Origin of the sequence: Roseomonas sp. E05 (assembly GCF_030063475.1) — a bacterium.
Lineage (GTDB): Bacteria > Pseudomonadota > Alphaproteobacteria > Acetobacterales > Acetobacteraceae > Pseudoroseomonas.
In genome coordinates, this window is record NZ_JASIRT010000006.1 from 166217 (window position 1) to 223887 (window position 57671).

The window sequence follows — 57671 nt, forward strand, 5'->3', positions numbered from 1 at the left end:
CGATGGCCCGGCCGAAGGCTGCCAGCAGCACCGTGCCGAGCGCCGGCCGCCCCAGGCGCAGCAATTGCCAGCCGCACTGCGCCAGCCCGGCGCCGTCGATGCGGAGCGGGTCGCCGATCTCGGCCCAGAGCGGCCCCAGGACCCGGTGGGCCAGCGCCACCACGATCGGCAGCGCCAGAATGGTCTGCGCCAACACCATGCCGGCAGGCTCGAACAGCCAGCCCAGCCCCCCGAAGGGACCGCTGTGCGAGAGCGCGAGATAGCAGAGCAGGCCGACCACCACGGGCGGCAGGCCGAGTGCCGCGTTCACCCCCACCAGCAGGGCGCCGCGCCCCGGAAAGCGGCTGACCGTCAGCACGAGAGCCAGCGGCAGCCCGAAGGCAAAGGCCAACAGCGCCGCGCTGCCGGAAACCCGCAGCGAGAGCAGCACGATCTGGCCGAGTTCCGGATCGGCGCCGCCGATCAGCCGCAGGGCCAGCAGCGCGGCTTCGGAGAGATCATGCATGGGCGGGAAGGGGCATGGCGGAGCGGAGATGCCGGCTCCGCCGCGGCACGGCAAGCGCCGCGGGCGCCGGCATTTGCCGTTGCCTGCCGGCAGCCCCGCCGGGCCGGCGCATCAACCGTTTCTTTAACAAACCAGGGGAGAATGCAGCCGCTCCAGAAGGATGAAGCGTGCCATGACCGATATCGCCGAAACCGCCCTCCGCCCCGCCCAGCTGCTGGTGCTGGATCCCCGCCAGGCGGGCTGGCCCGCGGCGCTCGCCGCTGCGGGGTCGGACACGGCCGTGCTTCTTCTGGATGCAGAGCGCGACGGCCTGCAGCAGGTCGCCGAAGTGGCGGCCGAATACGCGCCGCTGAAAGCCATTCATCTGCCGGAACATGGCGTGCCCGGCCAGGTCGTGCTGGGGCGGACCGTTCTGAGCGCCGCCCATCTCACGGCATCGGCCGCCACGCTGGCGAAGCTCGCCGATACGCTGGCGCCGGAGGGCGTGCTGCGCCTTGGCGGCGAGCCGGGGCGGGGCGTGCTGGGCCGCCGGCTGGCCGATCTGCTTTCGGAGGTGGTCGGCCGCGCGGTGCTGCCGGCCCGTCATTCCCCCGTGCTCGCCCTGACGGCCGGAGCAGCCGGGACCGCGCCCTGGCCGGTCTGGAGCCAGCCCGGCACGGCCATCCTCCCGGCGGTGGCAGGCGCCTGAACCTTCAGTATAACGGCGCGCACTTAGATGGACTGCGCACCCCGTAACCCTTTGATCTGCGGCGTGCGCCTCTGCACGTTCCACGGACAGGCGCACGGCTTTCTTCAGACTCGGAGCCACCGATTGCGCCAATCCCGAGACCAGAAAATCAGCCAACAATGTCAGGGTGTTAATGGCTTGGCGATGGTGATTCCTTCGCAGCCTGCAGCGCGCGGCAAGTTGTGGTGCCGGACGAGGTAGGAACGCGAGCAGCTGAAGCCGAAGCATCTACTATGCGGCTAGATACGGGAGTTACCCCGCCTCACCGGAGGCCGCGATGGCGTGCCGCGAGCAACCTGAGTCTCGGTGTCGGAGTGCCCCATCCAAGCTAAGCCTCAAGGGCTCCGCGCGGCCAACTCACGCGCCGCCCGCCTGTAGTCCTTCACTGCCTGCTTGATCGCCCACCCGCCACCGTTGGGCAGCGGCGTCGCCCAGCGCACGATGCCCTTGGTCACCTTTTGCGTCGCCGTGGCGACGTCCGTGAGATGGAGCCTCCGCATATTGTCGAGTTCGGCGTGGAACCCGGTGGGCCAATTCCGGACCGCTGCCAAAGAGCGGGCCAGCGCCTCGTGCGGCGGCACCTCGACGTCGCCCATGTTCTCGAAGCCGAAGAAATACCGCCGCGGGCGCGCCGCGGCAGCGTCGAGCCCAAGACGGACCAGGAATTCGATGATGTGGGCAGGCGCCATGTTCCGGAAGGGCGGCAGGACCCGGACGCCGGTCCCCTCCTCGGCGAACTGAGGATCGCCCAACAATCCCTGGACGCAGGCCGTGGCGTTCGCCTGCTCAGGCGTGACCGGCGCCGCCGGGGCTTTCGTCAGGTCGCCGCCCTTTCGGCAGCCACACCATGCTAAGCCGGTGCCTTTCCATTTGATCGGGTTCTCGCACGCATGACACTTGTCCACGAGGGCTTTGCGGTGGACGGGGCATGCTGAGATAAAGGACATGTCCCAGACGGCTAGGTGCCGTCCGCGTTCAGCGAGACACTCGGGGCACACCTTGCGCCCCTCTTGCAGCCCGAAGTCCAAAGCGCTGCCGGGAAGCTCGTGGTTCCAGAACAGGACAAAGGGGGAGTGCGGGTCGCCGCGCCAGAGCGGCAGCAAGGATTCAAAGGGAACCGACGCCTCCAAGGCAAGCCTCTCGACAGAGTTGCGCGACGCACGTGACGCGAGTCCCTTGAAGCCCAATCGCTCACCCAGGGCTTTCGGCGTCTCTGTCCGCCGCCGATTGGCGAGACGGAAGATGTAGCTTTGGAGGCTTTCGTCCGCGGACGGTGTCAGGCCGAGGCTGTGTGGACGTGGCCTATCCTCTGGCGGCAGGTTCTCTGGCAACAGGCGCGGCTGGGGAGGAAGCGGCATGGCGCCGGACACTACAAGGACAGCGCGCCTGCAGTCGATCGGCAGGCGAGGGCGAACAGTCCCCCAATCCTACCGCCACGCGCCCGACGTCGCTCAACGTAGCCCGACGCAAGCCTTGGGCGATGCAATTCCGATTAGGAAACAAGGAATAGCTTTGGCATCATTTCGGCTGCTGGCGGCCTATCCCGGGTGCGGTCGCGCGCGGGGTCCTCGATGGCTGAGCTGAAGATTGGCGACAGGCTGACGCTGCCCCGCCAGTACGCCGTGGACGAGCAGGTCGCCGGGAACCCCATCCGCCAGCTGCTGCACCTGGCCCGGACCGCCAAGGTCGCCGCTCGCCGCCTGAACGCCCGGGGGGCGCTGGACGGCTTCACCCTCGACATCAAGGGGGGCGGGTCCACCCTGCTGCTGGACCGGAAGCCCAAGGGTGACGAAGGATTCGAGCATGCTCTGGTCTGCAGGCCCGGGCGCCTGCCTGCCGACCCAGCGGTGCAGTCCGCGGAGCTCGACGCAGTTTGGACCAAGGTCAGCAAGGGTGCCTCCGAGTGGCAGGCACAGGGAGCGGCGGCGCAAGCCGCCAGGGCGTCGTGGGCGGATGCGTTCACGTTCCGCGAGGAGTCGCGGGACAGCAAGGGGCAGGTGTTGGCGCAAGGGCTGCGGCCGCCACAGGTCGGCGCCCTGTACGCGACGCTGGCTCACTGGCGGGGTGCCGGGGATCCGGCGACCGTCGTCATGCCGACCGGCACCGGGAAAACCGAAACCATGCTCGCCATCATGGCGCGCGAGAGGATGAACCGGCTCCTCGTGGTGGTGCCCAGCACCGCGCTGAGGGGCCAGATCTCGGAGAAGTTCGAGACCTTCGGGCTGCTGCGCACCCTCGGCGTACTGACTGAGGGCGCCCACTACCCGGTCGTGGGCACCCTGAAGCACAGGCCCCGCACCGTCGAGGCGGCGGAACAGCTCTTTCTCCGCTGCAACGTGGTGGTCGCGAACATGCAGGTGCTGCAGGGGTGCGAACCCGAGGTGCAGGAGCGCATCGCGCAGCTCTGCGGCGTGCTGTTCATCGACGAGGCGCACCACGCGCCCGCGCCGACCTGGGACGCCTTCCGCAAGCTGTTCCTGGCGCAGCCCGGCAACCGACTGCTGAGCTTCACGGCGACGCCGTTCCGGAACGACGGCAAGCTGGTGGAGGGACGGGTCATCTTCAGCTACCCGCTGTCGAAGGCGCAGACCGACGGCTACTTCGTCCCGATCAGCCTAAGGAGCGTGATGGCCTGGGACCGGCCGTCCGCCGACGAGGCCATCGCCGTCGCCGCAATCGAGCAGCTCGAGGCCGACATCGGGGCCGGGTACCGCCACGTCGTCATGGCGCGGACCGAGGACATCGCGCGCGCGAAGGAGGTCATCCAGGTCTACGAGGGGCTGGCGCCGGAGCATGGGCCCACCCTGGTCCACAGCAAGATGCCGGAGGCCGAGCGCGTCGAGGCGCTGGCGCGGCTTCGGGATGGGAGCGCGCGGGTCATCGTATGCGTGAACATGCTCGGGGAGGGGTTCGACTTCCCCAACCTCAAGATCGCGGCCATCCACGACCCCCACAAGAGCCTAGCCATCACGCTGCAGTTCACTGGCCGCTTCACCCGCGCGCAAAAGGAACTGGGCCAAGCGACCGTGGTCGCCAACGTCGCCAGCCCCGATATGGAGGACCAGCTGCGGGACCTCTACGCCGAGGACGCCGATTGGAACCGTTTGCTGACCGAACTGAGCTCCGGGGCGGTCGGGCGCCACACGCGCCGTTCCGAGTTCCTCGACGGCTTCACGGGCCCGGAGTCGCCTATCGCCTTGCAGAACGTCTTCCCCAAGATGAGCGCGGTGGTCTACCGAACCCGGTGCACGGCGTGGTCGCCGGGGCGGGCCGAGGAAGCCCTCCGCAAGCGGGCCCGCATCCATGCGGGTCCGTTGGTCAACGCGGGTCATCGCACACTGGTCTTCATCACCCAGGAGCAGGAGGCGGTTCCCTGGGGCGCCATTAAGGAGGTCTCCAACACCGTCTGGCATCTGTACCTGCTGCACTGGGACCAGGATCGCGGCCTGCTGTTCATCAACAGCTCCGACAACACGACCCTGCACGAGGGTCTGGCGAAGGCGGTCTGCGGAGATGACGTCGCGATCGTCAGCGGCGACCGCGTGTTCCGGTGCCTGCACGGCATCAATCGGCTCCTGCTGATGAACCTCGGCCTGAACCATACCATCGGCCGGGCGGTGCGGTTCTCGATGCACTCTGGCTCTGACGCCGCACGCGCCGTGACTGAGGCGACGGTCGGCAACAGGATCAGGTCGAACCTGTTCGGCGTCGGGTTCGAGGCGGGCAGAAAGGTGACGGTCGGGTGCTCCCGCAAGGGCAGGCTGTGGTCCTACTTGGTGGCCCATGACATGTCCGAATGGGTGGCCTGGTGCCGCCACGTCGGCGCCAAGCTGCTCGACGACACGATCCAGCCGGACGACATCTTCCGTCGGGCCATGGTACCGACCGAAGTCACGGAGCGGCCGCCGCTCGTGCCCATATTCGTCGAGTGGGACCAGAAGCTGCTCAAGAGGCCGGAGCACCTCGTCACCATCGACATCGGCGACGCATCCGCGCAGCTCTTCGATGTCGACCTAGGTCCCGCGGAGCGCACGGACAGCGGCCCGCTGAAGCTCCGGGTGACGGTGGCAGTCGACGGTGAATCCAGATCCGCTGACTTCGAATTCCGGTTCGGGGCGAACGGCGTCCGCTACCTCCCCGCAGGCGGCCCACCGGCCTACATCAACATCGGCGGCAGGCGTACGCCGCTCGGCGACTGGCTGGCGGACCACCCCCCCTGGGTCCATTTCGTGAACGGCGCCGTGCTGCTCGACAACGAGCTGTTCTCCCCGCAAGGCATGACCAGGCGCATCCCGTACTCCCGCGAGCGCATCGCCGCTTGGGACTGGACGGGCACCGACATCCGCAAGGAGTCGCAGAAGGCGCAGAAGCGCCCCGACTCGGTGCAGCACAAGGTGATCCAACACCTGCTTGCGCAGACGGGGGACGAGGCGTTCGACATCGTCTTCGATGACGACGACGCGGGCGAGGCCGCCGACGTGGTCGCCATCAGGGCCACGCCCGACCGCATCGTCGTGCACCTCTACCACTGCAAGTACTCCGAAGGGGCGAAGCCGGGCGCGAGGCTGGACGACCTCTACGTGGTCTGCGGCCAGGCGCAGAAGTGCGTCCGCTGGCGGGACGACGCCGAGGCGCTGTTCCGCCATCTGCAATCGCGCGAGGGCAAGCGCCTAGCGCGCGCGGCCTCGAGCCGGTTCGAGCGTGGGACCATGGCCGAACTGCGGAAGCTGGAGAGCATGCTCCGCAGTGCCGAGCGTGAGTTCGCCGTCTTCATCGTGCAGCCGGGCCTGTCACGGGCGTTGGCCGAGGGCGAGCACCTGGAGCTCCTGGCGGCGACGGAGACCTACTTGGCGGAGACGTCGGGGCTGTGGCTGGGCGTCATAGCCAGTCAGTGACTGTCGGGAGTTCACAGCGGCCCGCCGCCGGACACGTGACCCGCCGACCATCCCTCAGTTCCAAGGCCGCTTAGGTCTGGGCGTCTAGTTTTTCGGACTTGGCTTCGGCCTTGCCAGTCGAAAGATACCCTTGAGGTGAGGTACCGACCTGCGACGCGACCTCTCCGTTGCCACGACACGCCGTAACCTGAAGCCGCGCAGGCGAAAGGGTATGGACATGCCGAGGGTGCTGCTGATCGAGGTTTCCTCGACCGAAGCGTTGCCGCTCGAAGAGTGCTGCGACGCGGTTCAACTCCCTGCGGACATGGATGATGTCATGGCAGCCACCCGCAACATGCTGTTGCTGGATGCCTCGCTGCGTCTCGAACATCCCACGTGGGTGAGCGATGGATACAACGTTCCGCTTGGTGCGCCCGGATGCACCGCCTGGATTGCCGACGTCGATGGCAGGACCGCGAAGTCGTGGCGCCTATTCTGGGAAAGCGTACGGAAGCAGCGTCCGCAGGCGGGTGGCATTGCGCTCCGCCCAGATGACAGCCGCCTGCAGGAAGCGCTCAGCGGGCTGCTATCTACAGCCTCGCCTGGAGACGCTGGAGTGCCGCCTCAATCTTTCCAACAAGCCTCAGGGGCAGATTAGCAGCATGATCCGCTTCAGCGAGCAACCTGTCCGACACCGCAAAGGTGCGCGGGTCTGCAGTTATATCGTCCTCGCCGGGCGTTCGCTTTCCGTCGGGAAGGTCATAGGTCGCTCGCATCAGAACAGTATCGGCAGCCTGTATCCAAAGCGCGTCCAAGGCCACCGGCTCGTAGCGGAACCAGAATCGGAAGTACAGGCGACGGAGGAATTGGCGTCGCTTCAAATCCTTCGACCTCTGCGGGGGGGAAATCCCTTTGCAGAACGAGCATGTAAGGCACGGCCCAGACGGGCATGCCGACGTAAGCCCAGGAACGCCGTTCGGTGGCGGCTTCCAGCAACTCGATGAACTCGTCCACTGTCAGGTTCGCCACCAAGGTGCGAATTGCGGAGTAGTGCCTTCGCCAGTCGGCAGCCACGGCGCCGAAGACATGGATCGCCGCCGCTGCATTCGGGGCCGCCGGGGTGAGCCCGTGGTATGGCCGTCCTGCCGGAGCCATAGTGGGGCAGACTGCTCCTCGCGGGTGTGCGAAGTGTGTCGCGCGCGTAGGTGATGCGTCGGCTCGCAGTGACAGCTCGGATGGGCAATACGGGCAGCGCACGACGGGGCGGTGCCATTCCCCCTGATGCCCCGCTGGCCTTCGTCCGATGCTGCGTTGGTACTGCTCCACGGTCAGTCTTTGTCCAGTGATCGGATGTCTGGCGTAACGCACCTGAAGCAGGTTCCCGCAGTTTGCGGGAAGTTACAGCCAGGATGCTCAGTCAGGAAGGGTAGCTGCCCGAATTCCTGCTGGGCAGAGCCTGCCTTTCCGGCGACCAAGTCAACGCCTCCTGAAGAACGCCTGCCGCCCACCGTCCACACCCGGCCCGGTGACCGGCAGCACCCCGACCGCCCGCAGGTCCGCCGCCAGCTTCCGCGGCGACGTGCCCCGCTCCCGCGCCAGCTCCGCGCCGGAGATGTACTCTGCCCGGAAGCGGTCGAGCTCGGTGGCCGTGACGGCGCCGCCCTCGGTCCTGAGCAGGCCGCGCCGGATCAGGTGCGCCACCACCTCACGCTTGAGGCCGAGCAACGCGGCGGTGGCGTAGGCGCTGAACGGACCCCGCTCGAGAGGGGCCGCCGCCCGACGCACGGCCGCCCGGTCGAACCGCAGGCGCTTGAGGCTGACCGCGGCATGGTCCAGGGCCGCCACCGGCAGGTTGCCCGAGAGCACCATGCCCACGAAGTCCGCCAGCCCGACGCCGCGCCGCCGCATCGTCTCGGCCGCCACCTCGAAGTCCACGAGCCCCCGCTGGAGGCCGGTGTCGATCGGGGCGCCCGCCGCCATGCGCCCCGGCAGCCCCTCAATGCTGGCTCGCCGGAACGCCCAGCGGCCCCAGCCATCGGCGGCGCCCCGATGAACCGCCTCGAGAACGCCTGCCTCCGCCAGTCGCCGCACCCGCGCCCTGGACACTCCCAGGGCGGCTGAGGCTTCGTCCAGTGTCAGCGCGTCGCGCAGTTCGGCCGCCAATCCTTCCACCTCCGCGCGGCCAATCACCGCCGGTAGGCCGCGTCCTCCGCCGTCCGGCATGGGCAGCAGGCCAGCCTCTGCCATGCGCTTGGTCGTCTCCACGGACCTGCCGACCATTCGAGCGACCTCCTTCAGCGCGACGCCGTCACCCTGGGCGCCCAGCAGCAGCGAGCGGTGCATCCGGCGCCCTAGGACTGGGTCGGCGGCAAGGAATTGGCGGGTCGCCTCGGCGAGGGCGTCGCGGAACGGACCGGCCTCCAGCATGGACAGCCAGCCGTAGTAGGCGCCCATGGTCTTGGTGGCGCCGAAGCGCCCGGCGCGGGCGGCCTCCTCGGCCCGCGTCGCCGCAAGGAAGCGGTGCAGGGGAACAGGCCATGCCTCGACCGCGGCGAGACCCGAGCCGACGACGCGGGCTACGGCGTCCGGCCCGGACGCGACCAGTGTCTCGATGCGTCTTTCCTTGCGCCAGCCGGTCAGGAACATGCCGGTCACCATGACGAGGCGCACCAGGTCGGCGGGACCCACCGACGCGAGGGCAGGGGGCAGCCACGGGACCGGCCCTCCAGTGGCGAGCGCCAGCACGCGCGCGCTCGCCTCGGCCTCGTCGGCGGAGCTTGGTGTTACGGCCACCGCCCGCAGGTCGATCCCGCAGGCGCAGCGGGTGACGTCGGTCCCCTTCCACCCCAGGCCCCGGCAGCGAGGTCTGTGGCACCTGTCCACGAGGCGCAGGGCGTGGTGTGGGCAGGCGGTCACCAGGGCGCAGTCCCAGGCGGCGCGCTGGATGGGCGCTTCGGCCAGGCAGGCGGGGCATGCTCGCCGCCGTGAGATGTCGATGAACTCGCGGTGCAGCCCGCCGCCAAGGAAGCGGTGATGGGCAAGGCGGCCGGTGGGGCGGTAGGCGGCGGCTTCGAGGGTGGCGGGATCGGCACCGGAAAGGGTCGCGAGGCCGCGCATGTCATCCCCAGAGGTGGCGGAGCCCGGCTGGCGCAGGCCGACATGGATGGCGAGGCGGTCGGCGCCGGGGAAGCGGGCTCGGCCCGCGAACCGCATGATGAAGCCAGGTATGCTCTCGCCCGGCACGATGCCCATGCCGAGCGAGAGTGGCTGTCTGCCCATGTGCTCAGGGCCGGAAGTCATGGTGGCGGTCGCTCCGGCGGGTGCGGCCGCGCAGGCGGGTCTTTTCGGGTCCCGTGTCGATGGTAGGCCCGACTGCCTCGGGGAAGGCGGGGCGCTCGGCTGTCCACACCGCCGACTTGCCGTATGCCTTCACCAAGTGGGCGTAGGTAAGCCTGTCAGCCTTCCCGGACGCCATGTCGTAGATGGCTTCCGCGACAGCGTTCTCGATGAGGGTCGCCATGTCACCAAGAAACCCCGATGCGGCGCGGCAAAGCGGATAGGCCATCTTGGCTTCCGCAAGGCCGGACAGCGTGCCGAAAATGTTGTCCCTGAGGAACTCGTCCCATTCCATCAACACGTCCTGCAGGAACTCGCGGCTTTCGGCGACGTCCCAGTCCAGCGGCAGGAGCTCGTGCCGGATGCTCGCCCGCCTTCGGAATTCCGCGTCGGCCTCCCTGAGTAGCAGGACGGATGCCGTACCGGTGATGATCAGAGACGGACCGCCCTTGGCGTTCACGATGTACCGGCAGAGACTGGCGAAGCGCTTGATGGCAGCGGTGTCCTTGCCTTCGAGGCACTGGTTGAACTCGTCAGCGACGACGAGCCTGTTCCCCACTTCGCGCCCTACTGCGACAATGTCCTCCTGGATGACGAGGCGCTTGCGGCCCCGACCCACGATGTGGTCGATGCTCTGGCCTGTCAGCGCGGCCAGCCAGACCTCGGCGACGTCCTTCTCGCTTCCATTCGGAACCTTGAAGTACAACACGTCCTTGCGGTCAGCGAATGCGCCATCCGGGCCAACGATGGCGCGCGGCTGGTCGGGGAACTGCCTTTTGTAGTCAAGGACGAGCTTCGACTTGCCGCTGCCTGAGCCGCCGACCAAAAGGAGGATGCCAGCCTCGCCCGACGCCCCATGGTCGCGGTGGTGGAGGCGGCGGATGTCCCGCTGGATCTCGTCCGACTTGTCGGTCGGGAGGTAGAACTCGCGGAAACCGCCCGAGAGCCTGACGAGACGGTCGATTTCGTTCTGGTCCATGGTGCTCATTGGCCCTCGTCGCCGCGCATGCGCTTCGCCTGCCGCCGCGGACGTGCCGCGCGGGGCTCGTCGCTCGTGTTCTCGGATACGTCTGTTGCTGCCCCGTCCCCGCCGACCTCCGGCTCCCCGGCATCGCGGCCAGATGCCGCGCCGAACGCCTCGTCCCGGAACGTGGCCAGGAAGCGCACCAGGTCATTCCGCTGGCGCTTGGTCAGCGACTTGCTTTCCGCCAGCAGGCGCAGGGCATCCTCGACCATAGCCGCCTTCCTGGCCCGCAATTCGTCGGTGTCGTAGGCCCGCTTCAGCCGACCGTTCATCTTGAGGGTGCGGTCGTGCTGGTGGAGCGTCAGCCCGACCATGAAGCGGCTGGCAGGCTCGACCTTGCTGACGGTGCCCGTGAACGGATTGGTGACCCACGCCCGCGCGACATCGTACTCGTCGAAGAGGACCTGCACCTTCTCGCCCTCGCGGTAGGATGGGTGGGCAACGATCTGTCGAATGGCCTCGCCTTTCCACGTCAGGCCCTGGGTGGTGACCGTTCCCCGTCGAGGCAGGCACATGTGTCGGTGCGTGAGCAGCACCGTCAGGTCGTGCTCGCTTCGTAGCGCGCGCAGCAGGCGCTTGTCCGTGTGCTCCTGCCAGCGGCGCAGCGGCACGTCGTCGATGCCGCCGTGCCACGACTTCGCGTAGATCATGGCCACCCAGGTCCAGAGGCGCCGCACGAGGTCGCTGAGGCGGATCGTGACGTCCGGCTTCTCCGGGTCGTTCTCCTCGCGGTGGCTGGGAGGATTGGGGCCGACGACGGACCGCTGCGTCTGGTCCCGCAGGTTCCGGATGAAGCGCTCGATGCTTGCCTTGAGCTGCGGGTTCTCGCCCTCGGCGTAGTCCATGATCATGTCGAGGACGAGGGCTGCCTCGCGGATGTGGTCGTTGTTTGTCGCGGACGTCTGGTCGAAGAAGAACGACATCGGCACGCCGGTCGGGAAGTCGTAGTCCAGGTCTGGCACGATCTTCCTGAGGAAGCCCTTGGGCGTCATCGTCATCCGCAGGACGCAGAATCCGACACCGAGGGTCTCGCCCTCGAACTGGACGATCAGCGCCAGCGGCATGCAGGTGAAGTGGTCGTACGCGATGGACACCCAGGCACCGCCGAGATCCAGGCCCGATCGGTCGTCCAGGACCCTGAGACGCCGCAGGCGGACGTGGTCGACCTCGACGCGCTCCAAGGGGAACGTCGTGACCACGCCGTCGCCGATTGTCCGGACCTTGTCGTACGCCTTCTTGCCTTTCCGGCGACGGAGGGCGGCGTGCTGGTCGACCTCCTCGCGGATGTAGCGGGCCACCTGGCTCTCGGTCGGGCACCACAGTTTGTTCCCCGGTTTTTCCTTGTTCCACTTGTCGACCCGGTCGTTGAGGGCGCTCCAGACCTCCGCTTTCGAGCGCTGCTCCTTGGTGAGCCAGTGCGTGGTGATGGTCTCCATCAGCCACTGCTCGACCATGGCGGGCATCTTGCGCCCGCGCGGGCCTTGCCGGTCGAAGCGGGGCGCCAGGGCGCGGATGTCCCCGCCCGCCAGCTTCAGCGTGTTCAGCCAACCGTAGAAGGTGCTGACGCCAGGGGCTTTCTTCCCGGTGGCCTCCGCGACCTGCTTCAGGAAGGCGAGGAGCGTCGCCTTGGAAACGCGGCCGCTGAGGTCGATGCGCTCGGCGACGGGGCGGTCCGGCATCCTCTCGCGGTAGAAGCGCTCCGGGTCGCGGTACGCCTCCACGAAAACGGCGCTCCACTGCACCTTCGCCTTCATCGAGCTTGGCAAGCCGTCGAGCGGGACGCGGAGCACTTCCCGGATGCGCTCCGGCAGGTCCGCGTCAGGTGAATCGACGACCCAGCTCTCTCCGCGCCAGCACTCCTCCTGCCAGGCGATGGAGTTGACGACGGCGGTCTCGTCGGTTTTGACGTTCTCCAGGTGGATCAGGCCGCTCTTGAACAGCTTCACGCGCCAGACGCAGCCCTGGCGGTGGATGTATGTGCCGCGGACGAGGCGCCGCCGGTCCAGCGGCTCCGGGACGGTTGGCTGGCGCAGGCTGCCGTTCTGCCAATGCAGGATCCAGGTAGCGAGGCTCCAGGTCAGGACCTCGCCGGTCATCTGGTTCCGCAGGTCGAGGCCACGACTGTCGAGCCGGTGCACCATCCACGGGTGGCCGTCCCAGCGGACGATCTGGCCCAGCCGGGGCAGGTACCGGTTGCTCATGTCCGCCACCCCTTCGTCCGGCAGGCCAGCACGGGGGTGTTCCGACCGAGCCCGGCCGAGACGTCGGCCACCACGAACCCGTTGGCGACCATGGCCAGCAGCTGCTGCCAGGTGGCGAAGCCATCCAGTAGCCGGTGCAACTCCCCAAGGGTGGCAGGTGCGTGACGTTCGGCCACAGTCGACACCGTGAAGGGCAGGGAGTCCGGCCACTGCCAGTATCGATAGTAGAAAAGGTCCTTGGCGCCGGGCAGCGCGGCGTCCTCGGTGACTTCGTCGCGGTTCAGGTAAACGAAGCCCAGACCCTGGCGCTCGCAGGCCGCGCGCATGGCGGCGAGGCGCTTCTTGCGGCGCGCGTCCAGCTTGGCCAGCGGGTGGAGGATGGTCAGCGCGTAGGAGCGCGTCTCCTCATGCACGATGAAGTCGGGGATGAACTTGAAGTCCTTGCCTTCCCAGTGGACTTCGATGGCCTCGGCTGTGGAGGTCCAGCCCCGCACCTCGTGCCGGGCGTCCAAGAGGAACGCGGCGTCGCGATGGTGATAACTCCGCAGCCGTTCGTAGCGCTGCGCGCCCTTCGCAGGCGGGTAGTAGGTCGGGACCTGTGTCCGGGTCTTGGGTTGGTCCTGTTCCTCTTCGTCCGGCTCCTCGCCCTTCTCTTGCTTGCTGGCAGTCTTGTCCTTAGCCTTCGCCTTGGGGGGCTTGGCCGAAAAGTGGGGGTTCCAGTTGCCGTGCGTCGGCACTGCCCCCAATGCGAACTTGCGCATCGTGGCTTCCAATCCTTTGGGCGTTCGGGATGCCGCCGATGGGCGGCGTCAGACGGCGCGGGAGCGGCGTCTCAGGGCGGCGAGGCCGAACGCGGCCGGGAAAGCGGGAAGGAGACGGCGTGCGCGGCCACACCGCGCGCGGTGCGCCCATGCGGGCGCAAAGGACTTGTGCTGGGGCATGACGTGCTCCGCGGTGAGGCCGGAAGAGCTGCAGGCGGGCACGACAACGTCGGCGCCGTGCCGTAAATCCTCAGTCTCTGGCTCTTCGCATGGCGGAGGTCATGGCTGCAGATACGCGCGGGCCAAGGCTTGGTTTCGCGTCCCTGGGCGTTTTCCATGAGCCGCGCGGGCCGTGTTCCTGCAAGCGGGTCCGTCATGGCCGCACCCTCCGGGGGCGGCGACCGGCGCCTGGCGGTCGGCAATCCTTCGCGGCCGCCTCGGACACCGAGACCAGGGCCTCGATCTCGGCGCCCGGCACCGTCTCCTTGGCGACCAGCAGGTCCGCCAAGCGGCAGATGGCCAGGCCGTGGCGCCGGACCACCGACCGCGTCTCGGCATAGGCGGCGTCCAGCATCTCGCCGACCCGGCGCGCGACGTCCGGCCGCGCCGCGAGCAGGGCGGGGACACCGGCCGCGTCCGGCAAGCCTCGCCAGACCAGGGCGCCGCCGCCCTTGTCGAGGCCGAGCGCGGTCACCGCCGCCGTCGCGAGGCGCGTCGCCGTGGCGAGGTCGCTCTCGGCGCCGCCGCCGCTCCCGGCCGATGCCTCGCCGAGCAGCTCCTCCTCGGCCGCCCGGCCCGCCAGCGCCTCGCGCAGCAATGTTGACAGGGCCGCGCGGGTGACCGTGGTCTGGCCATCGGCGGGCTCCGTCCAGAGCACCCGGCCCGCGCGGTCGCCCTGCGCCAGCACGCTGGCCGAGATCAGGGCGCCCGGCCTCCCCAGCGCCGCCACCACAGCGTGCCCGGCCTCGTGGATGGCCACGCGGCGCAGCACCTCTGGGGCCGGGCGCGACCCGTTGCCGCGCAGCTCCGCCTCCAGGTCTGCCAAGGTCGCCTCCCGCCGGTCGTGCCGCGCCCGCCGCCGCATGCCGCGGACCCAGCGCTCGGCCTCGGCGCCGGTGGACCCGAGGCCCAGCAGCGCGAGGCGCGACAGGTCGGCGCCGGGCAGGTCGCCGCCAAGGTGGTGGCGCAGGATGGCGGCCAGCGCCGCCTGGTCCGGCAGCGGCACCCCGATCAGGCGCTCCAGGCGGCCCGGACGCAGGATGGCCGGGTCGATGCGGCTGGCGTCGTTGCAGCAGCCCAGGACGACCACGCCGTCACGTGCGGCGGCGCCGTCCAGCTCCTCGAGGAAGGCGTTGACCACCTGGACCGAGTAGTCGCGGTCGTGGTGGCGGAAGGTGGTGCGGTTGCCGAAGCTGTCGATCTCGTCCACGAGCAGAATGCAGGGCGCCGCCTTGCGCGCGGCCTCGAAGGTCCCGCGCATGGCGCCCAGGGTCGTGCCGAGGTGGCCGTCCTTGGCACCCTGCCACTGCCCCAGGGAGCCGGTCACCAGCGGCACTCCGCACTGCGCGGCCAGCGCCCTGGCGAAGGTCGTCTTACCGGTGCCGGTGGGGCCGACCAGCACGGCGCCGCGGTCCACGTCGCGCCACGGCAGCGCGCCACCGGCGTAGTCGGCGAGGTCGCGCGCGACGTCCTTGCCCCAGCGCGTTGCCTCCTCCATCCCGTGCAGACCGTCGAGCGTCAGCGGGCGGACTGAGAGCCGCTGCGACGCCAGCTCTGCCAGCCGCCGGAGGTAGTCGTCGGCATCCTGGTGGGGCAGCCGGGCCAGCCACAGGTCGCCGACGGTGACCAGCCGCGCCACCTCCGGCGGTACGGACGCGGTGACCGGCGCGGCACCGGTCAACATGGTCGCCGCCTCGGCCAGCGCGGCCGGATCCGGCGGGCCGACGGTCACCCTCGCCGTGGCGGCCCGCAGCAGATCGGATGGCAGGCAGCGGGCTGGCGCCGGGCTGAAGCCGTAGACCGGGCGCCCGCTGGCGACCATGGTGCGGACGGCGCCGTTGCCGTCCTCGGGGCGGTGCCAGCGGTCGGAGCCGTCGCGGCGGAACTCGGCCCAGCTCGGCTCAATCTTGCTGATCCGCCGGTATGGCCGGTCCTGGGCGTCGTCGCCGTCGAACGGTACCTCGTCCGTGCCCTGGATCAGCATGCGCCAGGTCTCGGCGACGGGGACGACCCACTCCGCGTCCGGCACCTCGACCACGAGGACCGCGCCCTGCTCCCGCGCCCTGCCGTGCAGGGTCGGGTCGGCCTCGAGCAGGCGCCGCACTATGGCGTATGCGGCGGCCTCAGCAGGGTCTTCCAGGCGCACCCGTGACGGCCGGTGCGCGGGCGGGGGCGTCGGCTGCCGCGCCTGCGGCGGGTTCGGACCGAGGTGGAACGGCTCGTCACCGATCTCCTCCTCGACGGCCTCGGCCAGTCCTTTGATGGCAAGGTCCAGCGCGTCGCCGGTGAGAGCGGCGGCGCCACCCATTCCGCCGGGCGGCAGGGCGGGTGAGGGGGCGGATGCGGAGGTGTTGGCGATGGGGCTCGGCATCGTGTCACCGCAGGCCCAGGGAGCAGGTCCGGTCGGCGGGCGGCGGCACGACCGGCATGGGCGCGCGCGGGGCGCCGAGGCGGTAGAGGCGGTTCAACGTACGCGCCCAGCCCACGGTCGGCGCGAAGGCCCACAGGTCTGAGGTGCGGCAGAACGGGCCGTCCAGCAACGGATGGCCAGTGACGGCGCCGACGAGGCACAAGACCGGGCGCGAGGTCACGGCCCACCCCTCCAGCAGCGGCGCCTCCGACAGCTCCGCCGCCGACGGCATCCCGGTCGCCGCGAGCCGCCGCAGGTCCGCGGCCAGCGTTTCCAGCCTGCTGGCTTCCGCCTCGACGTCGCCGCGCACGGTTCCTCGTTCACCGATGATGAGCATGGTGCCTCCTGTCTCTGATGGGTGGTTGTCGGGGTGTTGGTGGCGGCCCGCGCGTGCGGTCGCCGGGCGCCCTATGCGGGCGCGGGGATGACGACCCAGTGCCCGTTTCCGCACCCGCCGACGTACCTCGCCTGGCCAGGGGGACCCGGTTCAGTCGCCTCGGGGAGGGGAAGGGCGGTCGTCATGCGCAGAACAGAAGCGGAACATCTGGCCCGGCGCAATAGGCATGCGTTGGTGTGATTTGCCAGCAAAGGAGGCACCGGAGGTTGGCTTGCGAAGGCCCGCCAGTCCCTCAGGTGGCTGGATCTACCGTGCTGAATCCTTTCGGATTTCCTTGCAACATTGGGCTGGCGCAGGATGGCCATGGCATGTTTGCCGTGGCTGGCTGCCGATAGTCACGCCCGAAATATCGTAGGATCAGATACCTAACGCTAGGCGCCGAGCATGCCATTCCAGAGACCACGTACCGGAAGCCGATTAAACCACGGGGTTGAAAAAAGCACTGAATAAACCGTGCCGAGGTGCCCGCCGTCATCTGGATGCGGCCTATAGCTCCGCAAATCGTGAACGGTTCGTCAGGGTGTTACAGCCACTGCCCGGCGGAGGTCTGGGGTTTGGCGATACTCTGCCTTCGCGGGTAGCGGAGTCAGCATTGGGAGTTGGCACCTAACGCCGCCAGGATCCCTCTGAAGGCCGCTCCGGCATGGTGTTCGGGTGGTGCAGGCTCCCGCGTGTCCCGTCGGCGAACCAGCCGAGCCATCGGTCGATGAAGTCCTCGAGGCTTTCCGAGGAGAACAGGGTGAACGGCCAGGCCATCTGATACTCCGCCAGCCCGGTCCACAGCGCCTTCGCGGCTGCCTCGCCGGGCGGCAGGGAGAACGGCGCGAGCCGGGAACGCTGGCGTGAGAAAGGGCTCAGCATGAAGGCGGCCTCGTGCCAGCCGTACCGGCCTGCCTCCTTGATGTCGCCGAACCAGAGGGCGTGCGAGCGGCCGTCGTAGTCGTAGCGATTCGATGGCACCCGCACCTCAATGGAAGCCGCAGCAGCAACGTTGAAGCCGGGCGCCTCCCAGCCTTCCCACGGCTTCTCGGCCACGGCGACAACGCCGCTCAAGGACAGGGTCGCCCCGTTGAGCGACGCGGACCAGCCGCCGTCCTGTGCAGGGCGGATGGTAGCTGTCGGAGCATCCGTCTTGATGGCGTCGCGCACCTGCTCGCTCAGCCGCCTGAAGGAAGCTTGCGCGTCGCGGACGAGGTCCCGGCGCCTGTCCGCATCTGAACGCGCGGATGACGCTTGGCGGGCTTCCTGGCCCATGCGTGCGACGTTTATCCCGTTTGCCTCACGCAGGCGGCTCCTGCCCTGGGAGGCCGGGACACGTTGGGCTGCCTCGAGGCGTGCGAGGAGGTTCGCGGGGCTGGGCCGGGTACCGGCCGACTTGTAGAGGCATTCTGCGATGACGGACGCCAGGGCAGTGGGGACTCCTGCCAGCGGCACCGGATCGGCGTGCAGGTGCTGCTCCCGGAAATCGTGCATGTCAGGCCCCGGGAAAGGGCGGGAGCCGGACAGGAGTTCCTGGGCGATGACGCCCAGGGCATACACGTCGGCCGCTCCGGTGGCACGCTCTCCCCTCCACCGCTCCGGGGCGGCGTACGCGAAGCTCATCGCGTACTTTAGGGTGTCCGGCGCCGTGGTCGCTTCGGCGTACCGGGAGATGCCAAAATCTGCGAGGCACCACCTGCCTTCGAGAAGCAAGACGTTCTCTGGCTTCAGGTCACGGTGCACGACCTTGCCGTTCATGTCGGATAGCGCCAGGGCGATGTCGGCCATCACGGCCAGCGCATCCTCAAGGGGCATCGTACCCCCGGCGTCCGTGATGTGCTGCCGCAATGACGCCTGCGCGCGCGGCATAATCAGAACCCAGTGGCCGTCGGTCTCACCGCTGTCGATGATGGGGACGACGTTCCGGATCCCGTCCAGGTCCGTGAACAGCATCTCGCGCTGGGCGCCCGACGCCTTTGAAACGAGCTTCGCCACGGCGGGGCCAACGTCCCCGGAGATGCACCGAGCCTCGAACACCTGCCCGAAGCCACCGGCCCCGATCCGATCTCCCAGCATCCACTCGTGATTCAGGCGCAGCCGCATCCTCGATCTCCAGCCGATGGCGGGGTGCATCATAGCGCGGCGCCTGCCGAAGGGGACCAGCCCGACCAAACCGGACCGGCTACGCCTCGCGGCACGTGTGGCGCGGCCCACCGGATCCAAGGATCCGGTGCCATGTTGGTGGTCGGAAGATCGCCAGCCGCTACGGCCTCCCGTCACCAGCCACGTTCGTAGCGCGGGCCATACCCCTGCTGATGCCGCCACGCCCGGCGTTGCTCGCGTTCCTGCTCGATGCGCCAGGCTTCGCGCCGCGCGGCCTCGGCGATGCGGGCCTCGTCCCGCTCCCGGCGCCACTCCCGCCACTGCTGGCGCCGCTCCCAGTTGCCATCGTACGGCCGCTGGTCCCAGTACTGCACAGTCTGCGCCACCGCTGGCGGCGCGGCGACGGAAGTGGCGGCTGGGGCAGCGGACGCGTTGTGCGCCGCCAGCGTGAGCAGGCTCCCTGTCATTGCGGCTGCTGCCGCCACTACGATCCGACGCATCTGAACCTCCGGGGTGGGAACCTCGAGGCTGGCAAAGTCGCAGGACAGCTTGTCGGCTGTTGGGCTGAACGATGGCCGCCGCGAGGCAACCAAAGCCATCGCGGGGGCCGACCTGCTCGTCCGGCGGGGCTCCAAGCCAGCAAGTTGATGCTAAGCTGCAGCCTTCCTGAACCTCACCGGCGCCATGGACGGACCAGCCAGCTGCCACCCTTCCACGCCGCCGCCCCCCGATGGGGACGGCACCAAGCTCCCCTACGGCCTCGCCGAGGACGGCCGCTTGGCGCATGTGTCGGAGGTGGCCTCGGGGTTGGGGTGCCGGTGCCGCTGCCCCGGCTGCGGCGAGCGGCTGGTGGCCCGCAAGGGTGCCATCAAGGTCCACCACTTCGCCCACCACGTGGACCGCGCCTGCGTCGGCGCCTGGGAGACCACCCTGCACCGGCTGGCCAAGGAGATCGTGCTGGAGGCCCGCGACATCCTTCTGCCGGACGCGGTGGCCGAGGTCGACGGCCTGCGCCACGACGTCGCCTTCGCCACCGTATTCCCCTACGAGGCGGCGGAGGCCGAGGTTAACATGGGTGGCCTGCGTCCCGATGCCATCATCCGCGGCCGGGGCAGGGAGCTGCTCCTCGAGTTCCACGTCCGCCATCCCTGCGGCCCCGAGAAGCTAGTCCTCCTGCGGGAGCGGAACCTGCCCTCGGTCGAGATCGACCTCTCGCGTGTTCCCCGGCACGCGTCCCGTGCCGAGCACACCGAGCTGGTCTTGCGCGGGGCGCCACGCCACTGGCTGCACAACGCCAAGGTTGTCGCTGAGGAGGCGCGCCTGCGGCGCATCGCGGCGGAGCGGGCGGCAGTCGAAAAGCGGCGCTTGCAGCGGCTCCATGGCCGGATCGCCGACGAGGTGGCGGGCGCCTGGATTGAGCCCGCGAGTCCCGGCCATTCCAGCTGGCGCATCAGGGCCATCGACGCCGGTTTCGGCGGGTTCGTCGGCCGCAGCGTTCCCGGGGCCGGGTGCTTCTCGGTGGCGGCCGAGACGTGGCAGGCGGCCTTCCTGGACCATGTCGCGATCAGCGCCGCGGGCCACCTGGTGACGGGCGACGCCGCACTCCGAACCCTCCAGAAGCGGCAGATGCTCAAGGCGCCGTTCCAGATCCGGCGGAATTGGGAGCCGGAGCTGGTCGCGCACATCCAGGAGCGCGTGCCGGGCTTCCGCCCGCCCCACGAGGTCATCGGCGACTATGCCGACTGGCTGGCGGAGCGCGGCCTGCTGATGCGCGTCCGCCAGGGCTGGGTGGCCGCCCAGACCGTCGGGTGGGAAGCCAGGCAGCGGATGGAGGCGGCGAGTGAGGCGAGGCGCCGCCAAGGTGAACTCCAGGACAAGCTGGGCACCCTGCTGCGGGCGGCCGGGTTGCCCTGGACGGACACGGCAAGCTGGCTTGACAGGGCTGTCCCCGAGTTCGGTGTGGCGCCTCGTGTGCTGGCCGAGGAGGGCGGTGAGGGCTTCGAACGGCTCATGCGAAGGCTCGATGAGCTCGAGAGGATGGCCCAGCCGCACGCCAGCCCGTATGAGGGCGGCTTGCTGGGCCTGCCTCTGGAGGCGGTGCTGCTGAGGCGCCGGGACGAGGCGCGTGCCCGGCAGGAGGCCGCGCGCCTCGAGCGCGAGGAGTTCGCGCGGCAGGCTGCGGAACGCCGCCGCAAGGAGTCGGGGGACTTCGTTGCCACCCTGGTGCTGGACGCTGTTGCCCTGATGGGCGAGGACGCGGGCACGGCCTGGGTCAGGGAAGCGGTCGGCGCCGCAACCGGGCTGCCTTTCGACGAGGGCCGGTTCGCGCTGGACTGGCAGGCGAGGAACCGCATCAGCGAGGCGATGGCGGGTGAGCGAGGCCGCATCATGGCGGCCCGGGAAGCCGAGCGGCGCCGCCTGGACCGGGAGGCGGAGGCCGCCGCCGTTGTGGCAGGCTGCCGGAGCAGGCTGGAGGCGGATGTGATGGCCCGCTTCCCCGGTCAGCCGGACTGGGCGCACATGTGGCTGCGCGGCAAGCACCCCGCATTGGGCCGGTCGCCCTGGGAACAGTGCGTCGACGAACGGTCGCTCGAACGCTGCAGGAGCCTGCTCGATGCGGCGCGGCCCAAGGGCAGGCGGCGGTAAGGTGATCGGCACGGGCCGATAGCTTGGAGGGCTCCATTACCAGCCCTTATGACCGAAAATGGGGGCACGCTGGACCGTCGTGGCAGGTCAGGAGGACAACAGATGATCGATCCCACATCCGAGATGGCTCGCCTCGTGGAGAGGGCGAGGCCGTACGTTCCGCAGAGGATTACGCTGGGAACTATCGTGCTTGAGGGTGCCGCACCTCGCCTCGCTTGCGTCTCAGTCGAGCAGCATCCCGATCAGGACGGGGACCACGTGCGGCGGCAAGATGATGTCGAAGGTGCCGCCTTCGTGAAGCCGTCCAGAGACGAGGACGAGATTGTTTGAAGTCGGCGAGGCGCTCACCTCGGCGACCATCGACCGGGTCGCGTAGTCATTGATGTTCCCGGCATTGGCGGCCGATCCCATGCCGCTGGACGCCTGCTGGAATGCAGCCATCCCCGCATCGAAAGCGGCCATGTCCGAGCCCGCCACCAGGGTCACCAGGTGCCCGACAGGTGCAGAGCCGAGCGCATCGATGAGCTGATCGCGTCCCCTGGATGCGAACGCGAGCGTCCTGTCCGAGAGGGGAGGATGCCGGAAGGTGATGGCGTAGCAGGGCTCTCGAGCAGTCTCCGTGATGTGTGCGAGGGCGACCGTTGCGCCGATTACAACGCCGGGCCGGTAGGTTTCAAGCTTTGCCGGGGTTTCAATGCTGTCGTCGGCCATGGATGCCATCCGCGATTTCCCGGCAGCCTATAGTCGCTTGGCCCGGGCGGCGACAGGCGTATGTCACAGAGGGTTATGCCGATTTGGCCGTATCCCGCCGCGTCTCGCCGCGACCGCCTATCGGCTCTCAGGAACCGATGATGCCAAGGATTCCTGCCCCCAGCTTCCCGGCGTCCTCTTCGCGCAGAACGACGGTGACCGGCTGGAGCACGTGATCGGCTGGGTGGCGCAGCACGGCCTGGCCGTAACGCGGACGATGCCGCCGACCCGCTCGTAGGCGAAAGCGAACGCGCCCTCGGGGCCCCGCGCCAGTTGCAGCATCCACGATTCGTCGGGGCTCTGCACCACAGGTGGCTTCCCCTCCGGCCGCGCCAGCGGGGCGGGCACGTGGTCCTTGAACGTCGAGGCATTGGCAGGCATGCGCAATCCTTCTGCTTCCGCGCACCCCATCCTTGGTGACCAACCACCAAGCCCTGCTGGCGTGCGGCGGCGAAGGTGGCGCCGACGCGATCGCCGGTCCAATCACAGGCACGGCGCCGCGCGGCGCCACGGCAGCGACGGCCGCGCGTCAGTCCTTCGCCGCCGCCTTGCCGCCGGACGCCTCCATGACAACACGGACCATCATCTCAACGGCCTCCGACCGGCTGCCCAGCCCGTTGTGACGGGCCAGCGCGTCCAACCACCCGGCGGTCTCGGCATCGATGCGGATCGTGCGGAAATCCGCCGCCCGGCGCACCTCGTCGCGCAGCTTCGCCAGCAGCCGGGCGCGCGTTGCCGCGGCGAACTTCTCGCTCACCAGCAGGTCGGGCGAGTGCGGATTTAGCACGTGCCGGGTCAGCCAATCCGCCTGCGCAGCGCTTCGGCACCCGCGCCACTCCGCGCGGCGGGCCGGGAATCCGGGCGGGAACACCAGGACGGGTTCCGGGCCCCCAGCCTCCCGGTACTGCCCGACGCGCCTCAGCACGCCCGCGTGCCGCGTCGCCACGCCAGCTTTGGCCAGCCACGCGAAGCAATCGTCGCCGACCTCCTGCTGCAGCAGCATGGCGGCCATCCTCTCGCGCCTCGGCGTCGTGCGGCGACCTATGGTGGTTGTCCTTTTCCAGACGGTGACGGTGGGCAGCCCTGGCTACCCGGTACCCGACCCATCCCGTTTCCCTTCTGATGGCCGCAGGTGCGTGGTCGCGACCCTAGCCATCGCCTTCACAGTCACGGAGCGGCTCGTGGACCCGAACAGCCTGCGGCCGATCTCGTCCAGCCCGAGCGCCGTCTCGCCCGAAACGCGGACCGTCAGGGCAGGTCCGCGGGCAATCCGGGCACGGTCGCGGAGCTTGGCCAGCAGTCAGGCACGCATCGCCTTCGCCCGATCCGATGGAAGCAGGCAGTCGGGGGATGCCGGATCCAGCACGTGGCGCAGTAGCCAATGGTCCTTATGGCACTGGCGCGACCGGACAAGTCTTCGCCGGGCGGTATCGCTTGTCGACCCCGACCCGCCGCCAGCGCCTGAGCCAGCGCGTGGCTGGCTCTGCCGAAGACTGGGAAGAATTCCGGGGTGCGGCGCGCCCGGAGGCCCTGGCGTGGTTTGGCCGCCAATGCATTCGCGCGGACACACTGCAGGACTGTTTCGGCTGGTTGATGGGAAGCAATGCATCGGCAACGATCGTACAGCATCAGGTTCCGCAACTGCTGCGGGTCGCATCCCGTGGTGGTGTAGGAACTGACTGCCAGATCTGAGGCGGTCACCGCGGTGGTTCATAGCAGGGTTGGGTTGCTAAGACCTACAACCCTGACCTTGGACCGACCCGGATGACCGATGAGACCATGGTTCTTGGGAAGAAGTTCGCCAATGCGACCTTCCTGCGCGAGATGATCGGCTTTGCCGCCGGGCGGCTGATGGAGCTGGAGGTAGGCGAGCTGGCACGGGCGCGGCTCATGCTCCGGCACCTCATCCTCATGGACGCCAAGAGCGCCACCTACAAGCTGGGTCTGCTTCGCTCGCTTTGCCGGGCGGTTGACGGTTCCGCTGGGCTGGGGGAGGGGGATGGTGGCGAGCATGTCCGACTGCCGCTTCTTTCGGCGGCACTGAACAGGCTCCGGCTTTGCGCCGTCGGCCGTTCAGGCGGCTGCGGTCATCCCAGCCCTGAGCCTGGCCGCCGTCTCCTCGACCACGCTGGCACCCCCTAGGGGAGGCACGACGACCTCGATATTGGGGATCCCGTCGCCCGCGAGTATGTCGAGGAGGGCCTCATCGAACTGCGCCCCCAGCTTCTCAATGATCCCGCGCTCGTTGCGCCATCCGCCGTCCCGTCGCTTGTCCGCGAACGCGCGGTCGATGACGACGTACTGCACGGCGATGTCGGGAGGAGCAAGGAGGGCGTTCGCCACCCGGTCGTCCCGCTTGAGGTTGGTCGCGTCGACTACGGCGGAGCGACCAGCTGCCAAGCGGTCAGTGACCATGCGCCGGAGTCGCATGAAAACCGGCACCGGATCGCCCTGGAACGTCTCGTCGCCGTACAACTCCTTCCGGATGGCGTCCGAGGACACGATGTCCTCGGCCGGGTGGTTCGCCCGCGCCCAACTGCTCTTGCCCGCGCCGGGCGGGCCGACCAAGACGACCAGTTTCTGTCCGCAGCGTGGCCAGTCCCAGCCGTCGCACTCGCCGGGGAAGGTATGGGCGAGATCCTCCCAGAGTTCGGAGGCGAGCGTGATGGTCTGGTGGTCAGTCCTGTCGACGTGCGCCAGCGCATGCCGCAGGCTGTTCATGGCCTCCAGGAGGATGGCATCGTCGCTGTCACGGCCGAGGTGCCCATGCAGGATCTTGCGGATGTGGGAGATCTCCAGATCCACCGTCCGGTGCAGCAGCTTCACGCTGTTGCCCGCAGGCTTCTCGTAGGGGAGAGCCCTCGACAGCGTCCTGTCGTATTTGCGGATGTAGGCGTGCCGCAGCTGCTCGAGGAACGGGAAGATGACCCGCGTCCGCGCCGACCAGAGGCGGGTCTCGACGATGCGGCGATGATCCTCCCGCCCAGACGCCATCAGCGACAGCGTGTGCGGGAACGGCATCCCCTCCCACATGTCCACCAGCGCGTTGTCCCAGGACGGGTGATCACGCGTCCAGCCGGGTAGGAGCGCCCTCAGCGCGTCGAGGGGGTAAACCTGCGTCCCGACGTCCTCCACGGCAAGCCCGGACGCGAGGACGCGGTCCCAACCCGCCAGCTCGACGATGGTTTCCGTCGCGAGACGCGACAGCAGGTCGTCGGCGACCGTGGGACGTATACGTTCGACGAAGAGGCGGGTGTCCAAGCGGGACACGCTGCCGTGCCAGCGGATGGGCTGCCTCCCCAGCATGGCCTCGGTCTCCGCCGGGGAGCGGCCGCGCGGGGCCGTGAGGATGACCGACGGCGTCGAGAACTGCCCGCCGCGGGAGAGTTCGCCCTCGACCGCGCGGGCGAAGAGGGCCCATTTCGGCCAGTCTTCCGGCCGGACGACCTCGATCAGGAACACCGCCTCGGACAATTCGGGGTGCCACACGAAGTCCGCCGCGCGGTTTAGGCCGACCGTATCGACGCCCGCCGCCGCGGCCAGCGCCTTCATCGGCGTCCGGCCGGACAGGCCGCCGGGGAAGCCGGGTTGGATGACCCAACGCGAGGACCGGTCCCGCAAGATCCGCCCGACCGCGTCGAACATGCCGGGGACGGGGGCACCGGGCAGAGACAGGCCGACGACGCAGCGGCCGGGGTCGAGGGCCGCTTCCGCGATGCGCCGGGCGAAGCGCGAAGGTCCGGGGAGATCCCACCAGATCTCGTCGGCGGAGGCCATCACGCGGCTTCCATAGCGCGCGCCGAGGCGATCACCGGCCGTGCGAGGGGCGCGATCCGGTAGGTGCGGTCCTCCGGTTTGGTGCCCCGCGGAAGCGGCTCCATGCGGAGGAAGCCCATCAGGGTGCCGTACTCCATCAGCTGCGCCAGCGGCAGGGCGCAGACGCTTCCGTCCAGGGACAGGGCCGCCCCGGCCTCCTTCAGCGTGAAGGCACCCGTGTCGTCGATTGCCTCCAGGCGCTCGATGGCCCCGAAGCAGTCCGCGACCTGCGGGAGCAGCCCGAGATCCTGGGGCAGCGCGGCACCCGTCCGCAGGTCCGCCGACCATTTGGCAACCTGGCGCATGAACCGCTCCTGGTTGCCGTTCCACCGGGCGTGAAAGGCGCGAGTCATCGGGCTGTTGAACCCGCCGAGCGCCTCCGTCAGCTCCCGGGCGAGCGCCTGGGGCGACAGCCCGTCCTCAAGCAGGTGGCTTGCGGTCATCGCGTCCGACCAGGGCGCGAGGCCCAGGACCGAGACCTGCGGCGGCAGCCGCTGGGTGTGCGGATCGGACAGCCAGGCGAAGGCGTGCTCCGGCCCTCCCACGAAGACCACCCGGACCTGCCCAGCCCGGACGATCCGGTTCGCGGTGACCTTGTTCACCCACCCGGAGTCCCAGCGGGACTTTATATCGACGACGAGGAGCGAGTTGTCCGAGGAGCGCCCGGCCAGCCGCACGGCGTCCAGGAGGTCGTCGCACTCCGTGAAGATCCGCGGCGTGACGCCGATGGCGGAGCCGTCGCTGGAGCGGACGTGGTCGGCCGAGGCGAGCGCCGCGCCGACGAGCCCTACGTCCGAGAGAGCGTTGCCGAATACGACGCCCACGGTTTCCTTTCCGTGGAAGAGCCCGTGCTCCTGGCCAAGCGTCAGGGGGCTATGGTGACCCGCGCGCACCTCGCGGAAGCGTGTGGATTCCTTCAGGGGGCGGCGCATCGAGCGCGGATCGAAGGCGGACGGCGGCTCGCGGTCGTCGAACTCGAGGAGGCGCCTCTCGAGCTCCTCCCGGTTCTCCAGAAGCCGGAGCAGGGTGTGGGAGCGGAGGGTCCAGGTACCAGCCGCGGTCTGCCGGAGGACGCCCATGCCCTCCATCTCGTCCAGTAGGTCCTTGAAGCTCTCGAGGCTTTCAAACGCGGGCTCCCACCAGGCGCGGGCGTGGTCATAGAGCTGCGTGGCCGTCATCCCCTCATCCGCCCGGCCGACCTCCTGGTCCTCCAGGGAGCGGTGCGCCACGACGAAGGCGATGAGGCCGTAGCGCTCGTCGATCTCATGCAGCGTGTGGTCGAACTTGGCCTTGATCTCCTTGACGATAGCCGGGTTCTCGAGCGCCTCGAGCACCAAGCGCGACGTGATCCGCCGCTCGGGCTTTCGGCTGGCGCTCGCGCCCTTGGAGATGATCGTGTGCAGCCCTGCGCAGAACGACTGGACCAGGATCGGGTAGTAGTTGCAGTGGCTGAGAATGCGCCAGACGTCGCCGCGGCTCTCGAACTCGTACCCCATGGCCGCGAGGGGGCGCACGACCATGTCCTCGGCCCTGGCGAGCTCCTCATCCATGAGTGGGCCGACGCGGATGGGTTTGGCCGCGATGTGCTTGAGCGGCGGGTTCTCCGTCCTAGACAGGCGGCTGACGTTCTTCAGCCCGGACAGCACGAACTTGAAGCGGCGCTTCATGTCGTCCATCAGGCCGCGGATCTGGAGGAACACCTCGTACTCCGCCCTGGCGTCGCTCTGGATGAAGAGGTCGGCTTCGTCGAGCAGCAGCAGGACACGGCGCCGGTCGTCCTCGTCGAGCCACTGGCGGACGCGGTCGGTGAACTGGCTGGCCTTCTGGACCGGCTTCGGGAACACTTCCGGCATCGCGCGCGAGGCGTGCTCCCAAAGATGCTTCGCGGCGTCCGTGCCGCCAACGCTGCGGATGTCCGCGTAGGCGACCACGGCGCCCGACCCGTCCTCCCGGTGGTAGATCTGGCGGACCCGGTGCAGCAGGGCCGTCTTGCCGAGGCGTCGACCGCCGTAGACGATGCAGCTGCCGTTCTGCTCCCAGATCTCGTTGATCTCGTCGCGGCGCCCGAAGAACATCTCCGGCGGCACCGCACCGCTCCCAGGGCTGGTGTAGGGCGTGGCGAAGCTGGAGGGCTGCGCGAGTTCGAGCAGGGTCAGGGGCCGGAAGGACGGTTCCGAGAGCGCGTAGAGCAGGATGCTCTCGTCGATGACCAGTGCGCGGCGCTTGTTCTGGATGGCGGCCCCCGCGAGCTGCATGCGTCGCTCGGCGTCCACCGACTGCATGACCAGGACGATCAGCCCGTAGTTGTCCGGGGCCGCGTCGCGGAACGCCTTCATCTCGCTCTCGGTCGGCACTTGGAGGACGGCGCAAAACCGATAAAGGCCGCCCGTTGCGCTGCCGAAATCTGGCAGCAGGAGGCTCTCATTGTCGGTGGGCACCTCGATGCGGAAGTCGGCGCAGTAAGCCTTGCGGCTGGCCCCGGATTTGGCGGGCGGCAGCACCCCGCGGAGGTCCGGCGAGAAACCCGCCTTGCCCAGGAAGGTAGCGATGGCCGCCGCCACGGACTCGAGCTTCTCCCTGCCGTGCTCGACGAGCGCACGGAGGTCCCGCCAGGAACGGGCGATCTCGACGGCGTCGTCCTTGCGGTCGGGGAGAACGCGGCCGAATGGGAGGACGTCCAGATCCCGGCCTTCCTGGATGGCGCGGCACGCATCTTCGAGGGCGCGCTTGCCGATCCGGCCGAGGGCTGCGGGGATCTCCGGGAAGTACGCCTTGTACCGCGGGTTAGGGGAGGTCGATTCCGGCAGGGCGCTGCCGGACTTCAGGAAGGAGATCAACTCCCCGGCGGTCAGCAGGTCGTCGGCGTCCAGGATGCGCTGGATGCGCTCCAAGTCGGCGCTGCTCGCACCGCCCTCCTTGAGGCTCTGAAGGTCCGCGGCCATCTCCCGCTTCGGCTCCGCCAGCATCTGGGCGATGCGCTGCTCGACGTCGGCGAGCAAGGCGCGCGCGGCGCGGATGTCGAGGATCTGGTCGGCCTCCTCGTCCTCCGTCCGCTCCTCCAGGCTCACCGTCTCCGGCATGCGTTGCGTGTTGATCCGGTCGAGCCGGGCGAGCTCCGCCTGCGCCTGGTCGATGCGCGAGAAGCGACCCATGCGCTGAACCTTCTCGATAAGGCGGCGCACGCGTTCGATCTCGCCGACGTCCTCGCCGCTGCCGATGAGCGACTGGCGGGCGTTCGCCCGGGTGTGCCTGTAGTCGTCGTCTGCCGCTTTCGCGGCATCGGAGGGGATGGCGTAGAAGGCGGCCGCGTCGATCAGTAGTTTCGCCGCGATGAGCGACCCTTCGGACAGCGCCCGGGCCACGGCCCGCCGCCACGCCTCCACGCCCTGCCGGGGCGCCCCGTCATGCGCCAGCAGGAGGCCGATGATCTCCTCCGGGTCGTAGGGCGCGGGGAGCCAGCTCTGCCCGAAGGTCAGCCCGCGCAGCCAGTACAGTGCGCCGTGCAGCGCGGTCTGGTTGTCCTGCGGGCCGGGGGCGCGGTGCCGCCCCTGGACGCTCTGGACCAGGGCATCGACGGACGCCTCGGCATGGCGGATCGCGGCGAGCGTGAGGGGTCCCGCGGCTTCGGCGTGCTCGGCGAGGGCCCTGCGGGCGGCCTCGGCGCCGGAGGCGACCCTGCGCGCGGTCGCTTTGAGGTTCGCGTTCCGCGCGCTGTCGCGGGCAAGGGGGAGCGCCTCGGCAGCGGCGACGTATTCTTTGCAGGCCGCGGCGATGTCCGCGACCGTCGAGACGAGGCGATTCCGGGCGTGGCCGTTCACACCGCTGGCGGTGTTGGCCAGATTGTCGGCCGCGTCGATGATCTCGCCGACGGCGTCCTCGTCGGCGCACGCCTCCGCGAACTCCCGCGCGGCGGGCAGCGCCTCCGCCAGTTCCCCCGACAACGCCGCCTGCAGGCGCCCCACGATCTGCTCGCGCTTGAGGAGCTCGTTGCGGATGATATTGGCGGGGACGTAACTGAAGCGGACGCCCTCGAAGGCGGCGATGCTCTTCCGGATCCTCTCCGCGCAATCGTCCACGAAGCGGGTGCTCACCGCCTCGGCCTGAACGGCGTGGAAGTGCTGCGGCAACACGAAGCCGGTGCGGCCCGCGAGGGCCAGGGCCTCTATCAGCTCGTGGAAGCCGTCGCGCATCTCGGGCGAGACGTCTTGGATGAGCCGCAGCCCGTCCCCGGTGTTTAGACCCTGATGGAACATGGCGAGTTCAAGCAGGCTGGCGGAGAGCGCGACGCGGCGCGCCATCCCGAGATCGGTCCCGGAACCCGCCTCAGCCACCTCCTTGGTCGCCTCGTCCACGAGGCTCGCGAGTTGCGGGCTGCCCTGCGTGGAGGCATGGCTAACATGGCCGCGGACCGCAGCGAGGCGGAGTTCTTGCAAGCTGAACGGGAACGGGGCGGCCTGGAAGACGCGGCGCGCCGCCCGGGTGAGGTGGTAGGCGAGCGAGAAGTCACCCGCGGCGAAGTAGCGCTCGACGCGCTCCGCCACGGAAGCCGCCAGCGGATCCATGGGTTCGGGAGCGGGGGGCGGGGACGGCGCGGCGGCGGCTGCCAGGGGCAGCGGCATCCCGGCCGGGAGGGGCGGCAACTCCTCCAGCTCGTCGTCCGCTTCCATGTCGTCCGGCATCCCGGCGGCCTCGGGACCCGCGGCTCCGGCCTCAACCTCGGCTTCGGCCTGCGGAGCCTCCGAACCTTCGGGGCGCTTGTGGAGTGGTCGTCCGAGCGCCTCCGGGGACGGAGCGGGCGAAACGGGGAGGGGTGCGTCGATGGGCGGAACTGCTGGCGGCGCGGACGCTGGGGGCGGGGCGGCGTCGCGCAGCATCTCCGACGCGGCGCCGCAGAGCTCGACGATCCGGTGCATCGCCGCGCTCCGGGCGACGCGCGCCGCGGTATGGTCGCGGGTCGCCTCCTCCATCGTCTCGTCAGAGGTCGTGTCGGGGTCGAGCGCCCGGAGGCGCTGGTGCGTGGAGGCGACCCGCGCGCTGGCTTCGGCGAGAATGGCGCGCCCCTGCTCCGCCGCCTCGTCCGCCGCCGCCTTCACGCCCTCCTCCACCTGCCACGGGATGTCGCCGACGGTCTCGGGGACGGCGCCCTTGGGCGCGTTCGGCAGCGCGGCGACCGACGCGAGGAGATCACGCAAGGCGGCGACGGTGGCGGCGGCGTCCACCAGTTTCGGCCGCGCGGCCTCCCAGTCCCGCGCGGCGGCCGCGGCGTCGGAGGTCGCCTTCTCGATCAGGCCGAGAAGGTCCGCATCGGGATTGCCGCCGAGGGCGGCGTTGGCCGCCGCCGCCGCGCGTCCCAGGGCGTCGCGCCACATCGCGAGCGCGGCGTCTGCGGGAGAGGCTGCGGCAGGCGAGTGGGCGTCTGGCGCCGCCGCCGGAAGAGGAGGCTCCGACGCTTGGTCCCCGGGGAGCGAGGCGTCGGCCGCGGCGTCCGCAGCCTCGGCGGGCGGCTCGCTTCGGGTTGGTTCCGACCCCGCCGTGGGGATATCCGCCGCAGGGCCGCCGGGCACGGTTGGGGGTGCCTCCGCCGGTGCTGCCGCGGTAGCGTAGGCCGACCACGGCGCGACCTCGTCGTCCCGCGGGGCGGGAGGCTGCCGCGGCGCATCCTGCTGTTCGACGATGTCGCGCACGAACTCAAACCCGTCGTCGAGGAGTTCGGTGGCGGAGGCGACGAACCTCCGCAGGCTCGACATCCGGCGCTCCTCCTCCGCGCTCACGGCCTTCTCATCCAGCGGCCTGACGTCGGCGGGGGTGGCGAAGGTGAGCGCGCTGTAGATCACGAACGCCTCCAGCTCGTCGGCGGTCCCCCGCTGCTGGATCTGCTCCGCGACGCGCGCGTAGTGGGGCATGCGGTAGCGGTCCCTGAACTGCGGTGGCGCCTTGGGATCGGGACCGTCCGGCACCGACGCGGGGTAGACACCCTTCACGTGGGTGAAGAGCGTCGCCTTCCAGCGTTTGGCCTTGCTGTCTTTGCTGCGCGCCAGGATGCGCGTCGCGACCCGCAGAAAACTCGGGTAACGCAGGGCTGCCAGGAGCACGTCCGGCAGGGTCTTCGAGCTCACCTTCTCCGCGGGCCAGGCAAAGCCGCTCAGGTCGCGGATCTCCTGGCGCCACTCGTTCAGGTGGCGGAGGTCGCTGGCCACGATAGCCATCTGAGTCCGCACCCACTCGCGGTCAACGCCGTCGGGCAACTCGAGCAGCGTCCCCTGGTGGCCGCCGTTCCAAACCCTGTCCTTCGCCTTCGACATTGCCTTAGATCCCCTGTCGCCATTGCCCTTGTCGCCTGTCCGCACGCCCCGAGGCAGCGGCCCGCCGGGATCCGGGTCGGGGTCAGGCTCGGGCGGGGTCGTGGCCGCGGGCACCGCGGCGGCGAAGAGGGGAAGCGTACTCTGGGCCTCGAGTTCCTCTTCGGTCGGCTCGACGTCCTTGTCGGCGTCGTCGACGTGAAAGCGGGCCATGTAGTCCCGCACCTTGCTCTCGAAGGAGAGCGGCGCAGGCAGGGTGGTTGCGCTGGCGGTGTGCCCGTAGCCGTGCCGCAGGCTGGCCACCAGGTGCGCGACCCGGTCCGCCTCGTCGCCCTCCGCCAGCTTGGCGACCGTCACCTCCAACGCGTTCGGCACCTGGTAGGTGTCCTCGTGCATGCCGCGCGGCGTCCGCTTGAACAGGCCCCTGGCGTTGTCGCGGGCGCTGCCGCCGCTGGACAGCGGGCCGAAAGTCTCTACTTCGCGGTAGACGCTCAGGCCGCGTTTCGGCTGCGTCCGGTAGCCGTCGGTCACCCAGTAATGCGCGGATCCGCCCGGCCCCGACGACAAGCGGACGGTGTTCGCGGTCACCGTCGGCTGGTAGCGGTTCTCCACCCCGAGAGTCCGGCCACTCTCGGGGTCCAGGCGCTCGTAGCGCTTCACCTTCCGCTCCACCACGCGGCTGCCGAAGGTCTCGCGAACCCGGACGAGGCGGACCTGTGACCAGGCGCGGCCTTTGAGTTCGCCATCTGCGCCAATCGTGGGCTCGCGGCCGATGTCGGTGTCGCGCAGCCAGGGCCAGAGCCCGGCGGCCGTGGTGCTGTCCACCATCACGACGGGGCGCTCCCCGTCCTCCACGGCCTCGTCGATGACGGCACGCACGAACGCCTGGAAGGAGCGCTTCGCCATTTCCTCGGTCGGCCCGAGCGAGGCGGTCTCGAGCCGGGCAACCGTCTTGAGCGCCTCCGAGAAGGCTTGCCACCCGCTCCACTGCAAGGCCGTGCCGTTGAACCAGCCCACGCGCGCCTCTGTGCGGCCGTCGCGGAGGCCGATGCGGGTGGCAAGACACAGGCGCGATCCCTTGCCGCCCCGCTGCGACCGCGCCTTTGTGATGACCGAGATGCCGATGATCCGCTGCGGCCGGGTCACCGGGTCGGGGAAGTCCTGCTGCAGCAGCGGCGCGACCTCGGACACCAGCCCGGAGTGGCCGAAGAGCAGATCGTAGACGGCGGACTGCACGCGGTGGAGGTAGGTGTCGAAGTCGGCCCAGCCGCCGCAGGGGAGCAGGTACTGGACGTTGGCCTCGGCCTTGGTGGCCAGGGCGTGGCGACCGGCCATCAGGTTGACCGTGTCGTCGCGCCTGCCGCCGTACTCCGCCGCAGCGCAGACCAGCACGTGCGTGCCGCCGAGGTCGCGCCCGAGCGCGTCTGCTAGCGGCGTCCAGGCCGCGATGCGCGCGTTGAACCGTTCGCGCGGGGGGCGCGCCGAGGCGGGAAGGGCGTCGCGCGGGCCGTGGGTGTCGGCTGGGAGCTGGCGCAGCTGTACGTCCAGGGCGTCGCCGAACAGCGCGGCGATGGCGTGGCGGATGAGCAGGCGCTCCTGTTCCTGATCGGCGACAGCGACAATGGTCAGGCGCAGGTTGCCGAAGGCCCGCCGTAGGCGGTCCCGGTTCCACTCGCGCACCTTCTCGAGCGTCTCGCGGGCCTTCCACGCGGCGTCCGGGGAGATCTCCGGCGGTTCGCCGCCCTCCAGAAGGCGCTTGCCCACCGCGAGCAGGTCCTCGGGGTCCGCGTCCTCGTGCCCGAGGGAGCGGGCGAAGCTGTCGATCAGACCGGCGGTGGCGAGGTAGCCGTGCTGGTCCACCGCGCGCTTCACCGTCCGCGGCCCCCGGTCTGCGGCCGAGAAGGGTAGCGGCCGCGCGCCGATGGGCGCGAGGAGTGGGAGCGCCGCGTCCATCAGGTCGAGCTGGTCGCGCGTGGTGGCACCCCCGCCCAGGCAGTGCCGCCCGTCGCGGTTGGGCGCGTAGGCGAAGGCCGTGAACACGTCCTCGGCGCGCTGGTCCACCAGGGCTGCCAAGCCGCCGCCGAGCGGCGCGCGCATCCTCATCGCCTGGGTCAGGAAGGCGGGCGAGAAAACTTCCTCGATCCCGTCCTTGCCGACGTGCGCCGCGAACTCGACCACGATGGGCGGGCCGTCCCGGCGCGCCATGTGGCCGTGCACGCGGTCCCGGCCCCAGAGCGCGCCCTGGCGCGGCAGCGCCTCGAGCCAGCGCTTGCGCGAGGCCCTGATGCGCAGCACGGGTTTGTCCAGGTAGGGCACAGTCCCGAGGGAGAACTGGGCCGACATGGAGAAGCGGCCGCCCTTGGGCGAGACTTGCGGCCAGGAAAGAAACTCGACGTCGTTGCTGTTCGACTGGGAACGGACGACGCGCATCACCGGGCCGAGGCCGGGGAAGATCTCCCGGCCCTCGATGCGGCGGGATAGCTCCTGCAGGATGCCCTGCCGGTAGCGGTCGAAGGGCGCGCCGCGCCTGAGGTCGGCCGCGAGGTCGCCGGAGAAGGCTTCCACTTCGAAGGCGTCGGCCCCGCCCGCGGCATCGATCGCCGACTCGACCAGGGAGGGGAGGAGGTCCAGGCGCTCCGCCCAGGGGGTGAGGATCATCTCCGCCCATTGCCGGAACGCGGCCGCCGCCCGCCGTGCCGTGGCCGCGCCGTCCCCCGCGACCTGCAGGAACGGGCGCCTCTCCTTGCGGGACCAGGGCGCGCTGAGGTCGCCGGTGAGCAGGACAGCCTCGGGGATCGCCACCTGCAGCAGCGCCCGCAGCGAGGCGTAGGGGAGCTGCCGCCCAGTGGGCTGCTTGGTGTCCGCAGCCTGGCGCCCGATCTCGCTCAGCAGCCCGGCGAGGCGCTCCGACCATTCCAGGTTCGCGCCCTGCACAGGGACGGGGCGGTCAGGCGCGATGAGGAAGGCGATGGCGACGTCGTCGGATTCGTAGCCGGGAAGCGCCCGGTAGACGTGCTCTTCAGGCTCACTCATCAGACGCATCGGCTCCATCGGGGAAAGAGACCCCTTCGCAACGTTCGAGGGGATACAGGAACGGCTCGTACAAGGCACGGTAGATTTCGCGGTCCACAGCATTCGGGTCCGACAATCTCGCGCGCAGGATGTCACGCATGGCGACGAGCATGCTGCTGGCGGCCTTGTCCCGCCCCCGGCCGCCCGCCGAGACGGGCGCCCAGGCGGCGTCCGCGAAGATCACCCGGCTTGGGCAGCCATTGCGCATCGAGCGCCCGATCGTCTGGAGCACGTCGACCATGATGTCGGCGGTGAAGGGCGTGGCGAGCGGGCCCAGGCGGCTCGCCATCAGTGGGAAGCGCAAAAGCCGCCGCGCGGTCCGCATCGCGTCCCGGCGTGCCAGCGCCCATTCCGCCGAGACGGACCCGTTGCCTGCGCCGTGCGGGAAGGCGCGGACGTCGAAGGCGAGGGAGGTCGCGCCACTCATTCCGGCGACGAGGTCGAGGCTCTCGGTCGCTGGGTGCGGCCTGATCAGGAAGATCATGGTCCCGATCAGCGCGTCCCGGCGCCGCGGGCCGCGTTCGAAGACGATGTTCACCCCGCGCGACAGGGACTTCATTGGGAAGACCAGGGCGTCCCAGTCGTCTCGGAGGCCGAGGCGCTCCACTTGGGCGGCCGTGACCCAGTCGCCCTCAGAGCGCTCCGGGATCTCGGGCGCAACTCCGACCACGCGCGGCGCCAGCGACGGGTAGCGGCGGCGCAGCCAGTCCTTGACGATGCGCACCTGCTCGTAGCTCGACACCACCAGCGCGACTTTCCGGCCCCCGCCGTCGAAGTCCCGCGCCATGCGCTCTAGCAACGAGGGGTGGCCTGCGGCGTAGTGGTCCACCATGGCCCGCAGCATCCGTTCGCGCTGCGCCATAGGCGCGCCGCTGAACCGAAGGAAGCGGGACGGATCCTGGGGGTCCGGGATGGGCGCGAAGCGGTAGGAGGAGCGCCGCCACGCTTCGCCGGAATCCTCCCGCCGCAGCACCAGGTCGGGGCCGACCGGGATGTGGAAGGTGGGGCTCTCCAGCAGGAAGGAGGTCGCGCTCGCCAGCAGCACTGCGGGGCCGCGGCCGCCGCGTTCGTGCCGGAGAAGCTCGTGGAGGCGGTAGAGCAGGATGCGCGGCGCGCCCCGGAATGAGACGTAGCGCAGCCGCAGGCTCGGGCGGGGGCCGCTCTCGTCGAAGTTGAAGCTGAGCCCCGCGAGGCGGCCGATCAGCGCCTCCGGCACGGAGCTGGCGAGGTCGTCAGAGATGCCCTGGCGGAACAGCGGCTCGCGGTGGATGCCCTCGGCGACCATCGCCTGCTGCGCCGGGACCAGGGTCAGGAACTGCAGGATGACCCCGGTCACCCCGAGCAGGAACCGGAACAGCTCCGCGGCCTGCCCGGCTGCGAGCCCGTCCGCGGGGGGCACCAGCACGAAGAAGCGCTCCCGCATGTCCTTGAGCAGCGCCTCCCGCCGCGTCGGCAGCGGCTCCGAGATCCATGAACGGATGCGGTCGGTGACCGCGCGTGCCGCGGAGCTGACCTCCTCGGGCGTCCGCGCGAGCCCCGCGGCCACGCGGTCCAGTTCGAACTCGTACTCGGAGACGTCCTCGTCCCTGTCGGTGCGGCGGTACAGGGCGGAGCGGACGCAAGCGTCCCAGAGATCCTGAATGGCAGTGTGCCGGAGATCCTCGGCGAGGCGGTCCGCGTCCGGCAGCACCGTGTAGTCGGCGGGCGCGAACAGCGCGGTCAGCACGTTGTGGCTGGTAACGAAGGTGTCCCTGAAGCGCGAGATCGGCCCCTCGCCGCCGTTGATTCGCCGGTCCTCCTGCAGGTGGGTCACGAGGCTGCGGTTCAGCCTGCCGAAGTCGTTGGCTGCTGCCGTGTAGTTCTGCACGTTGGTGGCGGTGATGTCGTTGCGCCCCGCCGCCACGGGCGAGAACAGGTCGCGCACCAGGTGGTGCTCGTAACTCTCGCGGCTGCCCGTCAGGTCGAGCGAGGAGAGGGCCTTGCGGTCCAGCGCCTGCTGCGCGCCGTCGGCCTCGTCCACGATCACCACGTCCGCGGCCATGGCCGCGGCCTCGAAGTAGCGCAGCCGCTCCTCGGAGAAGTGCGGCGAGACGCGCGTGTCGAGGGACAGCACGTGGCCGAGCCACACGCGGCGCGAGGTGAGCTCCCGGGGCGCCTTCATGCGCCCGCAGCAGCCGGAGAGGGGGCAGAGGTGGGCGGTTTCCCGGCCCTGCGGCGCCCCGTCCCGCTTCAGCCTCCGCTGGAGCACCGCGGTGCAGGGCGGCGCGAGGTGGGGGAAGCCGTCGTGGCCCTCAGGGTCCGTGTCGAAGCCGCCCAGCGCGCAGTTCAGCCCGAGGAGGTCCGCCCCAGGGGCGCTGCGGCCGAAGCCGCGGTTGTCGTCGGATCCCAGGCGCTCGGCCAGCTTGCGCGCATGCCCGATGCGGGTTTCCGGGGACTGCCCCACCAGCAGCCCGACGTCGGCCCCGTAGAAGCGAAGGTCGGCCAGCAGGTTCAGTGAGCTCTCGATCGAGGGGAGCAGCACCACCGTGCGGAGGCCGCGCCGGTCCAGCCACATGATGAGCAGGATGATGAGCGTCGACTTGCCCGTGCCGGGCAGGCCGATCAGGTGCTTCAGGCCCTCCAGGCGGATCTCCCGCGTGGCAGGCAGCGCGCCCGCAGCGCGGTCCGGGGCCAGGATCTGGAAGTTCGGCCCGGCATTGCCCCGCAGGCGCCCCAGCCAGTTGCCGCGGGGGCGCTCCGGGGCCGCGGCGTCCGCCGCGTCCATCGCGCGCGCGACGTCCTCGAGCTCGTCAAGCGGCACCGAGATCGGCCCCCGCGGCGCGGCGCCGAAGTCGTGCCTCGGCGCCGGGGGCGGCGCGGGCAGGTCGGCCAGATCAATCTGGATGCGCTCCGCGCCCTCGCTCGCAGCCTCCATGACGGCCATGGGCCGCGCGGGGTCCGCGGTTGGCACGCCCCAGCCTTCCAGGCCAAGCCCGGCGTGCAGGATCTCCGCCATGCGGTCCGCCTCGGCCTCCGCGCCCTCGCGCAGCCGGAAGCGGTGGCGGCGGTGCTCGGCGTCGATCTCGAAGGGGAGTTCGCGGAAGTCGTCGCGCTCCGCCCGGGCGTCTGCCTCCCAGGTCACCGCGTCCAGCACCGCCTGCCGCAGCTGGATGTCGGAGGCGACCGATACGCCGAGCTGGCGCAGGCTCCAGGCTGCGCGCGCGAAGTCCGCCATCCCGGTCCGGTCCATGACCGAGCCGTAGCCCGACATTAGGGCTGGCACGTTGCCGAGGTCCTCCTCGCCGAGGAAGGCGCGGACAGCTGCGCAGAGCCACTGCGCTCTGACTGACGAGCGGAAGCCCTCGGGTCGCGCCCTCACCGGGACAGCGCCCGGATGGCGGAGGAGACGGTCATGAACTCGAGCGGCGTCTCACCCTGGTACTGCGCCACTAGCTGGTGGAGGTAGTTGCGGTTGAGTGCGAGCTTGCCATCCGGCACGGCCAGGATGCGGCGCCGGAACATGGAGAGCCGACCGACCCCGCGGGTCAGCTTGGAGGCCAGCAGGAGCGGGCTGGCGTATGACTTCACGTCGATGCCGACCGCCGTGCCGTCCACGCCGACGTCTGCCGCGTCCATCATAGGGTAGAGGACGGACGCGCGGCCCGCCGCCTTCAACGCGTCGTGGATGCGGATCTCGTCCAGGCCGGGGCCCACCCAGAAGATGGCCGCGGACGGGACCACCGCCAGCCACTCCTCCGGATCCCCGACGGCCGGGCCGGGTTCCGCCGCGGGGTTGGCCTGCTGGCACTGCCGAATGCGGCAGCGGCCGTGGGGGTGGAGGCTCGTGTCCCGGTGGGGCCAGAGCAGGCTGCCGCAGCCGCCGCAGAGCCGCACCGCCCCGTCCGCGCGTGCCGAATTCGGGATGCGGTGGTAGACGGAGTCCATCAACGGCAGGGCGGCGAGCAGATCGTGCTCCGTGATAAATTCGTCGCGGGCGTTGCGCCTGACCACGGGGTTCCGGACCACGAACTCGCGGACCGCGGTGTAGGCGGCTTCGCGGCGGCGGCCGGACACCGTGTCCAGCGCCGCGCGCAGGCGGCGGAACTGGACCTCCTCGTCCGCCGCGACCTCGGACCCGCCCCGCGCCGCCATCTCCCGGCAATCCTCCGTCGGCACGCCTGCCTCGCGGTCGATGAGGTTGACGTCGCGGAACGGGTAATCCGCGCCGAAAGCCCCGATACCCCATCCGGCAAAGGGTTCGCACGCTAGGTCCATGGCGACGTGAAGGGAGGCCCCGGCGTCGGGCGCCGCCTCCAGCAGGCAGTGGGCCGAGAGGCGGGCTAGGGCGCGGCGGAGGACGGCTGGCATAGAGGCGTCCTGCTGGATCGCGCGCCCCTCGGCGATGGCGCAATCGTGCGCTTCGAGGAGGCCGCAGGCGAGCATGAGCCCCGTGACTTCCGAATCAAGACTCGCCATGGTCCCCCGCCGACGCTTGAAGCGACGGTTTTAGAGCGGTGAAGAGATGGCGTCTATCCAGTCACTAGATCATCTCCTTGAGAGGAGGAACGGCGCCGCGATCCTGCGGCGACTCCGCTGGATTGAGGACCGCCTGTGCTGGCTCGGCCAGTTCCGCCGGGGCGACCTCGTCGAACGGTTCCAGGTGTCGCCGCAGCAGGCGTCGGGCGACCTCGCCGCCTTCCTGGAGGCGTCCGGGGGCGGCGCCGTCATGGACCCTTCGACCAAGGCTTACCATCCCGCACCGGGGCACGAGTGGCTCTTTCCGAAGGACGCCCGCCGTTGGATCCGCGAAGAAACCGAGGCAGGCGCGCGGACGCTGCCTGTCGAAGAGGTCCGACTGCCCGAGCGAAGGGGGCGGGACGACGTCGTCGCCGCCCTGCTACGAGCCCATGACAGCCGCACGCCGGTGCGGATGACCTACCGTTCCATGAGCAGTTCCGACACCGTCTCCCGGGTCGTGTCGGGGCACACGCTGGTGGACACAGGCGACCGCCTCCACCTCCGCGGCTGGGACGGCGAGCGCAGGCGCTTCGCCGATTTCGTGCTGGCGCGGATCGCCGAGGCATGGCCCGAGCCGGGCGCCGTCTGGGTCGACGGGGAGGCCGACACGATGTGGCACGAGACGGCCGACGTGGTGCTGGAGGCGGCGCCGGGCCTCCCGCCGCCGCAGAGGGCGATGGTCGAGGCCGAGTACGGCATGTCCGGGGGCCGCCTGCGCATGCCTGTGCGCAAGGCACTGGTCACCTACGTCCTCGACCGCCTCGGCCTGCTGCCCCACCCGGAGGACGACGGACCCCAGAGGCGGAACCTGCGGATCCGCTGCTCCAACATGGGGGAACTCCGGGACTTCCTGCCCGCCAACGTGCCGCGCTGACGGGCCGCCGCGTGCGCAGGGGTGCCGCTTGGCCCGGTCGCGTGCGCTCCGGACCCAAGGGCACACTGGCGGTGGTCGAGGTGAGCGGGCGCCACGCCCCGCCCGCGTCGCTCGCCAAGGAAGGACCCTTCGCGGCCCCGTTAGTCACTTAGGTGAGAACTCACGGCGCGAGGCCGACCGCTGAAAGGCGCCCCTCAGGGCGGCTTCGCTATATCCCGCCCCCACAGGCCGCCTCAATGGAACCCTCTCGAACCCCGCTGGTCCTGGATGAGGGCCACGATACGCTCCACGTGGCTTCCCGAATCCGTCCGGCGACGGGCTGACCAGCCCCCTAGAGTGGCCCGGGCAGAATTTTAGTGGCTTGATGGCCCGAAAGCTGGCTCCGCATCGCCTGATCCTCTGCGGACCGCCCGCCTACCTCGCGAAGGCCCCGCCGCTTCGCTCGCCCGCAGATCTCGGACAGCATGAATTCCTCTGCTACGCCCATAACAAGCTTCGCGCCGCATGGACCTTCGACGGCCCGGAGGGGGCGCGTCGTGGTCCCTGTCTCCAGCCGCTTACTGGCCGATCATGGCGCGCCGCTGCTGTGCGCGGTCCTGAATGGATTGGACATCCTGCTGAGACCGATGGAAATAATTCGCAGCTCTCTGGAAGACGGGCTAGTGGTCCAGATTCTCCCGGACTATCGCGTTCTGGACGCATTTGCTCCACGCCCTTAATCGGCGCCTCACACCCAAGCTCCGCAGCTTCATTGATTTCTCGGTCGCGGCCTTCGGGACGGAGGCAGGGACTGATTTTACGCTACGGCCTACAGAAGCCTCAGGCCGTCCGGCCATGCGGGACCGAACTGATCGCGGATCGGGTCACCCATGAGGTCGAGGCGGCGGGCGGGCTTGAAACAGCTGCGCTGGTGTTCGGGCATCGACGGGCTCCTGCGGGTCGACGGTAGCCTGGGCGCCACGGGCTCTGGCAAGTGCCCTTGAACCGCCTATGCTGCCCGGACGTTTCGGTGCCGAGGACAAGAGCGGACGATGAGCCTGGCAACCTACACCTTGAGGATGGCGGCCATGACGGCGCCCGCTGCCGCGCTCGTGGTCTTTGGTGGCGAGCCAATGCCTGCTGGCTGGCTGGACGGCGTCCTGATGCCGGGTGCCACCATTGGCCACGCTGCGGTCGTGGTGGGGTTTTGGGGGATCGGGGCGGCCACGACGGCAGGTGGCATCGTCGGGCTGCTGTGGCTTGCTCGGGCGTACTGGCGCGAATGGCGGGGCCGGTCGGGCTTACGGGCTGCGGACTAATCTTCGCTGGCGTACTTCGACGGGAAACATACGGATGAGGGTCGCCAAGCTCTTGCTCTGAAATCCCCCGAATGTCCTGCGATCTGGAAGCAGGGGCGGTCTCTCCAAAGGGCGAGATCCGGTTGCTACTGCCTCCACTGGCTCTGGATCGGATGGGCAGTATTCTGGATGACGGTGTAGGCTGACGGACATGCCGGAACAGCCTGCGTCGTCTCCTGCGTGCAACCAAGGCCCGGCAGAGGCATTCTGCAGGTGTTCCGTGGCTTGGCAGCAGGGACGGTCGCTCCGGATGTGTGGATCCGAGGTGGCCGTCCCCGTTGTTTGCTGTTTCCGGTAAGCTGCGTTTGTTCAGCTCGGCGGCCCGACGCTCACCCTGAGACTCTTCTACAACGAACACGCGGACGCATCGCGTTCACCTCCTGGTAGAGGTGAGCGGGGTTGGAACCTGCGTGCGCCCGCTGTCCCCATCGAACCCAAAGTACGAAGCATCTCCGACCCGAGGAGCTAAGCTGGGGAACTCGCCCATCCGCTTCGTCGTCTGCCCCATCACGGACCTCAGGGCGAGCGGACTGCCGCCCGAATACGCAGCCACGGTACGCAACTTGGAGTTCGAAAGTACGTTCCACAGACGGCGCGACCGTGCACCAGACAAGAGGCACCCCTGACTGGATGGCTAGATCCAGGCAGGGGTGCTTTCTTGGTTCAGGCTTCGATTAGTATCCGGGTTTCGAGCGGAGATGATCCGCCCCCGGTCTTCTATACGGCGCACGCGCCCGCATGGCCTTCACCTCCTTTCTCAGGTTGCGACGTGGGAAGCGCCGGGCGGCGTCCCGTGGGCAGACCGGCGCGACCGCGCGACCGGGTCTGTTCCTTGGGCTCAGTGCTCAACAGGAAGTAGGTCCCCCTGGAGTCCGAGCCGAATAGGTGACCATTGCTGGCCAGGATGGAGGCAAGTCGGTTCATGGGACGTTGCTCCGCCCCGAGTAAACCGTCCGCCAGCACGACCTTGAGGAGCTCCGTCCGGTGTGTCGGGCCGCCTTCTGCCAGGACGGCGGCGACTCGGTCGCGCACGCGGGTGTTCTTGCTGTCAGGCTTGCTCCTGGATGACACTGACGATGGCGGCGCGATGTAATCGCGCCTGCGCTCCAGGTAAGCCTGCAGCCGCCATAGATTGCGGAGCCCTTCAGCGACTCGTGCCTGCCGGGCGTCCAAAGCCGCAATCGTCGCAATGCATGCGGCAGAGCTGCCGTCACCACGTTCGCGGGCCCGTTCCAGCCACGCCGTCGCCCTCGCCCGAGCCGCGGCCAGTTCCACCATCTCGAGCTCGACCACCTCATAGACAAACGTCGAGATGCCCTCAGCGAACAGCGGGGGGACGCTGGCAAGCAGTGCGTCGAGGTCTTTGGCGATCGCGGCGCCGGGTTCGAGGCTGTTTCCCATGACGTAGGTTAAACGGGGCACCCTGGCGCCGGTTGCAACTCGCGCAGGGTGAATCCTGTCGTTTTCCTTGAGCGGCAGGGCGTCGCCGGATGACTCTGCTTGCGCAGGGTCTCGCCGCGTTTCGGCAAGCAAAAAGGGCGCGAGGATCTCGCGCCCTTCGGTAAAGAAATCATGGAGTTAGGAGGGCGCCAGTCTACTGAATGGCGCCGGAGTCTCTCGTTTGGTGCGCGCTTATATCAGGCGTCCACCGCCTCCAGTTCCAGGCGCGCGGCATTCTCCTGGATGAAGCGGAAACGCAGCTCCGGCTTGCGCCCCATCAGCGCCTCGATCAGCTCCGAGGTCGAGGCGCGCTCCTCGGCCGGCAGCACCACCTTCAACAGGGTCCGCTTGCGCGGGTCCATGGTGGTTTCCTTCAGCGAGGCGGGAGGCATCTCGCCCAGCCCCTTGAAGCGGCTGACCTCCACCCGCTGGTTCGGCTTGAAGGCCTTCTTCAGCAGCTTCTCGCGCTCGGCGTCATCCATCGCGTAGATGGTCTTGCCGGCGGTCGCGAGCCGGTAGAGCGGCGGTTGCGCCAGAAAGACGCGCTCCTGCCGCACCAGCTCCGGCAGCTCCTTGTAGAAGAAGGTCATCAGCAACGCGGCGATATGCGCCCCGTCCACATCGGCGTCGGTCATGATGACGACGCGGCCGTAGCGCAGGCGCTTGGAGTCGAAGCGGTCGCCGGCACCGCAGCCCAGTGCCTCGATGAGGTCCTTCAGCTCCTGGTTCTGCCGCAGCTTGTCGGCGCTGGCCGAGGCGACGTTCAGGATCTTGCCGCGCAGCGGCAGCACCGCCTGGGTCTCGCGATTGCGTGCCTGCTTGGCTGAGCCGCCGGCCGAATCGCCCTCGACCAGGAAGAGTTCGGTCCCTTCGGCCGCTTCCCGGGAGCAGTCGGCCAGCTTGCCGGGCAGGCGCAGGCGGCGGGTGGCGGTCTTGCGCGGCGTGTCCTTCTGCTCACGGCGGCGGATCCGGTCCTCCGCACGCTCGATGGCATAGGCCAGCAGGTTGTCGGCCCGGCCCGGATCGCCTGCCAGCCAGTGGTCGAAATGGTCGCGCAACCCGGCCTCGACGAGGCGAGCGGCCTCGGGGCTGGTCAGCTTGTCCTTGGTCTGGCCCTGGAACTGCGGCTCGCGGACGAAGACCGAGAGCATGCCCGCCAGCCCGCCGAACAGATCCTCGGCGGTGACGTTGCCGGCGCGCTTCTCCTTCTTCAGTTCGCCATAGGCGCGCAGACCCTTCACCAGCGCGGCGCGCAGCCCGGCCTCGTGCGTTCCGCCCTGCGGGGTCGGGATGGTGTTGGCATAGGTGTGGAGGAAGCCCTCGCCCTGCTCCAGCCAGGTGACGGCCCACTCCGCGCGGCCGGCGCCCTGGGGGAAGGTGACCTCGCCGGCCCAGGGGGCGGGGATGACGGGGCTGCGGCCCTCCACGGCAGCCGCCAGAAAGTCCGACAGGCCGCCCGGGAAGTGCAGCGTGGCCTGCGCTGGCGTCTCGGTCTCCTGACCCTTGGGGATCAGGGCCGGGTCGCAGGACCAGCGGATCTCGACGCCACGGAACAGGTAGGCCTTGGAACGGCAGAGCCGGAACAGCCGGGCGGCGGAGAACTGCTGCGCGCCGAAGATCTCCGGGTCCGGCTTGAAGCGGATGGTGGTGCCGCGGCGGTTGTGGACGGCACCGGCGTTCTTCAGCTTGGTCAGCGGCTTGCCGCGCGAATAGGCCTGGGTGAACAGGACGCGGTCGCGCGCGACCTCGACCTCCAGCCGCTCCGAAAGGGCATTCACCACCGAACTGCCGACGCCGTGCAGGCCGCCGGAGGTATCATAGGCCTTGCCCGAGAACTTGCCGCCGGAGTGCAGGGTGGTGAGGATCACCTCCAGCGCCGAGAGCTTGGGGAATTTCGGGTGGGGGTCGGTCGGGATGCCGCGGCCGTTGTCGCGGACGGTCAGGACGTTCCCGGCCTCCAGCGTCACCTCGATGCGGTCGGCATGGCCGGCCACCGCCTCGTCCATGGCGTTGTCCAGCACCTCGGCGGCCAGATGGTGCAGCGCGTTCTCGTCGGTGCCGCCGATATACATGCCAGGGCGGCGCCGGACGGGCTCCAGCCCCTCCAGGACCTCGATATCCTTGGCCGAGTAGGTAGCCCCGCCCTGCGCCTTGGCGGCGCGGCCGCCGAACAGATCGTTCATGTCTTGTTCACACCCCCGGCCGGCAAACTAGCCAAAGGGGGGCAGGGCCTGCAACCCCAAGGCGGCGCGGGAGGGGCATGCCCCTCCCGCGCCAGGCGCTTACTTCTCCTGCAGATGCGCTTCCAGCATCCACAGTTTCTTGTCGAGGTCGCGCGAGAGGCCGGTCAGCAGGTCGGCGGTATCGGCATCGCCGGCATCCTCGGTGCTGTCGATGCCCTCGCGGACGGACTTGCCGAGCGCCGCAAAGCGGTCCGCCAGTTCCTTGACGTGGTCCAGCGTGTAGGTGGTCTTCTGCGAGTAGGGGGCGAGGCGGCTCTTCTCCGCGACGATCTGGCTGGTGCCGTCCGGCGTGCCACCGAGCTGGATCAGGCGCTCGGCCACGTCGTCCGCCGTCGCGAACAGCTCGTTGTAGAACTGCTCCAGCATCTCGTGCAGGCCGATGAAGTTCGGGCCCTTCATTGTCCAGTGGGCCATGCGGACGGCGTTGGTGAGGTCGATCATGTCGGTCAGGGTGCCGTTCAGCACGGTCACGGAAACCTTCTTGATGTTCTCACCCAGGTCGTTGCGGGTGGGGTGAAGGGAAGCCATCGCTAATCCTCCTGTCTGGTTCCAAAACGCCAGGCTCAAGGTAAGGTTGCCGGGCGGCCGGTAAAGCTGACCCATGTCAGGGAAGCTGGTGAATGTAGCGCACCGCCTTCGGTCCGGTTTCGCCGCGATGCAGTGCCGCCGCGCGGGCGATCGCGGCATGGTCGTCCGGGGCCAGGCGGTGCTGCTCGCGCAGATGCTCATTCCAGTTCTCGACGGACCAGAGTTCCACCCAGCGCTCAGGATGCGCAATGTCCTCGTAGAGCCGCCAGGAGAGGGCGCCGCTGCGCAGCCTTGCCCAGCGCACATGCGCCATGGCGGCCAGGAAGGCGGCACGGTCCTGCGGGTGGATATGGTAGCGCACCACCTCCAGCACGCGCCCGCGGTCCTGCGCCAGGAGAGGGGCGATTTCCGGCGCCGGCTCCTCGGGGCGGGGCCCCGGGGTCGGAGGAGTGTCGGCGGGCGTGGTGGCGTCCAGCGCCCAGCGCCGCATCACCAGCGCGGCCACGCCTCCCATGGCGCCGAAGCCGAGCAGCGCCTCCTGCACGCCGACGATGGTGCCGAGCCATCCCGCCAGGGCCGAGCCGAAGGCCAGCGCGCCGAAAAAGGAGAGCTGATAGATGCCGATCGCCCGCGCCCGCACCCAGGCCGGCGCCACCATCTGCGCGGCGGCCTGGAGCGTGCTGGAGGCGCTGATCCAGGCGCTGCCGTAGAGCAGCATGCCAAGCCCCACGGGCGCCCAGTGGCGGCCCAGGCCGAGCAGCAGCAGCGCGGCGGCGGCGAGCAGCGAGGCGAGCATGACCAGGTCTCCCCGGTTCAGGCGCGCGCGCAGGCGCGGCAGCAGCAGGCCGCCACCCACCGCGCCGATGCCCATCGCCGCGAGCAGCAGGCCGAAGGCCTCGGGGCCGAGGCCGAGCCGCTCGCGCACCACCAGCGGCAGCAGTCCCCACATGGCCGAGCCGAAGAAGAAGAACACCACCGCCCGGAGGATGATGCGCCGCAACTCCGGCGAGGCAGCCACGAAGCGCAGCCCCGCCCGCATGGCGGAGAGGAAGTGCTCCTTCGGCAGGGTATGCGGCGGCGCCTCCCGCCGCCACGCCACCAGCGCCAGGATCAGCACCAGGAAACAGGCGGCGTTGAAGGCGAAGGCGGCCTGCGTGCCCGCCAGGCCGATGATGAAGCCGCCCAGCGCCGGCCCGACCGCCCGCGCCAGGTTGAAGCCGATGCCGTTGAGCACGATGGCCTGGGTGAGGTCGGCGCGCGGCACCAGTTCCGGCGTGGTGGCGGCCCAGGCCGGGAAATTCATCGCGCTGCCCGCGCCGATGCCGAAGGTGAGCGCCAGCAACCCCCAGGGGCCGAGCAGGTCCGTGGCGGTGAGCACGCAGAGCACGAGCCCCATCAGGCACATCCAGCTCTGGGCGAAGATCAGGTAGCGGCGCCGGTCCACGATGTCGGCCATGGCGCCGGTCGGCAGGGCCAGCAGGAACACCGGCAGCATGGAGGCCGCCTGCACCAGGCTGACCATCAGGGGCGATGGATCGAGGCTGGTCATCAGCCAGCCGGCGCCGGTGTTCTGCACCCACATGCCGGTGTTGCTGGCCAGGCTGGCGGTCCAGAGATTCCGGAAGGTGGCGTGCCGGAGCGGCGCGAAGGCCGAAGGAGGGGCGGTGTCTTGCATGGGTGGGCGCAAGGTGCCGCAATAGGCCGGGCTTGCGAAGCAAGCTTCGTGCCCTGGTTGTATTCGGCGCGGCGCTCAGGCGGCGCCGCGCATCTCCTGCATCAGCGTGGCCACGCAGTCCTCGAAGGCGTTGAGATCCTTCCAGCGCAGGTGGTCCGGCACCTCGCGGGTGATCAGGCGGCCGCCGGCAGCGATGATGCCGCCATCGATCATCAGGTTGTCGTGCCGCCCGAAATCCTCAAGGCTCAATCCCTCGGCATCCACCCAGACGCCGTCCGGGCGTTGCCGGGCGGCGGTGCCCAGGAAATCCCGCGTGCGGTCGGCGAAGTGCCGGGTGGTGTTGGCGTAGCCGGTGATTGGCCGCCCCAGTGCCCGCATGAAACCAAGCTCATAGACCGTGCCGGCATCGGCGGAGGGGCCGCGGAAGGGCGTGAGATTGGCAATCAGCGCGTCGCTCTGGCGGATATGCGCCTCGTTGCGCAGATAAATCTCCAGGAAACGTTCCTGCGCGGCATCCGCCGCGCTGTCGGCGATCGGGTCGGTCGGGAAGACCCCGACGGCCCCGTAGCGGGCACAGATTTCCTTCTTGGCGGCGGCGATCTCGCCGGCATTGGGCAGGAACACGTCGGGTCCGGCGAGATAGATGCGCATGGCTTCAATTTGCACCCACGGAAAGGTGAATTCCAGAGCGTGTATGTGTCTCCGCAAAGGGACGGTGGGCAATATTCCCACAAATTTGAGCCGCGACCTGAAAGTGCCCGCAAGCTTCCCCGCGGGCTGCGCCGTGCGCCGGCGCGGGGCGGTCAGGCGGCCGCCCCGGCACGGGCTCCCAGGTCGCGCAGATCGGCCACGAAGCGGTCGCGCCAGCGCTCCAGGCTGTTGTGCCGCATGACCTGCAGCATGGCGGCATGGCGCTCCCGCCGTTCCTCCAGGGGCATGGCGAGCGCGCGGTCCAGCGCGGCGGCGACGGCCGCCTCGTCATGCGGGTTGACCAGCAGGGCGGCATCCAGCTCGCGCGCCGCGCCGGCGAAGCGGGAGAGCACCAGCACGCCGGGGTCCTGCGGGTCCTGCGCCGCCACATACTCCTTGGCGACGAGGTTCATGCCGTCGCGCAGCGGCGTCACCAGCCCGACCCGCGCTGCGGCATAGAGCGGCATGAGCTGGCGGCGCGGGAAGCCGCGGTTGAGGTAGCGCAGCGGCATCCAGTCCAGCTCGGCGAAGCGGCCGTTGATGCGCCCGGCCTCGCCCTCCAGCTCGCGACGGATGGCCTGATAGGCCTCGACATCGGAGCGCGAGGGCGGCGCGATCTGGACGTATTCCACGCGCCGGTGCCAGGCGGGATGGGCGGCCAGGAAGCGTTCATAGGCGGCGAAGCGCTGGCGCAGGCCCTTGGAGTAGTCGAGCCGCTCCACGCTGATGATGAGGGAGCGGTCGCCGAGGCCGGCGCGGAGCGCCGCCATCGGCTCGGGCTCACTGACCTGCGCCTCGGCCCGCAGCGCCTCCACCTGCACGCCGATCGGGTAGACACCGGTCCGGATCCGCCGTCCATGCGCCAGCAGGATGCCGCCGGGCATTTCCTCGCCCTCGGCCTCATAGCGGATGTAGTCGACGAAGGCGCGGCGGTCGCCTTCCGTCTGGAAGCCGATGAGGTCGTATTGGCAGAGGGCGCGCACCAGCTCGGCATGCACCGGCACGGTGGTCAGCACGGCGGGCGCTGGGAAGGGCGTGTGCAGGAACAGCCCCATGCGGTTGCGCAGCCCCGCCGCGCGCAACGATTCAGCCAGGCATAGCAGATGGTAGTCATGCGCCCAGATGACGTCGTCCGGCGCCACCAGCGCGGCGAGATGGCGGGCGAAATGCGCGTTGACGCGGCGATAGCCCTCGAACTCATTGCGCTCGAAGCGGGCAAGGCCGGTCTGGTAGTGCAGGACCGGCCAGAGCGTGCCGTTGGAGAAACCACGATAGTAGTCGTTGTAGTCGCGCTGCGTCAGGTCGGTCGTGTAGAGCGTCACCGGTCCGCTGCGGGCGACGGCGGGCGGCAGGCCGGGCGGCAGCGTGTCGGGCGGCACCAGCGCGTCCGGCACCGTCTGGCCGGACCAGCCGAACCAAAGCCCGCCGCTGTGGCGCAGCGCGTCCATCACGCCGGCCGCGAGGCCGCCGGCGGTCGGCTCGCCCTCGGTGATGGGAGCGACGCGGTTGGAGACCACGACCAGTCGCGACATGCGCGCCGTTCCTCTTCAGGCCGCCTCCGGCAGCTCCGGCAGGGCGCCGGCCTGCTGCTGGCGCAGCAATTCCCGATAGGGGCCGAGGCGGCTGGCCAGTTCGGCAGGCGCGCCATCCTCGACAATCCGGCCCTGATTCATGACGATGATTCTGTCGAAATTTTGCAGCGTCGAAAGGCGGTGCGCGATCGCAATGACGGTGCGGCCGCGCATCAGCCGGTCCAGCGCCGCCTGGATGGCGCGCTCGCTCTCGCTGTCGAGCGCCGAGGTCGCCTCGTCGAGCAGGAGAATCGGCGCGTCCTTCAGCAGCGCGCGGGCAATGGCGAGGCGCTGCCGCTGCCCGCCCGAGAGCTTCACGCCGCGGTTGCCCACGAGGGTATCGAAGCCCTCCGGCAGCGCCTCGATGAAGCCGCGGCACTGCGCCATCTCGGCGGCGCGCAGCACCTCCTCGTCGGTGGCCTCGGGGCGGCCGTAGCGGATGTTCTCCAGCACGGAGCGGTGGAACAGGGCGGTGTCCTGCGGCACCACCGCCAGGGCCTCGTGCAGGCTGTCGGGCGTGACGTCGCGGAGATCCTGCCCATCCACCAGCACGCGGCCCGAATCGGGGTCGTGGAACCGCTGCAGCAGCGCCAGCACGGTGGACTTGCCGGCCCCCGAAAAGCCGACCAGCCCGACGCGCTGCCCCGGCTCCACGGTGAGGTCGAAGCCGTCCAGAAGTGAAGGCCGGCCGGGGTAGGCGAATCGCACCGCCTCGAACCGCACCGTGCCAGCGCCTGGGCGAAGGGGAAAGGCGCCGGGGCGGGCCTCCAGCGCATGCGGCACCAGCAGCGCGCCAAGCGCCTCCTCCAGCCGCGCCATCTGCTGGGTCAGCTCCACCAGCGCCACCGCGATGTCCCGCGTGCCGTGCAGGACGGTGAGGGAGAGGGTGGCGAGCAGCGCCACGTCTCCCACGGAGGCCTGGCCGTGCCGCCAGAGGCCGAGGCCGGCGGCGAGGGTGCCGCCGGTCAGCAGCACCGTCAGCACGGCGTGGATGAGGCGCAGCTTCTCCATGTAGTAGAGGCTGCGGCGATGGGCGGCGATCTCGGCCTGCACCGCGCCGCCGATGCGCTGCTGCTCGCGCAGCGTGGCGCCGAAGGCCCGAACCACCGGGATGTTGCTGACCACATCCACCAGCTCGCCATCCACCGTGGCGGCAAGGCTGGCATGGGTGCGGTGCAGCGCGGTGCCGCGGCGGGCCAGGCGGTGCATCACCAGCCCGATGCCGAGCGCCAGCACCGCCAGCGCGGCAGCGAGACCCGGATGGATGGCGCCGGTGAACAGGATCGCGCTGAGCACCGCGGCGGCCGGCGGCACGACGCCCCAGGCCAGCGTGTTCTCCGCCGAGAAGGCCGCCTGGGCGGTCGAGGAGACGCGCGCCGCCAGCGCGCCGGGCAGGCGGTCGGCGAAGTAGCCGGGGCTGTGCCCGGCCAGGTGGGCGAAGAGGTCACGGCGGATGTCGCCGCCGACGGCGGTGAAAGAATGCGTCGCCGCCCAGCCGCCGACGCGCCAGAGCAGGTTGTCCGCCGCGATGAGGGCGCAGAGCAGGAAGAAGGCGCTCCAGACGCCCGTCGCCGCCTCGGGGCCCCGGGCGATGATGTCGATCAGGTGCTTGAGGCCGTACTGCGCGGAGACGGCGCAGGCCACGGCCGCCAGCACGGCGCCAAAGACCAGCGCGTGCCCGGCCTTGTGATGCGAGGCATAGTTCAGCAGGTAGCGGAGCGGGGAGCTCGTTGGCGCGCGGGGTGCAGTCACGGCAGCCTACATTTCGCCATATTCAATTTGTATGTTCATCATAGATACAGGCGGGCCTGAATACGATCAAGTTCCTGCCGGCCTGCCTCAAGTAAAACTTCCGGCCTGCCGGGAAAAAGGGGTCGCATTTCATGCGCATTGCGCAAATCTCGCCGCTCTTCGAGGCGGTTCCGCCGAAGCTGTACGGCGGTACCGAACGGGTCGTCTCGTCGCTGACCGAGGAGCTGGTCGCGATGGGCCATGAGGTGACGCTCTTCGCCAGCGGCGATTCCGTCACCGCGGCGAAGCTGGCCGCCATGCGCGAGCAGGCGCTGCGCCTCGACCCCAGCGTGAAGGACTGGGTGGCGCACTACATGAAGATGGTCGAGCAGATCGCGCAGCGCGCGGACGAGTTCGACGTGATCCACTCCCATATCGACTATTTCCCGCTCGGCCTGCTGGACCGGCAGCACACGCCGTTCCTCACCACCCTGCATGGTCGGCTCGACCTGCCGGAATTCAAGATGATCTACGAGACCTACGGGCACACGCCCTTCGTCTCGATCTCCGATCACCAGCGCCTGCCCATCCCGCGCCTGAACTGGGTGCGCACCGTGCTGCACGGCATGCCGAAGGACCGGCTGACGCCGCAGGACGTGGAGCAGAAATACTTCGCCTTCCTCGGCCGCGTCTCGCCGGAGAAGGGGTTGGACAAGGCCATCCGCATCGCCGCCCGCGCCGGGGTGAAGCTGAAGGTCGCCGCCAAGATCGACGTCGCCGACCGTGCCTATTATGAGCGCGAGATCGCACCGCTGATGGCGCAGGGTCATGTCGAGTACATCGGCGAGATCAACGACGACCAGAAGCCGGAGTTCCTCTCGGGCGCCCATGCGCTGCTCTTCCCGATCGACTGGCCGGAGCCCTTCGGCCTGGTGATGATCGAGGCGATGGCCTGCGGCACGCCGGTGATCGCCTTCCGGCGCGGCTCCGTGCCCGAGGTGATGGAGGACGGGCTGACCGGCTTCATCGTCGAGAACGAGGACGAGGCGGTGGCCGCGATCGGGCGCATCCCTAGCCTGGACCGCGGCAAGGTGCGCGCCCGCTTCGAGCAGCGCTTCACCGCCCGCCGCATGGCGGAGGACTATGTCTCCGTCTATGAGGAGCTGATCGCCGCCCGCCGGGCGCCGCGCCTGCGCGCCATCGGCGACTGATCTTCGGAGGGGGGCAGGGGAGGCCTGCTCCCCTCCGCCCCCCCCCCGCGCGGACTCAGTGCGGGGAATGCGCCTGCTGCTCGAAACGCGCGCGGTCCTGCGGCCGCAACCGGACCGTGACATGGATGGCTTTGTCTCCATCCTGCCGGCCGACGATCTCGCCGTGTTCATAGAGCCAGGCCAGTTGCGCGCCATCCGAGGTGGGGATGTCGTAGCCCACCGTCACCATGCCTTCGGCGAGGCGGGTGTCGATGGCGGCCTTGAGCTCGGGCAGCCCTTCGCCGGTCAGGGCGGAGACGGCGACCATGCCGGGGCGGAGGGAAACCTCGCCGGTGCCGCCAAGCAGATCGGCCTTGTTCATCACCTCGATCGTCCGGCTGGACCAGTCCGGATCGAGCGTCCCTTCCTTTGCCATGCTGTCGAGCACCGCCACGACATCCTCGCGTTGCGCGGCCGTGTCAGGGTGCGCGGCATCGCGCACATGCAGGATGACATCCGCCGCCGCCACCTCTTCCAGCGTGGCGCGGAACGAGGCGACCAGCTCCGTGGGCAGTTCGCTGATGAAGCCCACCGTATCGGAGAGGATCACGTTGCGGCCGGAGGGCAGGGTCAGGCCGCGCAGGGTCGGATCGAGCGTGGCGAAGAGCTGGTTCTCCGCGAAGACCCCGGCTCCCGTCAGCTTGTTGAACAGCGTGGACTTGCCGGCATTCGTGTAGCCCACCAGCGCCACGACCGGGAAGGGGACCCGGCGCCGCGCCTCGCGGTGAAGGCCGCGGGTCCGGCGGACCTCCTCCAGATCCTGCTTCAGGCGGGCGATCCGCTCCCCGATCAGGCGCCGGTCGGATTCGATCTGCGTCTCGCCGGGGCCGCCCAGGAAGCCGAAGCCGCCGCGCTGGCGGCCAAGATGGGTCCAGGAGCGCACCAGGCGGCTGCGCTGATACTGGAGATGCGCCATCTCCACCTGCAGCGCCCCTTCCCGGGTGCGCGCCCGCTCGCCGAAGATGTCCAGGATCAGCCCGGTGCGGTCGATGACCTTGCAGCCCCATTCGCGCTCAAGGTTGCGCTGCTGCACGGGGGTGAGCTTCGCATCCACCACCGCCAGCGCGGCGGCCTGCCCGCTGATGACCTCCTTGAGGCTGGCGATCTGGCCCTGGCCCAGCAGGGTCGCGGGCCGGTGGGTGCGCAATGGAAGCGTGGCCGTGTGCACGACCTCGAGGCCGATGGATCTGGCGAGTTCGACCACCTCCGCCAGGCGCGCTTCGGCGCTTCTGGCCAGATGATCGGCGCCAGCCTCCCAGGGCAGGATGATCGCCGTGCGGGTCCTCTCGGGAGCGGTGTCGGAAGGAGCGCGAGTGTCGGTCATGGCGGCCTCAATCCTGCGGGAAGGGGTAACGCAGGAGTGGTCCAGGCGTTTGACCAACTTCCTGCGGCACGAGGCACGAATCTTGGCTCCTCAACCGGTGGAACATGTTGCGAGGCTTTGGCCGGCCCTGGGATTGGCGGCGGCCTTCATCGTGCTCGGGGCGGTTTTCATTGGCCTTCCCGACCTCGGCGCGGCGGTTTTCGGGCTTGCGGCGCCGGCCGGGGAGGCCAGGGGCTTCCTGTCGGCCATCGGCATCAGGGACCTGGCGCTTGGCGTCTATATTGCCTCGCTCGCGATCTTCGCCGGGCGGCGCGCCGTGGCGGTCCTGCTGACGGCGACGCTGATGATCCCGGCGGGAGACGTGATCCTGCTTTCGCTGGTCAGCGGGTCAGCCTCGGCCTGGCACTTCGCGCTGCATGGCCTGAGCGCCGCCGTGATCGGTCTCGTCGCCCTCAGCCTGCTTCGCCGGGGCGCGGCCTGAGTTCGCCCGGCGGGTTCAGTCCGGCTTCCCGGCCTTGCGCGCCTGCCACTGGCTCCAGGTGATGCGGGGGATGTCCACCCGGTCCGTGGTGCGGGCGTACCAGCCGCGGCCATGCATGCGGCCGACCAGTCCCAGTCGGGGCGCGTCGATGTAGAGCCTGGCGGGATCGGCGACGCAGTCGTCCCGCACCTCCATCGCCAGCACCCGGCCGAGCACCAGCGTGTTGCCGCCGAGCGGCACAAGCTGGAAGGTCTCGCATTCCATCGCCACCGGGCTCTCGGCGATTCGCGGCGGCCGCACCATGCGGCTCGGCACCGGGGTCAGCCCGGCCTCCGCCAGCTCGTCCACCTCCGGCGGCATGTCGATGGCGGTGATGTTCATCGCCTCGGCCGTCGCCTCCGAGACCAGGCAGACGACGAACTGTCCGGTGGCCTTGATGTTGGCCAGCGTGTCCTTCTCGCCCGGGCCGCGCGGCGAGCCGCCGATGCTGACGCCGACCACCGCCGGATCGCTGGAGAAGGCGTTGAAAAAGGAGAAGGGCGCGGCGTTGACAACCCCCGCCGCATCCTGCGTCACCACCCAGGCGATCGGCCGCGGCACGACGGTCGAGGTCAGCAGCTTGTAGCGCTCGGCGACGCTCAGCTTGTCGAAGTCGAATTGCATGGGCCTGTGCTTCTCTCCCTGAGGGCGGCGCATGGTGGGTGGGACGCGCCGCCCTGTCCAGCAGTGGGGCGGCTCAGGCGAGAGCGGGCGCGGGGACCGCCGCGCCGCGTCGGATGGCCAGCGAGAGCCCCGCCGCCACCAGTCCGGTCGCCCCGGCCAGGATGAACATGCCGAGGTAGTCGCCCTGGGTGTCGCGCAGCACGCCGCCGAGAAAGGCCGCGCTGGCGGCACCGACCTGATGGCCGGCAGCCACCCAGCCGAAGATCACCGGCGCGTCGCGCTCGCCGAAGGCCTCGGTGGCCAGCCGCAGGGTGGGCGGCACGGTGGCGATCCAGTCCAGCCCGTAGAACACCGCGAAGAGGCTGAGACTGTAGAGCGAGAAGTCGGAATAGGGCAGGTAGATCAGCGAGAGGCCGCGCAGGCCGTAATAGACGAACAGCAGCTTGCGGGGATCGAAGCGGTCGGTGAGCCAGCCGGAGAGGGTGGTGCCGACGAGGTCGAAGACGCCCATCAGCGCCAGCAGCCCGGCGGCGCGCACCTCCGGGATGCCCATGTCGCCGCAGAGCGCGATGAGATGGGTGCCGACCAGCCCGTTGGTGGTGAAGCCGCAGATCCAGAAGGTGGCGAAGAGATACCAGAAGGTGCGGGTGCGCGAGGCGCGCTTCAGGCTGCCGAAGGCGGCGGCAAGCAGGCCGGCGGCCGGCTGCTGCGGCGGCTCGGTGCCGGGCGCGGCGCCATAGGGCACGAGTCCCACCGAGGCTGGCCGCTCCGGCACCAGCCACCAGACCAGCGGGATCACCGCCGCCGTGGCGGCGGAGACCGTCAGCACCACCGGGCGCCAGCCGCCGGCTTCCGCCAGCGCCGCCAGCAGCGGCAGGAAGACCAGGGTGCCGGTTGCCGTGCTGGCGGTCAGCAGGCCCATCATCAGGCCCCGGTTCTTGACGAACCAGCGGTTCACCACCGTGGCGCCCAGCACCAGCGCCACGGCCCCGGAGCCGATGCCGGAGAGCACGCCCCAGCTCAGCACCAGCTGCCAGGTCTCGCTCATGAAGGCGCTGGCGCCGGTGGAGGCGGACATCAGCGCCAGGGCGCCGAGCACCGTGCGGCGCAGGCCGAAGCTCGCCATCAGCGCCGCCGCGAAGGGGCCCACCAGGCCATAGAGGAAGATGCCCAGCCCCGCCGAGAAGGCGGTGGTGCTGCGGCTCCAGCCGAAGGCCTCCTCCAGCGGCAGGATCAGCACGCCGGGCGTCGAGCGCAGCCCGGCCGAGGCCAGCAGCGTCACGAAGATCACCGCGACGACGACGAAGGCGTAATTCTGGCCAAGGGGCCGGCGGATGCCTATGTTCATGTGACTGACCGGTACGTTTCGGCAGGATGGTACGTACCGGTCAGTAACATCGTCAAGGACCCTTTTGCCGGATATGCCTGCAACGCCCGCCAAGCCGCTTCCCGCCGCCACCCGCATCCGCGCCGCCGCTGCCGAGCTGTTCTACCGGCTGGGCATCCGTGCGGTAGGGGTGGACGAGATCGTTTCGCATGCCGGGGTCACCAAGCCCAGCCTGTACCGCAGCTTCTCCTCCAAGGACGAACTGGCGGCCTGCTACCTGCGCGACTATGAGGCGCTGTTCTGGCAGCGCTTCGAGGCTGCGGTGGCGGCGCATCCGGGCGACCCGCGCGCCCAGCTCGCGGCCTTCCTGCGCCCGCTGGGCGCGCGGGCGGTGGCCGATGGCTATCGTGGCTGCGGGCTGACCAATGCCGCGGTGGAGTATCCGGCGCCCGAACACCCCGCCCGGCTGGTGAGCGAGGCGCACAAGCGGGAGCTTCGCCGGCGGCTGCGTGCCATGGCGGCGGAGATGGGCGCCAGCGACCCCGCGGCGCTGGGCGACGGGCTGCTGCTGCTGATCGAGGGGGCCTATGTCTCCGGCCAGCTTTTCGGCGCCGGGGGACCCGCGGTGCGGGTGGCGGAGAATGCCGACCGGCTGGTCGGCGCCTATCTGCGCGGAGGCTGAAGCCGGGGCACCGGGCGCCGGCATCGCGGCGCCCGGGGAAGCGTGCTCAGCCGGCGGGGTGCAGCGGCGCCTCGTTCCGCAGCAGCACGGCGTCGAGGTTGTCCAGGCAGCGGAAGCCCATGGCGTCCCGCGTCTCCACCGTGGCGCTGCCCAGATGCGGCAGCAGCACGAGGTTGGGCGTGGTGTGGTAGCCCTCGTGGATGTTCGGCTCGCCCGCGAAGACGTCGAGCCCCGCCGCG

The 57671-nt window shown here is 69.7% G+C and carries 37 protein-coding genes and 1 pseudogene (2 of these 38 running past the window's edge); 11 read left to right on the top strand and 27 right to left on the bottom strand.

What is annotated here, in order from left to right; translation table 11 throughout:
- Positions 1-505: the 5' portion of an ABC transporter permease gene (locus QMO56_RS09105; protein WP_283525087.1), read on the bottom strand. Its footprint begins 182 nt before the window's first position; 505 of the gene's 687 nt are visible here — the first part of the coding sequence; its start codon is at positions 503-505; its stop codon lies off the left edge, out of view.
- Positions 506-677: 172 nt separating this feature from the next.
- Here QMO56_RS09105 and QMO56_RS09110 point away from each other — a divergent pair, with 172 nt between their 5' ends.
- A complete protein-coding gene (locus QMO56_RS09110; RefSeq protein WP_283525089.1) occupies positions 678-1193 on the top strand; it encodes a DUF4347 domain-containing protein in 516 nt (171 codons plus the stop codon).
- Positions 1194-1567: 374 nt separating this feature from the next.
- Here the strand turns inward: QMO56_RS09110 and QMO56_RS09115 are convergent, their stop codons facing one another.
- Positions 1568-2602, bottom strand: coding sequence for a TniQ family protein (locus QMO56_RS09115; protein ID WP_283525091.1), 1035 nt, complete (start codon positions 2600-2602; stop codon positions 1568-1570).
- A gap of 201 nt (positions 2603-2803) precedes the next feature.
- Here QMO56_RS09115 and QMO56_RS09120 point away from each other — a divergent pair, with 201 nt between their 5' ends.
- A complete protein-coding gene (locus QMO56_RS09120; protein ID WP_283525093.1) occupies positions 2804-6127 on the top strand; it encodes a DEAD/DEAH box helicase in 3324 nt (1107 codons plus the stop codon).
- 226 nt (positions 6128-6353) lie between these two features.
- Positions 6354-6764, top strand: a complete 411-nt coding sequence (locus QMO56_RS09125; protein WP_283525095.1) for a hypothetical protein — start codon at positions 6354-6356, stop codon at positions 6762-6764.
- 818 nt (positions 6765-7582) lie between these two features.
- On the opposite strand, the gene QMO56_RS09130 is transcribed toward QMO56_RS09125, so the two are convergent.
- From QMO56_RS09130 to QMO56_RS09165, 8 genes are all read right to left on the bottom strand, one after another.
- The gene (locus QMO56_RS09130; protein WP_283525096.1) at positions 7583-9406 is read right to left on the bottom strand and encodes a TniQ family protein; all 1824 of its coding nucleotides are present in this window, start codon (positions 9404-9406) and stop codon (positions 7583-7585) included.
- Positions 9390-10421: a TniB family NTP-binding protein gene (locus QMO56_RS09135; RefSeq protein WP_283525098.1), complete on the bottom strand. Its 1032-nt coding sequence runs from the start codon at positions 10419-10421 to the stop codon at positions 9390-9392. Before QMO56_RS09135 ends, QMO56_RS09130 begins: the two co-directional genes overlap by 17 nt.
- Positions 10422-10426: 5 nt before the next feature.
- The gene (locus QMO56_RS09140) at positions 10427-12667 is read right to left on the bottom strand and encodes a hypothetical protein (RefSeq protein ID WP_283525099.1); all 2241 of its coding nucleotides are present in this window, start codon (positions 12665-12667) and stop codon (positions 10427-10429) included.
- Positions 12664-13428, bottom strand: coding sequence for a hypothetical protein (locus QMO56_RS09145; protein WP_283525100.1), 765 nt, complete (start codon positions 13426-13428; stop codon positions 12664-12666). The genes QMO56_RS09140 and QMO56_RS09145 overlap by 4 nt, the downstream gene beginning before the upstream one ends.
- Before the next feature lie 373 nt (positions 13429-13801).
- Positions 13802-16018: an AAA family ATPase gene (locus QMO56_RS09150; RefSeq protein ID WP_283525102.1), complete on the bottom strand. Its 2217-nt coding sequence runs from the start codon at positions 16016-16018 to the stop codon at positions 13802-13804.
- Between the two features lie 4 nt (positions 16019-16022).
- On the bottom strand, positions 16023-16394 hold the full coding sequence (locus QMO56_RS09155) for a DUF6634 family protein (RefSeq protein WP_007002502.1): 372 nt from the start codon (positions 16392-16394) through the stop codon (positions 16023-16025).
- 666 nt (positions 16395-17060) lie between these two features.
- Positions 17061-18536 carry a serine/threonine-protein kinase gene (locus QMO56_RS09160; protein ID WP_283525104.1) on the bottom strand — a complete coding sequence of 492 codons (1476 nt, stop codon included), beginning with the start codon at positions 18534-18536 and terminating at the stop codon, positions 17061-17063.
- A gap of 173 nt (positions 18537-18709) precedes the next feature.
- A complete protein-coding gene (locus QMO56_RS09165; RefSeq protein ID WP_187784264.1) occupies positions 18710-19036 on the bottom strand; it encodes a hypothetical protein in 327 nt (108 codons plus the stop codon).
- Between the two features lie 184 nt (positions 19037-19220).
- Between QMO56_RS09165 and QMO56_RS09170 the strand changes: the two genes are divergently transcribed.
- Complete coding sequence (locus QMO56_RS09170) at positions 19221-21182, top strand: antitoxin Xre/MbcA/ParS toxin-binding domain-containing protein (protein ID WP_283525106.1); 1962 nt, start codon at positions 19221-19223, stop codon at positions 21180-21182.
- Positions 21183-21404: 222 nt separating this feature from the next.
- Here the strand turns inward: QMO56_RS09170 and QMO56_RS09175 are convergent, their stop codons facing one another.
- Both QMO56_RS09175 and QMO56_RS09180 read right to left on the bottom strand, forming a co-directional pair.
- The gene (locus QMO56_RS09175; RefSeq protein WP_283525108.1) at positions 21405-21893 is read right to left on the bottom strand and encodes a hypothetical protein; all 489 of its coding nucleotides are present in this window, start codon (positions 21891-21893) and stop codon (positions 21405-21407) included.
- Between the two features lie 568 nt (positions 21894-22461).
- On the bottom strand, positions 22462-22935 hold the full coding sequence (locus QMO56_RS09180) for a hypothetical protein (RefSeq protein ID WP_283525110.1): 474 nt from the start codon (positions 22933-22935) through the stop codon (positions 22462-22464).
- A 431-nt stretch (positions 22936-23366) separates the two neighbouring features.
- Between QMO56_RS09180 and QMO56_RS09185 the strand changes: the two genes are divergently transcribed.
- Together QMO56_RS09185 and QMO56_RS26985 are read left to right on the top strand one after the other, a co-directional pair.
- Positions 23367-23624, top strand: coding sequence for a hypothetical protein (locus tag QMO56_RS09185; RefSeq protein WP_283525112.1), 258 nt, complete (start codon positions 23367-23369; stop codon positions 23622-23624).
- A gap of 72 nt (positions 23625-23696) precedes the next feature.
- Positions 23697-23834, top strand: a pseudogene (locus tag QMO56_RS26985) (IS256 family transposase); the annotation flags it as partial.
- 171 nt (positions 23835-24005) lie between these two features.
- Here the strand turns inward: QMO56_RS26985 and QMO56_RS09195 are convergent.
- From QMO56_RS09195 to QMO56_RS09210, 4 genes are all read right to left on the bottom strand, one after another.
- The gene (locus tag QMO56_RS09195) at positions 24006-25709 is read right to left on the bottom strand and encodes an ATP-binding protein (protein WP_283525114.1); all 1704 of its coding nucleotides are present in this window, start codon (positions 25707-25709) and stop codon (positions 24006-24008) included.
- Positions 25709-35080 carry an RNaseH domain-containing protein gene (locus tag QMO56_RS09200; protein ID WP_283525115.1) on the bottom strand — a complete coding sequence of 3124 codons (9372 nt, stop codon included), beginning with the start codon at positions 35078-35080 and terminating at the stop codon, positions 25709-25711. The genes QMO56_RS09195 and QMO56_RS09200 overlap by 1 nt, the downstream gene beginning before the upstream one ends.
- Entirely contained in the window at positions 35073-38381 is a 3309-nt protein-coding gene (locus QMO56_RS09205) for a hypothetical protein (protein ID WP_283525116.1), read from the bottom strand. Before QMO56_RS09205 ends, QMO56_RS09200 begins: the two co-directional genes overlap by 8 nt.
- 92 nt (positions 38382-38473) lie before the next feature.
- On the bottom strand, positions 38474-39574 hold the full coding sequence (locus tag QMO56_RS09210) for a hypothetical protein (protein ID WP_283525118.1): 1101 nt from the start codon (positions 39572-39574) through the stop codon (positions 38474-38476).
- A 46-nt stretch (positions 39575-39620) separates the two neighbouring features.
- Here QMO56_RS09210 and QMO56_RS09215 point away from each other — a divergent pair, with 46 nt between their 5' ends.
- A complete protein-coding gene (locus QMO56_RS09215) occupies positions 39621-40490 on the top strand; it encodes a WYL domain-containing protein (protein WP_283525119.1) in 870 nt (289 codons plus the stop codon).
- A 1031-nt stretch (positions 40491-41521) separates the two neighbouring features.
- Complete coding sequence (locus tag QMO56_RS09220) at positions 41522-41788, top strand: hypothetical protein (RefSeq protein ID WP_283525120.1); 267 nt, start codon at positions 41522-41524, stop codon at positions 41786-41788.
- 756 nt (positions 41789-42544) lie between these two features.
- Here the strand turns inward: QMO56_RS09220 and QMO56_RS09225 are convergent.
- From QMO56_RS09225 to QMO56_RS09255, 7 genes are all read right to left on the bottom strand, one after another.
- Positions 42545-43249 carry a hypothetical protein gene (locus tag QMO56_RS09225; protein ID WP_283525121.1) on the bottom strand — a complete coding sequence of 235 codons (705 nt, stop codon included), beginning with the start codon at positions 43247-43249 and terminating at the stop codon, positions 42545-42547.
- 215 nt (positions 43250-43464) lie between these two features.
- A complete protein-coding gene (gene parE / locus QMO56_RS09230; RefSeq protein WP_283525123.1) occupies positions 43465-45450 on the bottom strand; it encodes a DNA topoisomerase IV subunit B in 1986 nt (661 codons plus the stop codon).
- A gap of 99 nt (positions 45451-45549) precedes the next feature.
- Positions 45550-46038 (bottom strand): DNA starvation/stationary phase protection protein Dps, encoded by a 489-nt coding sequence (gene dps / locus QMO56_RS09235; protein ID WP_283525126.1) that lies wholly within the window; start codon positions 46036-46038, stop codon positions 45550-45552.
- Positions 46039-46114: 76 nt separating this feature from the next.
- Positions 46115-47713, bottom strand: coding sequence for an MFS transporter (locus QMO56_RS09240; RefSeq protein WP_283525128.1), 1599 nt, complete (start codon positions 47711-47713; stop codon positions 46115-46117).
- 75 nt (positions 47714-47788) lie between these two features.
- Complete coding sequence (locus QMO56_RS09245) at positions 47789-48364, bottom strand: nucleoside 2-deoxyribosyltransferase (RefSeq protein ID WP_283525129.1); 576 nt, start codon at positions 48362-48364, stop codon at positions 47789-47791.
- Positions 48365-48516: 152 nt separating this feature from the next.
- Positions 48517-49935 carry an alpha,alpha-trehalose-phosphate synthase (UDP-forming) gene (gene otsA / locus QMO56_RS09250; protein ID WP_283525130.1) on the bottom strand — a complete coding sequence of 473 codons (1419 nt, stop codon included), beginning with the start codon at positions 49933-49935 and terminating at the stop codon, positions 48517-48519.
- A gap of 15 nt (positions 49936-49950) precedes the next feature.
- Entirely contained in the window at positions 49951-51726 is a 1776-nt protein-coding gene (locus QMO56_RS09255; protein WP_283525132.1) for an ABC transporter ATP-binding protein, read from the bottom strand.
- A 131-nt stretch (positions 51727-51857) separates the two neighbouring features.
- Between QMO56_RS09255 and QMO56_RS09260 the strand changes: the two genes are divergently transcribed.
- Positions 51858-52916 (top strand): glycosyltransferase family 4 protein, encoded by a 1059-nt coding sequence (locus QMO56_RS09260; protein WP_283525134.1) that lies wholly within the window; start codon positions 51858-51860, stop codon positions 52914-52916.
- A 55-nt stretch (positions 52917-52971) separates the two neighbouring features.
- Here the strand turns inward: QMO56_RS09260 and hflX are convergent, their stop codons facing one another.
- Complete coding sequence (hflX, locus tag QMO56_RS09265; RefSeq protein WP_283525136.1) at positions 52972-54279, bottom strand: GTPase HflX; 1308 nt, start codon at positions 54277-54279, stop codon at positions 52972-52974.
- A 49-nt stretch (positions 54280-54328) separates the two neighbouring features.
- On the opposite strand from hflX, the gene QMO56_RS09270 reads away from it, so the two are divergent.
- Complete coding sequence (locus QMO56_RS09270; protein ID WP_283525137.1) at positions 54329-54760, top strand: DUF4267 domain-containing protein; 432 nt, start codon at positions 54329-54331, stop codon at positions 54758-54760.
- Between the two features lie 15 nt (positions 54761-54775).
- On the opposite strand, the gene QMO56_RS09275 is transcribed toward QMO56_RS09270, so the two are convergent.
- A complete protein-coding gene (locus QMO56_RS09275; RefSeq protein WP_283525138.1) occupies positions 54776-55423 on the bottom strand; it encodes a flavin reductase family protein in 648 nt (215 codons plus the stop codon).
- Between the two features lie 73 nt (positions 55424-55496).
- Positions 55497-56771: an MFS transporter gene (locus tag QMO56_RS09280; RefSeq protein WP_283525139.1), complete on the bottom strand. Its 1275-nt coding sequence runs from the start codon at positions 56769-56771 to the stop codon at positions 55497-55499.
- A gap of 73 nt (positions 56772-56844) precedes the next feature.
- Between QMO56_RS09280 and QMO56_RS09285 the strand changes: the two genes are divergently transcribed.
- Positions 56845-57432, top strand: a complete 588-nt coding sequence (locus QMO56_RS09285; protein WP_283525141.1) for a TetR/AcrR family transcriptional regulator — start codon at positions 56845-56847, stop codon at positions 57430-57432.
- Between the two features lie 46 nt (positions 57433-57478).
- Here the strand turns inward: QMO56_RS09285 and QMO56_RS09290 are convergent, their stop codons facing one another.
- Positions 57479-57671, bottom strand: partial view of a D-glycerate dehydrogenase gene (locus QMO56_RS09290; RefSeq protein ID WP_283525142.1) — the final stretch only. It continues 779 nt past the right edge of the window; the window shows 193 of its 972 coding nt (coding positions 780-972); its start codon lies beyond the right edge, outside the window; it ends in the stop codon at positions 57479-57481.

Bases quoted from the DNA above. Each gene is read 5' to 3' on its own strand.
- QMO56_RS09110 (WP_283525089.1), top strand. From the start codon at position 678: ATGACCGATATCGCCGAAACCGCCCTCCGCCCCGCCCAGCTGCTGGTG.
- QMO56_RS09120 (WP_283525093.1), top strand. From the start codon at position 2,804: ATGGCTGAGCTGAAGATTGGCGACAGGCTGACGCTGCCCCGCCAGTAC.
- QMO56_RS09130 (WP_283525096.1), bottom strand. From the start codon at position 9,406: ATGACTTCCGGCCCTGAGCACATGGGCAGACAGCCACTCTCGCTCGGC.
- QMO56_RS09135 (WP_283525098.1), bottom strand. From the start codon at position 10,421: ATGGACCAGAACGAAATCGACCGTCTCGTCAGGCTCTCGGGCGGTTTC.
- QMO56_RS09140 (WP_283525099.1), bottom strand. From the start codon at position 12,667: ATGAGCAACCGGTACCTGCCCCGGCTGGGCCAGATCGTCCGCTGGGAC.
- QMO56_RS09145 (WP_283525100.1), bottom strand. From the start codon at position 13,428: ATGCGCAAGTTCGCATTGGGGGCAGTGCCGACGCACGGCAACTGGAAC.
- QMO56_RS09150 (WP_283525102.1), bottom strand. From the start codon at position 16,018: ATGCCGAGCCCCATCGCCAACACCTCCGCATCCGCCCCCTCACCCGCC.
- QMO56_RS09155 (WP_007002502.1), bottom strand. From the start codon at position 16,394: ATGCTCATCATCGGTGAACGAGGAACCGTGCGCGGCGACGTCGAGGCG.
- QMO56_RS09160 (WP_283525104.1), bottom strand. From the start codon at position 18,536: ATGCGGCTGCGCCTGAATCACGAGTGGATGCTGGGAGATCGGATCGGG.
- QMO56_RS09165 (WP_187784264.1), bottom strand. From the start codon at position 19,036: ATGCGTCGGATCGTAGTGGCGGCAGCAGCCGCAATGACAGGGAGCCTG.
- QMO56_RS09170 (WP_283525106.1), top strand. From the start codon at position 19,221: ATGGACGGACCAGCCAGCTGCCACCCTTCCACGCCGCCGCCCCCCGAT.
- QMO56_RS09175 (WP_283525108.1), bottom strand. From the start codon at position 21,893: ATGGCCGACGACAGCATTGAAACCCCGGCAAAGCTTGAAACCTACCGG.
- QMO56_RS09180 (WP_283525110.1), bottom strand. From the start codon at position 22,935: ATGCTGCTGCAGCAGGAGGTCGGCGACGATTGCTTCGCGTGGCTGGCC.
- QMO56_RS09195 (WP_283525114.1), bottom strand. From the start codon at position 25,709: ATGGCCTCCGCCGACGAGATCTGGTGGGATCTCCCCGGACCTTCGCGC.
- QMO56_RS09200 (WP_283525115.1), bottom strand. From the start codon at position 35,080: ATGAGTGAGCCTGAAGAGCACGTCTACCGGGCGCTTCCCGGCTACGAA.
- QMO56_RS09210 (WP_283525118.1), bottom strand. From the start codon at position 39,574: ATGGCGAGTCTTGATTCGGAAGTCACGGGGCTCATGCTCGCCTGCGGC.
- QMO56_RS09215 (WP_283525119.1), top strand. From the start codon at position 39,621: ATGGCGTCTATCCAGTCACTAGATCATCTCCTTGAGAGGAGGAACGGC.
- QMO56_RS09220 (WP_283525120.1), top strand. From the start codon at position 41,522: ATGAGCCTGGCAACCTACACCTTGAGGATGGCGGCCATGACGGCGCCC.
- parE (WP_283525123.1), bottom strand. From the start codon at position 45,450: ATGAACGATCTGTTCGGCGGCCGCGCCGCCAAGGCGCAGGGCGGGGCT.
- dps (WP_283525126.1), bottom strand. From the start codon at position 46,038: ATGGCTTCCCTTCACCCCACCCGCAACGACCTGGGTGAGAACATCAAG.
- QMO56_RS09240 (WP_283525128.1), bottom strand. From the start codon at position 47,713: ATGCAAGACACCGCCCCTCCTTCGGCCTTCGCGCCGCTCCGGCACGCC.
- QMO56_RS09245 (WP_283525129.1), bottom strand. From the start codon at position 48,364: ATGCGCATCTATCTCGCCGGACCCGACGTGTTCCTGCCCAATGCCGGC.
- otsA (WP_283525130.1), bottom strand. From the start codon at position 49,935: ATGTCGCGACTGGTCGTGGTCTCCAACCGCGTCGCTCCCATCACCGAG.
- QMO56_RS09260 (WP_283525134.1), top strand. From the start codon at position 51,858: ATGCGCATTGCGCAAATCTCGCCGCTCTTCGAGGCGGTTCCGCCGAAG.
- hflX (WP_283525136.1), bottom strand. From the start codon at position 54,279: ATGACCGACACTCGCGCTCCTTCCGACACCGCTCCCGAGAGGACCCGC.
- QMO56_RS09275 (WP_283525138.1), bottom strand. From the start codon at position 55,423: ATGCAATTCGACTTCGACAAGCTGAGCGTCGCCGAGCGCTACAAGCTG.
- QMO56_RS09280 (WP_283525139.1), bottom strand. From the start codon at position 56,771: ATGAACATAGGCATCCGCCGGCCCCTTGGCCAGAATTACGCCTTCGTC.
- QMO56_RS09285 (WP_283525141.1), top strand. From the start codon at position 56,845: ATGCCTGCAACGCCCGCCAAGCCGCTTCCCGCCGCCACCCGCATCCGC.